The 40,394-nt window shown below is 55.3% G+C and carries 44 protein-coding genes, 1 pseudogene and 1 other annotated feature; of the genes and pseudogenes, 15 read left to right on the top strand and 30 right to left on the bottom strand.

The annotated features are described in order from the left end of the window. From HBA26_RS17645 to thrS, 13 genes and pseudogenes are all read right to left on the bottom strand, one after another. Window positions 1-324, bottom strand: a pseudogene (locus HBA26_RS17645) (EAL domain-containing protein); the annotation flags it as partial. A gap of 291 nt (window positions 325-615) precedes the next feature. After that, window positions 616-1,080, bottom strand: coding sequence for an NlpC/P60 family protein (locus tag HBA26_RS17640; RefSeq protein ID WP_028012820.1), 465 nt, complete (start codon window positions 1,078-1,080; stop codon window positions 616-618). Window positions 1,081-1,154: 74 nt separating this feature from the next. After that, the gene (btuD, locus tag HBA26_RS17635) at window positions 1,155-1,910 is read right to left on the bottom strand and encodes a vitamin B12 ABC transporter ATP-binding protein BtuD (protein ID WP_088205302.1); all 756 of its coding nucleotides are present in this window, start codon (window positions 1,908-1,910) and stop codon (window positions 1,155-1,157) included. Then, the gene (locus tag HBA26_RS17630) at window positions 1,910-2,461 is read right to left on the bottom strand and encodes a glutathione peroxidase (protein WP_028012818.1); all 552 of its coding nucleotides are present in this window, start codon (window positions 2,459-2,461) and stop codon (window positions 1,910-1,912) included. The genes btuD and HBA26_RS17630 overlap by 1 nt, the downstream gene beginning before the upstream one ends. Before the next feature lie 22 nt (window positions 2,462-2,483). Further along, window positions 2,484-3,464 (bottom strand): vitamin B12 ABC transporter permease BtuC, encoded by a 981-nt coding sequence (gene btuC, locus HBA26_RS17625; RefSeq protein ID WP_088205301.1) that lies wholly within the window; start codon window positions 3,462-3,464, stop codon window positions 2,484-2,486. 102 nt (window positions 3,465-3,566) lie between these two features. Next, window positions 3,567-3,866, bottom strand: a complete 300-nt coding sequence (gene ihfA, locus HBA26_RS17620) for an integration host factor subunit alpha (RefSeq protein WP_003857805.1) — start codon at window positions 3,864-3,866, stop codon at window positions 3,567-3,569. Window positions 3,867-3,870: 4 nt separating this feature from the next. Continuing rightward, window positions 3,871-6,258: a phenylalanine--tRNA ligase subunit beta gene (gene pheT, locus HBA26_RS17615; RefSeq protein ID WP_126345715.1), complete on the bottom strand. Its 2,388-nt coding sequence runs from the start codon at window positions 6,256-6,258 to the stop codon at window positions 3,871-3,873. A gap of 15 nt (window positions 6,259-6,273) precedes the next feature. Further along, window positions 6,274-7,257: a phenylalanine--tRNA ligase subunit alpha gene (gene pheS, locus HBA26_RS17610; protein WP_010426091.1), complete on the bottom strand. Its 984-nt coding sequence runs from the start codon at window positions 7,255-7,257 to the stop codon at window positions 6,274-6,276. 62 nt (window positions 7,258-7,319) lie between these two features. Then, window positions 7,320-7,444 (bottom strand) — a sequence feature (Phe leader region). Further along, window positions 7,395-7,439 (bottom strand): pheST operon leader peptide PheM, encoded by a 45-nt coding sequence (gene pheM / locus HBA26_RS17605; protein ID WP_001386830.1) that lies wholly within the window; start codon window positions 7,437-7,439, stop codon window positions 7,395-7,397. It overlaps the preceding feature by 45 nt. Window positions 7,445-7,561: 117 nt before the next feature. Further along, complete coding sequence (gene rplT / locus HBA26_RS17600; RefSeq protein WP_000124850.1) at window positions 7,562-7,918, bottom strand: 50S ribosomal protein L20; 357 nt, start codon at window positions 7,916-7,918, stop codon at window positions 7,562-7,564. Between the two features lie 50 nt (window positions 7,919-7,968). Beyond that, the gene (gene rpmI / locus HBA26_RS17595) at window positions 7,969-8,166 is read right to left on the bottom strand and encodes a 50S ribosomal protein L35 (protein WP_003030583.1); all 198 of its coding nucleotides are present in this window, start codon (window positions 8,164-8,166) and stop codon (window positions 7,969-7,971) included. Between the two features lie 97 nt (window positions 8,167-8,263). Continuing rightward, the gene (infC, locus tag HBA26_RS17590) at window positions 8,264-8,806 is read right to left on the bottom strand and encodes a translation initiation factor IF-3 (RefSeq protein WP_023616141.1); all 543 of its coding nucleotides are present in this window, start codon (window positions 8,804-8,806) and stop codon (window positions 8,264-8,266) included. Between the two features lie 3 nt (window positions 8,807-8,809). After that, window positions 8,810-10,738: a threonine--tRNA ligase gene (gene thrS / locus HBA26_RS17585; protein WP_028012814.1), complete on the bottom strand. Its 1,929-nt coding sequence runs from the start codon at window positions 10,736-10,738 to the stop codon at window positions 8,810-8,812. A 322-nt stretch (window positions 10,739-11,060) separates the two neighbouring features. On the opposite strand from thrS, the gene yncL reads away from it, so the two are divergent. After that, entirely contained in the window at window positions 11,061-11,153 is a 93-nt protein-coding gene (yncL, locus tag HBA26_RS17580; RefSeq protein WP_071787459.1) for a stress response membrane protein YncL, read from the top strand. A 97-nt stretch (window positions 11,154-11,250) separates the two neighbouring features. Further along, a complete protein-coding gene (yniD, locus tag HBA26_RS17575) occupies window positions 11,251-11,358 on the top strand; it encodes a small membrane protein YniD (RefSeq protein WP_088205299.1) in 108 nt (35 codons plus the stop codon). 101 nt (window positions 11,359-11,459) lie between these two features. Here the strand turns inward: yniD and HBA26_RS17570 are convergent, their stop codons facing one another. After that, window positions 11,460-12,218 carry a YdiY family protein gene (locus HBA26_RS17570; RefSeq protein WP_166720966.1) on the bottom strand — a complete coding sequence of 253 codons (759 nt, stop codon included), beginning with the start codon at window positions 12,216-12,218 and terminating at the stop codon, window positions 11,460-11,462. 296 nt (window positions 12,219-12,514) lie between these two features. Between HBA26_RS17570 and pfkB the strand changes: the two genes are divergently transcribed. The 3 genes from pfkB to HBA26_RS17555 all read left to right on the top strand — a co-directional run bounded on the left by pfkB (window position 12,515) and on the right by HBA26_RS17555 (window position 14,808). Next, the gene (gene pfkB / locus HBA26_RS17565; protein ID WP_041910452.1) at window positions 12,515-13,447 is read left to right on the top strand and encodes a 6-phosphofructokinase II; all 933 of its coding nucleotides are present in this window, start codon (window positions 12,515-12,517) and stop codon (window positions 13,445-13,447) included. 104 nt (window positions 13,448-13,551) lie between these two features. Beyond that, window positions 13,552-13,842 (top strand): type V toxin-antitoxin system endoribonuclease antitoxin GhoS, encoded by a 291-nt coding sequence (gene ghoS / locus HBA26_RS17560; protein ID WP_028012811.1) that lies wholly within the window; start codon window positions 13,552-13,554, stop codon window positions 13,840-13,842. Between the two features lie 105 nt (window positions 13,843-13,947). Continuing rightward, window positions 13,948-14,808 carry a fructosamine kinase family protein gene (locus HBA26_RS17555; protein ID WP_041910453.1) on the top strand — a complete coding sequence of 287 codons (861 nt, stop codon included), beginning with the start codon at window positions 13,948-13,950 and terminating at the stop codon, window positions 14,806-14,808. A 36-nt stretch (window positions 14,809-14,844) separates the two neighbouring features. Here HBA26_RS17555 and HBA26_RS17550 read toward each other — a convergent pair whose 3' ends face one another. Further along, window positions 14,845-15,381, bottom strand: a complete 537-nt coding sequence (locus HBA26_RS17550; protein WP_048959441.1) for a YniB family protein — start codon at window positions 15,379-15,381, stop codon at window positions 14,845-14,847. Between the two features lie 147 nt (window positions 15,382-15,528). Between HBA26_RS17550 and hxpB the strand changes: the two genes are divergently transcribed. From hxpB to tcyP, 4 genes are all read left to right on the top strand, one after another. Further along, the gene (gene hxpB, locus HBA26_RS17545; RefSeq protein ID WP_028012808.1) at window positions 15,529-16,200 is read left to right on the top strand and encodes a hexitol phosphatase HxpB; all 672 of its coding nucleotides are present in this window, start codon (window positions 15,529-15,531) and stop codon (window positions 16,198-16,200) included. Window positions 16,201-16,327: 127 nt separating this feature from the next. Then, a complete protein-coding gene (kduD, locus tag HBA26_RS17540) occupies window positions 16,328-17,089 on the top strand; it encodes a 2-dehydro-3-deoxy-D-gluconate 5-dehydrogenase KduD (protein WP_041910455.1) in 762 nt (253 codons plus the stop codon). Window positions 17,090-17,183: 94 nt separating this feature from the next. After that, window positions 17,184-17,774 carry a metal-dependent hydrolase gene (locus tag HBA26_RS17535; protein ID WP_032644865.1) on the top strand — a complete coding sequence of 197 codons (591 nt, stop codon included), beginning with the start codon at window positions 17,184-17,186 and terminating at the stop codon, window positions 17,772-17,774. 129 nt (window positions 17,775-17,903) lie between these two features. Then, the gene (tcyP, locus tag HBA26_RS17530; RefSeq protein WP_041910456.1) at window positions 17,904-19,295 is read left to right on the top strand and encodes a cystine/sulfocysteine:cation symporter; all 1,392 of its coding nucleotides are present in this window, start codon (window positions 17,904-17,906) and stop codon (window positions 19,293-19,295) included. Between the two features lie 48 nt (window positions 19,296-19,343). Here tcyP and cedA read toward each other — a convergent pair whose 3' ends face one another. Further along, window positions 19,344-19,619, bottom strand: coding sequence for a cell division activator CedA (gene cedA, locus HBA26_RS17525; protein ID WP_223239595.1), 276 nt, complete (start codon window positions 19,617-19,619; stop codon window positions 19,344-19,346). Window positions 19,620-19,787: 168 nt separating this feature from the next. Here cedA and katE point away from each other — a divergent pair, with 168 nt between their 5' ends. Continuing rightward, a complete protein-coding gene (gene katE, locus HBA26_RS17520; RefSeq protein WP_126345716.1) occupies window positions 19,788-22,037 on the top strand; it encodes a catalase HPII in 2,250 nt (749 codons plus the stop codon). 111 nt (window positions 22,038-22,148) lie between these two features. Here katE and chbG read toward each other — a convergent pair whose 3' ends face one another. The 7 genes from chbG to osmE form a co-directional block, all read right to left on the bottom strand. Continuing rightward, entirely contained in the window at window positions 22,149-22,898 is a 750-nt protein-coding gene (chbG, locus tag HBA26_RS17515; protein ID WP_126326152.1) for a chitin disaccharide deacetylase, read from the bottom strand. Between the two features lie 11 nt (window positions 22,899-22,909). Beyond that, window positions 22,910-24,265, bottom strand: coding sequence for a 6-phospho-beta-glucosidase (locus HBA26_RS17510; protein ID WP_028012802.1), 1,356 nt, complete (start codon window positions 24,263-24,265; stop codon window positions 22,910-22,912). A gap of 109 nt (window positions 24,266-24,374) precedes the next feature. Then, window positions 24,375-25,217 (bottom strand): transcriptional regulator ChbR, encoded by an 843-nt coding sequence (chbR, locus tag HBA26_RS17505; RefSeq protein WP_028012801.1) that lies wholly within the window; start codon window positions 25,215-25,217, stop codon window positions 24,375-24,377. A 5-nt stretch (window positions 25,218-25,222) separates the two neighbouring features. After that, window positions 25,223-25,570 carry a PTS N,N'-diacetylchitobiose transporter subunit IIA gene (chbA, locus tag HBA26_RS17500; protein ID WP_028012800.1) on the bottom strand — a complete coding sequence of 116 codons (348 nt, stop codon included), beginning with the start codon at window positions 25,568-25,570 and terminating at the stop codon, window positions 25,223-25,225. A gap of 47 nt (window positions 25,571-25,617) precedes the next feature. Further along, window positions 25,618-26,976, bottom strand: coding sequence for a PTS N,N'-diacetylchitobiose transporter subunit IIC (chbC, locus tag HBA26_RS17495; protein ID WP_126345717.1), 1,359 nt, complete (start codon window positions 26,974-26,976; stop codon window positions 25,618-25,620). Window positions 26,977-27,056: 80 nt separating this feature from the next. Beyond that, a complete protein-coding gene (chbB, locus tag HBA26_RS17490; RefSeq protein WP_014883474.1) occupies window positions 27,057-27,374 on the bottom strand; it encodes a PTS N,N'-diacetylchitobiose transporter subunit IIB in 318 nt (105 codons plus the stop codon). 281 nt (window positions 27,375-27,655) lie between these two features. Next, window positions 27,656-28,000 carry an osmotically-inducible lipoprotein OsmE gene (osmE, locus tag HBA26_RS17485; protein WP_003857836.1) on the bottom strand — a complete coding sequence of 115 codons (345 nt, stop codon included), beginning with the start codon at window positions 27,998-28,000 and terminating at the stop codon, window positions 27,656-27,658. A gap of 232 nt (window positions 28,001-28,232) precedes the next feature. Here osmE and nadE point away from each other — a divergent pair, with 232 nt between their 5' ends. Together nadE and cho are read left to right on the top strand one after the other, a co-directional pair. Continuing rightward, the gene (gene nadE / locus HBA26_RS17480) at window positions 28,233-29,057 is read left to right on the top strand and encodes an ammonia-dependent NAD(+) synthetase (protein WP_048959444.1); all 825 of its coding nucleotides are present in this window, start codon (window positions 28,233-28,235) and stop codon (window positions 29,055-29,057) included. Window positions 29,058-29,178: 121 nt separating this feature from the next. Continuing rightward, entirely contained in the window at window positions 29,179-30,057 is an 879-nt protein-coding gene (cho, locus tag HBA26_RS17475; RefSeq protein WP_088205593.1) for an excinuclease Cho, read from the top strand. Here the strand turns inward: cho and ves are convergent. The 7 genes from ves to HBA26_RS17440 all read right to left on the bottom strand — a co-directional run bounded on the left by ves (window position 30,035) and on the right by HBA26_RS17440 (window position 37,745). Then, window positions 30,035-30,592, bottom strand: a complete 558-nt coding sequence (gene ves, locus HBA26_RS17470; RefSeq protein WP_045261590.1) for an environmental stress-induced protein Ves — start codon at window positions 30,590-30,592, stop codon at window positions 30,035-30,037. The genes cho and ves overlap by 23 nt on opposite strands. 297 nt (window positions 30,593-30,889) lie before the next feature. After that, window positions 30,890-31,384 carry an ATP-independent periplasmic protein-refolding chaperone Spy gene (gene spy / locus HBA26_RS17465; protein WP_028012795.1) on the bottom strand — a complete coding sequence of 165 codons (495 nt, stop codon included), beginning with the start codon at window positions 31,382-31,384 and terminating at the stop codon, window positions 30,890-30,892. A 337-nt stretch (window positions 31,385-31,721) separates the two neighbouring features. Beyond that, on the bottom strand, window positions 31,722-32,687 hold the full coding sequence (astE, locus tag HBA26_RS17460; RefSeq protein ID WP_126345718.1) for a succinylglutamate desuccinylase: 966 nt from the start codon (window positions 32,685-32,687) through the stop codon (window positions 31,722-31,724). 10 nt (window positions 32,688-32,697) lie between these two features. Next, window positions 32,698-34,023: an N-succinylarginine dihydrolase gene (astB, locus tag HBA26_RS17455; RefSeq protein WP_047368346.1), complete on the bottom strand. Its 1,326-nt coding sequence runs from the start codon at window positions 34,021-34,023 to the stop codon at window positions 32,698-32,700. Then, window positions 34,010-35,497, bottom strand: coding sequence for a succinylglutamate-semialdehyde dehydrogenase (gene astD / locus HBA26_RS17450; protein WP_126345719.1), 1,488 nt, complete (start codon window positions 35,495-35,497; stop codon window positions 34,010-34,012). The genes astB and astD overlap by 14 nt, the downstream gene beginning before the upstream one ends. Beyond that, complete coding sequence (gene astA, locus HBA26_RS17445) at window positions 35,494-36,528, bottom strand: arginine N-succinyltransferase (RefSeq protein ID WP_126345720.1); 1,035 nt, start codon at window positions 36,526-36,528, stop codon at window positions 35,494-35,496. Before astA ends, astD begins: the two co-directional genes overlap by 4 nt. Beyond that, window positions 36,525-37,745 carry an aspartate aminotransferase family protein gene (locus HBA26_RS17440; RefSeq protein WP_028012790.1) on the bottom strand — a complete coding sequence of 407 codons (1,221 nt, stop codon included), beginning with the start codon at window positions 37,743-37,745 and terminating at the stop codon, window positions 36,525-36,527. Before HBA26_RS17440 ends, astA begins: the two co-directional genes overlap by 4 nt. Window positions 37,746-38,178: 433 nt before the next feature. On the opposite strand from HBA26_RS17440, the gene xthA reads away from it, so the two are divergent. From xthA to HBA26_RS17425, 3 genes are all read left to right on the top strand, one after another. Further along, the gene (xthA, locus tag HBA26_RS17435) at window positions 38,179-38,985 is read left to right on the top strand and encodes an exodeoxyribonuclease III (RefSeq protein WP_032644863.1); all 807 of its coding nucleotides are present in this window, start codon (window positions 38,179-38,181) and stop codon (window positions 38,983-38,985) included. Between the two features lie 6 nt (window positions 38,986-38,991). Continuing rightward, a complete protein-coding gene (locus HBA26_RS17430; RefSeq protein ID WP_126345721.1) occupies window positions 38,992-39,675 on the top strand; it encodes a TVP38/TMEM64 family protein in 684 nt (227 codons plus the stop codon). A 6-nt stretch (window positions 39,676-39,681) separates the two neighbouring features. After that, on the top strand, window positions 39,682-40,394 hold a 713-nt coding region (locus HBA26_RS17425), incomplete at its 3' end, for an ABC transporter substrate-binding protein (RefSeq protein ID WP_166720965.1).

Genomic DNA, 40,394 nt, shown 5'->3' with positions numbered 1-40,394 from the left:
CGGATAACGCTCAAGAATTGAAACAGCATTCCCATTACTTAATAAAAACTCAACAATTGCTGGTGTAATATTGATCCATGCAATTAACTGATGCTGAATAAAAAACAGTTTACAGGTATCAAGCAATTGCAGTTTTTCGTTAAACAGCGCTAACTCCTCTGCCGCTGAAAGCCGAGGGATAACGAGCTCAGTGGGGATCCTCACATCGGTGCCGACGCCAGTAAAGTTAACCAGTATTTCTAAACCTTTTAGCTCGCCTGCGCTATTACGGGCAGGCAGAAGCATCAGTTCAGACTGGTAAGCATTATCTAGCGTAATAATCATTGCACTCGCCCCGCATTAAAGATGAGAGAGGACATCCTGGAGCAATTGCTGACACAATTCCACTGTCTTGATTTTAATAAGTTTAATTTCATTAGTTCCGTATTAATTTTCAGATTTATCCCTGAATCTAAAATAATCTTATCCTGGTTACTGAATAATAGCCAGTTTTAGATAAAACAGACACATAAGGATGTTGCTAATTTAGGTAAATTTAACTTTAATCAGCTTATTTGAGAAAAACGGCATGGTTTAATAGTTACCATGCCGACATAAGAAACGTGTTCGGGCAGTCTAAATACGTCGCGCCTGCCAGAAATTTTTACGCCAGTACACGTTATCGAGAGAAGAGCGCATCACGCCGCGGCTGGTAGAGGCATGAATAAACTGATTGTCTGTATCATATATCCCAACATGCAGGCCGCTTTCTCCCGAGCCGGTTTTGAAAAAGACCAGGTCACCGGGAAGGAGATCGTCTTTATCAATTTCAGTGCCTATTTCCGCCTGCTTGCGCGTGTCTCGCGGAAGCTGTAAATCAAACTTGTCACGAAACGTCATCAGGACAAAGCCTGAGCAGTCCACCCCACCGCGGCTCATGCCGCCGTAGCGATAAGGCGTGCCGCGCCAGTTGCTCAGCTGATCGTTAAGGCTGGCAATAACGGTGATAGAATCCGATAGCCGCGGATTAGGCGGCGGTGCACGATGGCTGCTGCATCCCGCAAGAAAGAGTGCCGCCACGAAGAGAAACCAGAATCGCATTTTCAGACGAATCCTCTGCTTTTATTGTTCTTTTGGTAATTTAGCGTGCAATTGTGTTAACAGGCAAGAAACGGTTACTCCTGCCCGGTAGAAATCAGCATCTTATGTCCCTCTATATCCAGCCTGCGGAACGACATGTTGTAGGCGCGGGCAAGATTTGGCGGCGTAAGGACCCGATCCCGCGTACCGCTGGCGATCATCCTGCCGCGCGACAGGAGCCACACGCGATGGGCGTGACGTAACGTATGGTTAAGATCGTGGCTGCTCATCACTACGGCGATACCTTTTCTGCTCAGAGCGCTTAGCAGGCTATCCAGCGCCGCCTGCTGGGCAACATCCAGACCGCTCATCGGTTCATCCAGCAGCAGCATCCTCCCGTGAGGATTGCCCGCGGGATGGATCTGCAGAATGACCGCCGCCAGACGCACCCGCTGCCATTCCCCCCCGGAAAGCTGGCTGGCAAGCCGGGACAGTTTATCTTCCAGCCCTAACGCCGCAGCCACTTCCTCCAGCAGTGCCGTATGCTGTTTGTCGTGCAGATGCAGCATCAGATAATGCCAGACCGGCATCGCAAAAGGCGGTACCTGCTGCTGCACCAGGTAGCTACGCCGGTGGGCCAGCGAGGCGGGTGACCAGTCGACCAAAGCATGTTCCAGCAGCGTAATCTGCCCTGGCCCGGTGGTTAGCCCCGCCATCCGCGCCAGCAGCGTGCTTTTACCCGCGCCGTTTGGCCCGACGAGATGCAGGATTTCACCCGAATTGATGTCGCAGGTTACCGGCTCCAGACGCCCCTTCTCGGCGACGTCCGTGAGCTGCATCAGCAGCGACATTATTTCGCCAGCGCCAACTTAATAGATTCCATGACGATCGGGTCCTCAGGCGTCATATCCGGCGAAAAACGCTGAACGACCTGGCCGTCACGGCCAATCAGGAATTTTTCGAAGTTCCACAGAATATCGTCCGGATAGAGCGGCGCGCGGCCTTTGCTGGCCATGCGCTCGTAAAAACCGCTCTCTTCCGGCGCAACGGCCTTCGGCGCGGCGGCAATCAGCTTCGCATACAGCGGATGGCGGTCTTCACCGTTGACGTCAATTTTGCTGAACATCGGGAACGTCACGCCATAAGTGGTGCTGCAGAAGGTTTTGATCTCTTCTTCGCTGCCCGGCTCCTGGCCCAGGAACTGGTTGCACGGGAAGCCCAGCACGGTAAAACCGTCTTTCTCCCAGGCCTTCTGAATATTCTCCAGCTGCTCGTACTGCGGCGTCAGGCCGCATTTCGATGCCACGTTGACGATGAGCAACACCTTGCCTTTGTAGCTTTCCAGCGTGGTGTTATCCCCATCAATGGTGGTCACTTCGGTATTCAGGATATCTGACTGCATAGCATTTCCTCAGGTTGTCGATTTAACGTCCAGCTTTTAATAGTAGCCAGATAAAGACTGGCGCGCCCAGCGTTGCGGTCACCACGCCAACAGGCAATTCTGCGGCCGTCAGGGCGAGACGGGCGATGATGTCGGCCACCAGCAGCGTGGCAGCCCCGGCAACCGCCGAGGCCGGAAGCAAGGTTCGATGATCCGTGAAGCCGCAAAGACGCAGCATGTGCGGAATGACCAGCCCGATAAAGCCAATCGCCCCCGCCAGGGCCACGCTCACGCCTACCAGCCAGCCAATGGCAATGACCAGTACGTTACGCCAGAAACCAATCGGCATGCCGAGCTGGCGGGCAGAGATTTCCCCCAGCGCGAGCCGATTCAGCGGCTGGGCCTGCAGCGCAGCCCACGCGATGACCGGTACCAGCAACGCCATTAGCCAACCCTGGTGCCAGTCAACGCCGCCAAAGCCGCCCATCATCCAGTACATGAGCTGACGCAGGTCAAAGGAGGTCGAGAAGTAGACCGCCCAGGTCATCAGCGCGCTACAGATGATCCCCAGCGCGACGCCGGCAAGCAGCAGCCGGCTGGTCGACAGGTGACGTCTGGCGAAGCGAAGAAGAATGACTGTGATCAGCAATGCGCCGAGAATGGCGCTCAGGCTAATGCTCCAGCCGGAGAGTCCTCCCCCGCCCAGCATCACCGCCGCAATCAGCCCGACGCCTGCACCGTTCGACACCCCCAGCAGGCCGGGCTCCGCCAGCGGGTTTTCGAACAGTGCCTGCATAATAGTGCCAGACAGCGCCAGCGCGGCACCGACCAGGATCACCGCGACGGTGCGCGGCAGGCGAATTTGCCAGACGAAGAGCTGACCGTCAGGCCCCAGCCAGCTTTCAGGCCCGATCCAGCTGTCGCCTGCGCAGAGGCTAATACCCGCGGCAAGAATAAGCAGCAGCACCAGCAGAAGCAGGCGACGCCGATCGGAACGGTGCTGGCGATGAGCATAATCAAGCATGTGTACGGTTTGTTAGCGAGTGATGTAATTGATTTTACGGCGTGTTTGCCGGAGAGCGCAAAGAAAAAAGGCCGCGTGGGCGGCCTTTTTGGTTAGTTCATATTACTCTGCTTTAGGCGTTGCGTTTTCGACGCGGCTCTTTAACTTCTGGCCGGGTCTGAAGGTCACCACGCGGCGGGCTGTAATGGGAATATCTTCCCCCGTCTTCGGGTTACGGCCCGGACGTTGGTTTTTGTCTCGCAAATCAAAATTGCCAAAACCGGAGAGTTTTACCTGCTCACCATTTTCCAGAGCACGACGGATCTCTTCGAAAAACAGCTCTACCAGCTCTTTGGCATCCCGTTTGCTAAGCCCAAGCTTATCAAACAGATATTCTGACATTTCAGCTTTTGTAAGCGCCATAGGTTCAATCCCTCAATGATGCCTGGAATCGCTCTTTTAATGCCTCTACACATTTGGCGACGGTAGCGGCAATCTCCTCTTCTTCGAGTGTACGGCTGGTATCCTGAAGGATAAGGCTGATAGCGAGGCTCTTGAAACCTTCTGCTACGCCCTTGCCGCGGTACACGTCAAATAAGTTTACGCCAACTACCTGATTTACGCCAACTTTCTTACATTCGGCCAAAATATCTGCTGCGGGCACGTTTTCAGCGACCACAACCGCGATATCACGGCGGTTCGCCGGGAAGCGGGAGACGTCCTGCGCCTGAGGAATGACGCGGTCTGCAACCGGGCTCCACTCCAGCTCGAACACGATGGTACGGCCGTTCAGGTCCAGCTTACGCTCCAGCTCCGGGTGGACAACGCCAATGAAACCAACGCGTTTGCCGTCTAAATAAATCGCCGCGCTCTGGCCCGGATGGAGCGCAGGAATCGCTTCCGCGCGGAATTCAATTTCAGATAATTTACCGGTCAGATCCAGAATCGCTTCCAGATCGCCCTTCATATCGTAGAAATCAACCGTGCCTTTTGCCAGGTCCCAGTGCTCTTCGTAGCGGTTACCGCTGATGGCACCAGCCAGCATGAGATCCTGACGGATGCCTAAATTTGCCTGATTATCCGGCACAAAGCGCAAACCGCTTTCGAAAATGCGCACGCGGTTTTGCTGGCGGTTCTGGTTGTAAACGATAGTCCCCAGCAGGCCCGTCCACAGGGACAGACGCATCGCGGACATTTCGCTGGAGATTGGGCTTGGCAGGATCAGCGCTTCCTGACCCGGGTGGATCAGCTGCTGCAGCTTAGGATCAACGAAGCTGTAGGTGATCACTTCCTGGTAGCCTTTGTCGTTCAGCATGGTTTTCACACGCTTCAGGGACAGGTCGGCTTCACGGTGGGTGCCCATCACCAGACCCGCCTGCACAGGCTCGTCAGGGATGTTGTTGTAGCCGTAAACACGGGCCACTTCTTCCACCAGATCTTCTTCAATTTCCATGTCGAAACGCCAGGATGGCGCAACGGCCTTCCACTCGTCCTGACCTTCGGTCACTTCGCAGCCCAGGCGCGTCAGGATGTCGGTCACCTGCGCGTCGGCAACGTGGTGCCCAATCAGGCGATCGAGCTTGCTGCGGCGCAGGGTAATGGTCGCACGCTTCGGCAGGGTCGCTTCGTTGGTGACGTCGATAACCGGGCCGGCTTCGCCGCCGCAGATGTCGATCAGCAGGCGGGTTGCACGCTCCATCGCTTTGTACTGCAGCGCTGGGTCAACGCCGCGCTCGTAGCGGTGAGACGCATCGGTGTGCAGGCCGTGACGGCGCGCGCGGCCGGTGATGGAGAGCGGGCTGAAGAACGCACATTCCAGCAGGACGTTTTGCGTTTCGTCGTTGACGCCAGAGTGTTCCCCACCAAAGATACCGCCCATCGCCAGCGCTTTGCTGTGGTCAGCAATCACAAGGGTGTCGGCGTTCAGTTTGGCTTCTGTGCCGTCCAGCAGCACCAGGGTTTCCCCCTCTTTCGCCATGCGCACAACGATGCCGCCTTCGATACGATCTTTATCGAACGCGTGCATCGGCTGGCCCAGCTCCAGCAGAACGTAGTTAGTGACGTCAACCACGGCGTCGATTGAGCGGATACCGCAGCGGCGCAGCTTCTCTTTCATCCAAAGCGGGGTTGGCGCTTTAACGTTAATGCCTTTTACCACGCGACCGAGGTAGCGCGGGCAGGCATCAGCAGCGTCAACCTGAATCGGCAGCACGTCACTGATGGTCGCTTCAACTGGCACAATCTCCGGCGCGTTGAGTTCGGTCTGGTTCAGTACGGCCACGTCGCGCGACACGCCGATGATACCTAAGCAGTCGGCACGGTTTGGCGTGACGCTGATTTCGATAGTATTGTCATCAAGCTTCAGGTATTCACGGATATCGGTGCCAACTGGCGCATCCAGCGGCAGCTCGATGATGCCGTTGTGGTCGTCGGAAATACCCAGCTCAGAGAAGGAGCACAGCATACCTTCAGACGGCTCACCGCGCAGCTTGGCCGCTTTGATTTTGAAATCACCCGGCAGTACGGCACCGACGGTCGCCACGGCCACCTTCAGGCCCTGACGGCAGTTTGGCGCACCGCAGACGATGTCCAGCAGACGGTCGCCGCCTACGTTCACTTTTGTCACGCGCAGTTTGTCGGCATTAGGGTGCTGGCCGCACTCGACCACTTCACCCACCACGACGCCGTTGAAGGCACCGGAAACCGGCTCAACGCCGTCAACTTCCAGGCCCGCCATGGTGATCTGGTTGGAAAGCGCTTCGCTGTCCAGCGTGGTGTTAACCCATTCGCGTAACCACAGTTCACTGAATTTCATTGTTCTGTCCTGCCCTTATTTAAACTGTTTGAGGAAACGCAGATCGTTTTCGAAGAATGCACGTAAGTCGGTCACGCCGTAGCGCAGCATGGTCAAACGCTCCATGCCCATACCGAAGGCAAAGCCGGAATAAACTTCCGGATCGATACCCACGTTGCGCAGCACGTTTGGATGCACCATGCCGCAGCCCAGCACTTCCAGCCATTTGCCGTTTTTACCCATCACGTCAACTTCCGCAGACGGTTCGGTGAACGGGAAGTAGGACGGACGGAAACGAACCTGCAAATCTTCCTCAAAGAAGTTGTTCAGGAAATCGTGCAGCGTGCCCTTCAGGTTGGTGAAGCTGATGTTTTTATCAACAATCAGACCTTCCATCTGGTGGAACATTGGGGTGTGGGTCTGATCGTAGTCGTTACGATACACGCGGCCCGGCGCGATGATGCGGATTGGTGGTTCCTGATCCTTCATGGTACGGATCTGAACGCCAGAGGTCTGGGTACGCAGCAGACGCGTCGCGTCAAACCAGAAAGTGTCGTGGTCAGCGCGTGCCGGATGATGGCCAGGAATGTTCAGGGCGTCGAAGTTGTGGTAATCATCTTCGATTTCCGGGCCAGTCGCCACGGTAAAGCCGAGCTCACCGAAGAAACTTTCAATACGATCGATAGTACGGGTAACCGGATGCAGACCACCGTTTTCAATACGGCGACCCGGCAGAGAAACGTCGATGGTTTCTGCCGCAAGACGCGCGTTTAGTACCGCGCTCTCCAGCTCGGCCTTACGCGCGTTCAGCGCCTGCTGAACCTGCTCTTTGGCTTCGTTAATCACCGCACCCGCTGCCGGGCGTTCTTCTGGCGGCAGTTCACGCAGGGTTGTCATTTGAAGGGTCAGGTGCCCTTTCTTCCCAAGATATTCGACGCGGACATTGTCTAACGCGGCAACATCTGAGGCCTGATTAATGGCGGCTGTTGCACTGGCAACCAGCTCTGCGAGATGTGACATGATTTTCCTCATTATGTCGGTGCAGACACCGATTTGGTGGAGTTATTCTCTCAAATTCAGGCACAAAAAAAGCCTCCATCGGGAGGCTTATCTGGCGCTGTTTTTCGTTTCATCTTTCACGCGCTAGCCTCCTGGAGTCAGGTGCTAAAGTAAAAGAAGAAGCGGAAAATAGCAGCATTCATGCTTGCGTTACCTTGTTGGGTAAAAACCGGTAAGACCTTATTGAAAAGCCTGCACGGATAAATGTCAATCTTCTGATGGTGTTAAATGAAAAGAGGGAGCCAGGCCCCCTCTCTCAACTGGCTTATGCCAGTGCTGCTTTCGCTTTTTCGACCAGAGCGGTGAACGCTACTTTGTCGAATACTGCGATGTCAGCCAGGATCTTACGGTCGATTTCAACAGAGGCTTTTTTCAGGCCGTTGATGAATTTGCTGTAAGAAATACCGTTCTGACGTGCTGCTGCGTTGATACGCGCAATCCACAGTTGACGGAACTGACGCTTACGCTGACGACGGTCACGGTAAGCGTACTGACCTGCTTTGATAACAGCCTGGAAGGCAACGCGGTATACGCGTGAACGCGCACCGTAGTAGCCTTTAGCTTGTTTCAAAATTTTCTTGTGACGTGCACGTGCAATTACACCACGTTTTACGCGAGCCATATGTGCTCTCCTGTATCTATATTCTTAGTAAAAAATTAAACGTTAACGGCTTATGCGTACGGCAGGCACGCGATAACCAGACCCAGATCGCCTTTAGAAACAAGGCCTTTTGGACGCAGGTGACGTTTACGCTTAGTAGATTTTTTGGTCAGAATATGACGCAGGTTTGCGTGCTTACGCTTAAATCCACCACCACCGGTTTTTTTGAAGCGCTTAGCAGCACCGCGTACGGTCTTAATTTTTGGCATCTTAATAACTTCCACTTCGCATTGTTAAATAAACGAAACATAGGCGAACAAAACCTATGAAACCCGAAGGCTCCACAGATTTTGCTGCTTGAAGGCCTTACTGTTTCTTCTTAGGAGCGAGCACCATGATCATCTGGCGGCCTTCGATCTTCGTAGGGAAGGATTCGACTACTGCCAGTTCACTCAGATCGTCACGGACGCGGTTAAGCACTTCCATACCAATCTGTTGGTGGGCCATCTCACGACCGCGGAAACGCAGCGTGATCTTGGCCTTATCGCCATCTTCCAGAAAGCGAATCAGGCTGCGGAGTTTTACCTGATAATCGCCATCGTCGGTACCAGGACGGAATTTGATTTCCTTAACCTGGATAACTTTTTGCTTCTTCTTCTGTTCCTTAGAAGACTTACTCTTTTCATAAAGGAACTTGCCGTAGTCCATGATACGACAAACTGGCGGTTCGGCGTTAGGGCTGATTTCAACTAAATCTACTCCAGCTTCTTCAGCCTTTTCGATCGCTTCTCTCAGACTCACAATCCCCAGCTGCTCGCCTTCCAGACCTGTTAAGCGAACTTCCTGGGCGCGAATCTCGCCATTGATACGATTCGGACGTGCCGTTTGAACTCGTTTTCCGCCTTTAATACCTTATTCCTCCAGTTGTTGAAGACTGCGGCTGCGAATCTCTTGTTGCAGCTTCTCAATCACTTCACTTACGTCCAGGCTGCCCAGGTCTTTACCACGGCGGGTGCGAACGGCAACTTTGCCTGCTTCCACCTCTTTATCACCACAGACCAACATATACGGGACACGACGTAAAGTGTGCTCGCGGATTTTAAAGCCAATCTTCTCATTTCTCAAGTCTGCTTTTACGCGAATGCCCGCATTTTGTAGTTTCTGCGTCAATTCTTTAACGTAATCTGCCTGAGAATCGGTAATGTTCATCACCACGACCTGCACTGGCGCAAGCCAGGTTGGGAAGAAGCCCGCGAACTCTTCGGTCAGGATGCCGATGAAGCGCTCCAGAGAACCGAGAATAGCGCGGTGAATCATGACCGGTACCTGACGCTCGTTGTCTTCGCCAACATAAGAGGCGCTTAAACGCTGCGGCAGGGAGAAGTCCAGCTGTACAGTACCGCACTGCCATGCGCGATCGAGGCAGTCATACAGGGTAAATTCAATTTTCGGACCGTAGAATGCGCCCTCGCCCAGCTGGTATTCGAACGGAATACCGTTCTCTTCCAGCGCTACGGCGAGATCCGCTTCTGCGCGATCCCAGGTCTCATCGCTACCGATACGTTTTTCCGGACGCGTTGAGAGTTTGACCACGATCTTCTCGAAGCCAAAGGTGCTGTACATATCGTAGACCATACGAATACAGGCGTTAACTTCATCACGAACCTGATCTTCAGTACAGAAGATATGCGCATCATCCTGCGTAAAGCCACGCACGCGCATCAGACCGTGCAGCGCACCTGATGGCTCGTTACGGTGGCAGCTACCGAACTCCGCCATACGCAGCGGCAGGTCGCGGTAGGATTTCAGACCCTGGTTGAAGATCTGAACGTGGCCCGGGCAGTTCATTGGCTTGATGCAGTATTCACGGTTCTCGGACGAGGTGGTGAACATCGCATCTTTATAGTTGTCCCAGTGACCGGTTTTTTCCCACAGCACACGGTCCATCATGAACGGGCCTTTCACTTCCTGATACTGGTACTCTTTCAGCTTGGAACGTACGAACGTTTCCAGTTCACGGAAGATAGTCCAGCCATCGTTATGCCAGAACACCATACCCGGCGCTTCTTCCTGCATGTGGTACAGGTCAAGCTGCTTACCGATTTTACGGTGGTCACGCTTCGCGGCCTCTTCCAGGCGCTGCAGGTACGCGTTCAGGGCTTTCTTATCCGCCCACGCGGTACCATAGATACGCTGCAACATCTTGTTGTTGCTGTCGCCACGCCAGTAGGCGCCGGCGATCTTCATCAGTTTGAAATGATGACAGAAGCGCATGTTCGGCACGTGCGGTCCACGGCACATGTCGACGTATTCTTCGTGATGGTACAAGCCAGGCTTGTCATCATGAGCAATGTTTTCATCGAGAATAGAGACTTTATAGCTTTCGCCACGCTTGACGAAGGTTTCACGCGCTTCGTGCCAGCTGACTTTCTTCTTGATGACGTCATAGTTGGTCTCGGCGAGCTCGTGCATACGTTTTTCGAGCGCGTCGATATCTTCCTGGGTCAGGGTGTGGTCAAGATCAACGTCGTAGTAGAAACCGTTGTCGATAACCGGACCGATCGCCATTTTGGTGTTTGGCCACAGCTGCTTGATAGCATGACCCAACAGGTGTGCGCAGGAGTGACGAATGATCTCCAGACCTTCTTCGTCTTTCGCGGTGATGATTGCAAGCGTCGCATCGTTTTCAATCAGATCGGACGCATCAACCAGCTCACCGTTAACACGGCCGGCGATGGTCGCTTTCGCGAGGCCAGGACCGATGTCCAGGGCGACATCCATAGGGCTAACAGCGTGGTCGAAATGGCGTTGGCTGCCATCAGGAAGAGTAATTACAGGCATTTTATATCCTTATTTGCAGTGATGCCCCACACATAAGAGCATATACAAAGAAAATAATCGTGATTTGACAATAGATTACGACACCATCTGACCAACAATCGTCAAATTGGTTCGTCATCATGCACCTGCCGAATTCAGATTAATGCGGATTTACGGCAAGCGACGTAATGTTAACACTATCAGCAAGGAGATTGCACCCTCTGCAGCCAGAATGATGGGCTGGCACGTAGCGTAAATTTGCAGATTGCATCTCTCCGGCGCTCGCATTTCAGACATGCTGGGCTACTCTTGAACATGCCTTTTATATCAACAGGTGCATACCATGAATGTATCCAGTAGAACGGTTGTGATTTTGAACATCCTTTCCGCAACAGGTCTAGTGTTGATCCTCGCCGAACGATTCCACTGGTTCTGAGCCGACCCCTTGTTGGCATAACTCGATCGCTCCCGGGAAGGCGCATCTTTTGGCCCCGTTTGATAGACTATGCGTATCAACGAACAAGGATTAGGTTATGCCAACAAAACGATTTGCCGTAAAACACTGGAAAATGGTGCTGGTGCTGGTTGCCATCTGCGGTGCAATGCTGTTATTTCGGTGGGCGGCAATGATTTGGGGCTAAGTACAAATAAAAATAAATGCCGTTGCGCGTGATGAGAATTTATTGGCGCGGGTTAACCATAATAATGAAAACGGGCCGACACTTTCATCGGCCCGCTATGATTACATTTTATAGCCCAGCGAAATCGTGGTTCTGCGATCGGTATGATCCGGTGCCGTTTCTGGCGGTGAAGAGTTCCAGGTCACGTTGTAGGCCAATTTCAAACCGAAGTGTTCATTGATAGCCACATTCAAAGCGCTTTCGGAATTCAGCGTCGCATCCTCGGCACCAAACACAGAAACACCCTGCGTAAATTTGGTGTTGTCGGTCATCTGCCAGGCATACGTGCCGGAAGCATAGCCCAGCGGCTGGGTTTCATTTTCGCCATTGGTGTACTCGTCATAGCGGACACCAGGACCGAATTCGAAACGGAGGCTGTGTACCGGACCATTCAGGAACTGACGACCATAACCGGCGGTGAACACATCGCGCTGGCGATAGCCGTTGAAGCGGTCGGTTAACCAACTTGCCTGACCAAAGATGTAGTCATAGTCGGTCATGTTGTAACGGCTACGTCCACCGACCGCGTATTTCTCGGATGAGCGTTCATCGTTAGCGGACGTGTTGCTGGCATTCCCCCACAGCGACCATGCAGTGGTATTGCCGTACCAGGTCAGGGTGCTGTCCGCCGTCAGAGAAGAGCTTTTCGTGTTACCCGATTGCGCAAGATACCCGGCGTTCAGGTTACCTTCAAACGGTTTTTTGGCAGTGGAGGGATCGTCCATGACAGTAAAAACGGTGTCATCGGCGGCTGCATTCAGTGATGCAAAAACGCCACCCGCCAGCATCAGTGCTGCGGGTACTGTCTTCAAAAGCTTCATTTTATTTAAGGAGTCCGTACAACAAAAAAAGAGACCACCACGGTCTCGGAAACTTTCTTGAGGATCAATGACAAGGCGTCCAGAGAAAGGTAACAAATTATAAAAAGGCGCAAATAACATAGCAATATTTTCTTATTTCATTTTTTGAATAAGAACGATCTCAAAACGCGTTTTATTTTATATATCCCTCATCGCATTTATGTCAGCATTCATTTTTAAAATCATACTGTTATTTACATTGCCTTCCTGTCGATCGGTGCCAGGCTTAAAAGAACCCATGCTAAAAGGAGGTTATGATGGCTTCTATTTATACGCTGACGCTCTCCCCTTCCCTCGACTCCGCGACCATAACGCCGCAGATTTACCCGGAAGGTAAACTACGCTGTAGCGCCCCCGTATTTGAGCCGGGCGGCGGCGGGATTAACGTTGCGCGCGCGATTACCCACCTCGGCGGTAAAGCGACTGCCATCTTTCCGGCCGGTGGTGCCACGGGGGAGCATCTTGTTGCCTTGCTGGCCGATGAACAGGTTGCCGTGGATACCGTTGACGCCAAAGACTGGACCCGGCAGAACCTGCATGTCCACGTTGAGTCCAGCGGGGAACAGTATCGTTTCGTTATGCCAGGCGCCAGGCTGAGCGATGATGAGTTTCGTCAGTTGGAAGAAAAGGTGCTAACCATTGAAAGCGGCTCGCTGCTGGTCATCAGCGGTAGCCTGCCGCCAGGTGTCAAAACAGAAAAGCTGACAGCACTGGTTGATGCCGTACTTCAGCGCGGCATTCGCTGCATTGTCGACAGTTCAGGCGAAGCCCTGCAGGCGGCATTAGAACCCGGACAGCTTGAGCTGGTTAAGCCTAACCAGAAAGAGCTGAGTGCGCTTGTTAATCGCGAACTTAGCCAGCCGGATGACGTGCGTACTGCCGCAGAAGAACTGGTTCGCAGCGGCAAAGCGCACCGCGTTGTCGTCTCTCTCGGTCCTCAGGGTGCGCTGGCCGTCGACAAGACGGGCTTTGTGCAGGTTGTTCCGCCCCCAATGAAGAGCCAGAGCACCGTCGGCGCAGGCGACAGTATGGTCGGCGCGATGGCGCTGAAGCTGGCGCAGGGCGCATCACTTCTGGAGATGACGCGCTATGGCGTCGCGGCGGGGAGTGCCGCCACCATCAATCAGGGAACGCGCCTGTGTTCGCTTGCCGATACGCAGAAAATCGTCGATTACCTGTCACGAAGCTAACCGATATATCCCCCTCCTGACGGAGGGGGAATATCTGTGGAAGTCGCCAAATATGGCGTATCGACTATGCTAAAAAAACTTTCAGGATAACAACGAGGTGAATTATGAGCAGTGGTGATATCACCCGCTACGTCGTGACCATCAGCCTTCATGAAGCATCGCTGACCGAGCTTAACGAGCTCAACAATGCCTTTACACGGGCGAATTTCCTGCTCACGCTAACGGATGACGAAGGTCATATTCATGATTTAGGCACCCTGGCGTTTGGCCTGATCGCAGCCCTGAGTGAAGAAGAGGTGCATGCGCTGGCCGCCAGCCTGGTGGAAAGCGTGACCGACAAGCCTGCCGACATCACCGTGGAGACGTGGGAACGCTGGCAGAAAAAAGAACAATAAGTGCCCTGCATGAAATTAATCCGCTCAGGTGTGCGTTAGTTCGTATTTTTTTACCGCAGTTATGCGCTAACTTTATGATCTGGCAGACAACATGGGAGAGTCAACATGTGGCAGGCTATCAGTCATCTTTTACATGAGCAATTGGGTGAAGGTGAAATTGAACTGCGTAACGAGCTGCCGGGCGGGGAAATTCACGCCGCGTGGCATTTACGCTACGCAGGACGCGATCTGTTCGTTAAATGCGACGAGCGAGAGCTGCTCCCGATTTTTACCGCTGAAGCCGATCAGCTTGAACTGTTGTCCCGCAGTAAAACGGTGACGGTACCTGAGGTGCTGGCCGTGGGCAGTGACCGGGACTACAGCTTTCTGGTGATGGACTATCTCCCTGCCCGCCCGTTGGACGCCCATAATGCCTTTATTCTCGGGCAACAGTTAGCGCGCCTGCACCAGTGGAGCGACCAGCCCCAGTTTGGTCTCGACTTTGACAACGACCTTTCCACCACGCCGCAGCCCAATGCCTGGCAGCGCCGCTGGTCGACGTTCTTTGCCGAGCAGCGCATCGGATGGCAGCTTGAGCTGGCCGCAGAGAAAGGGCTGGAATTTGGCAACATTGATGCCATCGTCGAGCATGTGCAACAGCGCCTGGCCTCCCACCAGCCTCAGGCGTCTTTGCTGCACGGTGATTTATGGTCCGATAACTGCGCGCTGGGCCCCAACGGCCCGTATATCTTCGACCCGGCCTGCTACTGGGGCGACAGAGAGTGCGATTTGGCCATGTTGCCCCTGCATCCCGAACAACCGCCGCAAATATACGATGGCTATCAGTCTGTCTCCCCCCTGCCGCCGGACTTCCTTGAGCGCCAGCCCGTGTATCAGCTCTATACGCTGATGAACCGAGCCATTCTTTTTGGCGGGCAACATCTGGTCAACGCCCAGCGCGCGCTTGAACGCGTGCTTGCGGCTTAAAGACAAAACGGGTGGCCTTGCCGCCACCCTAATTCGTTACAGAAAACCGAGCAGTGAGAAGAAGAAATATCCCGCCACGATGATGATAACCGGCAGGATATAGAGCGGGAAAATTTGCAGGAAAATGGTGTGACGAGGCACCACAATGCGGGATTCAATCTGCTCCCGGCTCATTCCTTCAGGACCTTTCGCCTTCTCAAGGATAAGCTGATCTTCCACCCCTTCGCGTAAAAAACGGGTCTGGCGACTCATTCGTGCGCCCGATGCCTGCAGCGCCATCGCAATAAAAATCAGCGCATAGATAATCCAGAACCCAATATTCAGCTGATGGCGAAAGTCCGGCGTTGGCGAGTTGAACCAGAAGACGTTCAGGAACGGGGTGTTAAACCGCACCATCTCAATCATGACATGCGCAAAATCAAGCATTACCGCATTAATGCCCGGCTGTTTTTCGCTGTGATCGTACATAAACTTCAGCACGGATATCAGCGTAGAAATGACGGCAGGAATAAAAATCACCCAGCCTGCAATACGTTTTAAGACAGCAATGCGTCCAGCTTGTTGATACGTCATCAGTTCCTCTTCATAAAGACGCGTGATTTGAGCCTAAGTCTACCTGCTGGACATCAATTTCGCCCGCTCTTTAAAAGCAATATGCTAAATTGCAGACTGTGCTTAGCACTTATCGTCTGTCGAACACCTGGATAAGGAGACGTTGTGATGTCGACACCGCGCCAGATACTTGCCGCTATTTTTGACATGGATGGATTACTGATTGATTCCGAGCCGTTGTGGGATCGCGCCGAGCTGGACGTGATGGCCAGCCTGGGCGTTGATATCAGTCGCCGTAATGAACTTCCCGACACGCTGGGCCTGCGTATTGATATGGTCGTTGACCTGTGGTACGCCCAACAGCCGTGGGTTGGGCCCGATCGCGACGAAGTCACCTCGCGTATTATCAGCCGCGCCATCGCGCTGGTGGAGGAGAACAAGCCGCTCTTGCCGGGCGTACATGAGGCTGTCGCGCTGTGCAAGTCTCAGGGGCTGAAGGTTGGCCTGGCTTCCGCTTCACCGCTGCATATGCTGGAAAAAGTGCTGATCATGTTTGAGCTGCGCGACAGTTTTGACGCCCTGGCGTCTGCGGAAAAACTGCCCTACAGCAAGCCACATCCGCAGGTCTATATGGACTGCGCCGCGAAGCTGGGTCTTGATCCGCTTACCTGCGTCGCGCTGGAAGATTCAGTAAACGGCATGGTGGCCTCCAAAGCCGCGCGTATGCGCTCCATTGTGGTGCCCGATGAAGAAAACCGCCACGATCCCCGGTATGCTCTTGCCGACGTTAAGCTGAATTCGCTGGCTGAACTGACGGTACAACACCTGCGCGGCGAATAGCGCCCCTCCTACAGGCAGCGTCATGCTGCCTGATAAAAACAAAACACAGTTTCATTTTGTTTGCTTTTCTCATCCCTGCCTCCTATCTTTAACGTCAACACGACGATAACCAGCTTCTGAGGCGCGTATGATACTGGACACCTTTACTCTTTCAGGCAAAGTAGCCCTCATCACCGGGTGCGATACCGGTCTGGGGCAAGGCATGGCTATTGCGCTGGCGCAGGCAGGTTGCGATATCGTTGGGGTAAATCGCAAAGCTCCTGAGAAAACGGCCAGCGCCGTCACCGCCCTGGGAAGACGTTTTGTGGCTATTCGGGCCGATCTGAGCCAGCAGGAAAATCTTCAGTACGTCGTGGACACCGCCGTGGCGGAGATGGGACGAATTGATATTCTGGTGAACAATGCCGGGACGATTCGCCGGGAGGAGGCCCTGACGTTTAGCGAAAAAGACTGGGATGACGTTATGAACCTGAATCTCAAGTCGCTCTTTTTCCTCTCTCAGGCGGTCGCTAAGCGATTTATCACCCAGGGCCAGGGCGGCAAAATTATCAATATCGCCTCTATGCTCTCCTTTCAGGGCGGCATTCGCGTGCCGTCGTATACCGCCTCGAAAAGCGGCGTGCTGGGGATCACGCGCCTGCTGGCAAATGAGTGGGCGCTACATGGCATCAACGTGAATGCCATCGCGCCGGGCTACATGGCGACGAACAACACGCAGCAGCTGCGCGATAACGAACAGCGTAACGCGGAGATCCTTGACCGCATCCCGGCGGGTCGATGGGGAGTACCGGATGACCTTCAGGGGCCGGTCGTCTTTTTAGCCTCCCCCGCATCAGATTACGTGAATGGTCACACCTTAGCCGTCGACGGCGGCTGGCTGGCGCGCTGAGGCGCGTTTGTGACAAACAGTTACACCGTCACCTCTTTCGCCCACTGTATAAAAACCCTATACTGTATAAATTGACAGTTTCGTGGGTTTTATCATGACGGCGGAAGGCCACCTGCTTTTTTCAATTGCGTGCGCAGTATTTGCCAAAAACGCAGAACTTACTCCCGTGCTTGCACAGGGAGACTGGTGGCATATTGTCCCTTCTGCCGTTTTAACCTGTCTGCTGCCCGATATTGACCACCCAAAATCCTTCCTCGGACAGCGCCTGAAGTGGGTGTCGAAGCCCATCGCCCGCGCGTTCGGCCACCGCGGGTTTACCCATAGCCTGCTGGCCGTTTTTGGCCTGCTCACGCTTTTCTATTTAAAAGTCCCTGAAAGCTGGATAGTGCCGGGCGATGCCATTCAGGGCATGGTGCTGGGTTATTTAAGCCATATCCTCGCCGATATGCTGACGCCCGCGGGCGTGCCGTTGCTTTGGCCCTGCCGCTGGCGTTTCCGTTTTCCGATCCTTGCGCCGCAGAAAGGGAATCAGCTTGAACGCGTGCTGTGCATGGCGCTGTTCGCCTACGCCGTCTGGATGCCGCAAACCTTGCCCGAAAACAGTGCAGTGCGCTGGTCTTCCCAGATGATCAATTCGCTGCAATTTCAGTTCAATCGTTTTATTCATCACCAGATTGAACAGTAAACCAACAAAATCATTCCATTTGTCATAAACCATTCCATTTGGATATAAGCGCCACATCACACTTCTGCTAACCTTCCGCCAACAGGATCGGGAAAAACCGATCCCACATAATAAATCAGGAGAACGGGGATGAATTTTCCACTCATCGCGAACATAGTCGTGTTCGTCGTATTACTATTGCTTCTCGCGCAGGCGCGCCACAAACAGTGGAGCCTGGCGAAAAAAGTACTGGTCGGTCTGGTCATGGGTGTGGCGTTTGGTCTGGCCTTACACGCCGTCTACGGCTCCGATAGTCCGGTACTGAAAGAGTCCATTCAGTGGTTCAACATTGTCGGTAACGGCTACGTCCAACTGCTGCAGATGATCGTTATGCCGCTGGTGTTCGCCTCTATTCTGAGCGCCGTAGCCCGTCTGCACAACGCAACTCAGCTGGGTAAAATCAGCTTTCTGACCATTGGTACGCTGCTCTTTACCACGCTGATTGCCGCGCTGGTGGGGGTGCTGGTTACCAACCTGTTTGGCCTGACGGCCGAAGGTCTGGTTCAGGGTACCGCTGAAACGGCGCGTCTCACCGCAATTCAAACCAACTACGTGGGTAAAGTGGCTGATCTGACGGTTCCGCAGATGGTCCTCTCCTTCATTCCGAAGAACCCGTTTGCTGACCTGACCGGTGCAAGCCCAACCTCTATTATCAGCGTGGTGATCTTCGCGGCATTCCTGGGCGTGGCTGCGCTTAAGCTGCTGAAAGACGACGCGCCGAAAGGCGAACGCGTGCTGACGGCGATTGATACCCTGCAAAGCTGGGTGATGAAGCTGGTCCGTCTGGTCATGCAGCTGACGCCATACGGCGTTCTGGCACTGATGACCAAAGTGGTAGCCGGCTCTAACCTGCAGGACATCATTAAGCTGGGCAGCTTCGTTGTCGCCTCTTATCTGGGCCTGGGCATTATGTTCGTGGTGCACGGTATCCTGCTGGGCGTGAACGGCGTCAGCCCGCTGAAATACTTCCGCAAAGTATGGCCGGTACTGACCTTTGCCTTCACCAGCCGTTCCAGCGCAGCGTCTATTCCGCTGAACGTTGAAGCACAGACCCGTCGTCTGGGCGTGCCGGAATCTATCGCCAGCTTCTCTGCCTCCTTTGGTGCTACCATCGGTCAGAACGGCTGCGCGGGTCTCTACCCGGCGATGCTGGCGGTGATGGTTGCCCCAACCGTGGGTATCAACCCGCTGGATCCGGTCTGGATCGCCACGCTGGTCGGGATTGTTACCATCAGCTCCGCCGGCGTTGCAGGTGTCGGCGGCGGTGCAACCTTCGCCGCGCTGATTGTGCTGCCCGCGCTGGGCCTGCCCGTCACGCTGGTCGCCCTGCTGATCTCCGTTGAACCGCTGATCGACATGGGCCGTACCGCGCTGAACGTGAGTGGCTCCATGACTGCCGGTACGCTGACCAGCCAGTGGCTAAAGCAGACCGACAAAGCCATTCTGGAAAGTGAAGACGACGCCGAGCTGGCGCACCGTTAATCTCGATAGAAATAAAAAAACCGCCTGATGGCGGTTTTTTTATGGCTGTTATTCTTCAACCTCTTCATCCTGGCGGATTTGCGTCGCCCATCGCTGGGCTGACTCCGGCACGGAAAACGCCGGCGACCGGCGGAAATGTTCCCCCATCAGGACAAAAGCCACATATTTACCGCGAAGCAGCCAGACATCACGAAAACCATCCACTTTCAGGGCATGGTCAGGCGGCGCGGGCTCAACGCGGGGCACATAGCTAATAACCTGGCGGTTTTGTTGACGAAGAGGTTTCATAAGCGACGGATTCACTAAAGCAAATTCTTGAAGCAGGAAAATTCTATGATAGCCGATCCTGCTGCCTTACGTCGCGCTCCGAGTGGGTGAGATGGCTCCTTTCGTTAATAACGTCATGTGAAAAACGCTTAGTTAGCGAGCTATCTCACGACATTGTTCTATCCTTAATAGGGTTTTTAGCAATGGATAAAGGAGAAGCGTGCAATGTCGAACAAAGATAAATCACATCAATCACCGATTCATGGCACTGAAGAATCTCAACCGGGTATGGACTCTCTCGCCCCTGCTGACGGCTCTCACCGCCCCGCGCCGGGCCCATCAGCCCCTGGCGAACAACCAACCGCGCCGGGAAGCATGAAATCGCCGGACACCGGAAACGAGAAGCTGAAATCGCTTGAGCCACACCGTAAAGGCGGCGAAGGTTTTGCACTCACCACCAATCAGGGCGTGCGCATTGCTGACGATCAAAACTCCCTTCGCGCAGGCGCGCGCGGGCCGACCCTGCTGGAAGATTTCATCCTGCGGGAAAAAATTACCCATTTTGACCACGAGCGAATTCCGGAACGCATCGTTCACGCGCGCGGTTCTGCGGCGCACGGCTTCTTCCAGCCCTATAAAAGCCTGAAAGCGATCACCAAAGCGGATTTCCTCTCCGACCCGGATAAAATCACGCCGGTCTTTGTGCGTTTCTCCACCGTGCAGGGTGGCGCAGGTTCGGCAGATACGGTGCGTGATATCCGCGGCTTTGCCACCAAGTTTTATACCGAAGAGGGTATTTTCGATCTGGTGGGCAATAACACCCCGGTGTTTTTCATTCAGGATGCGCATAAATTTCCTGACTTTGTCCATGCGGTAAAACCGGAGCCCCACTGGGCCATACCCCAGGGACAAAGTGCGCACGATACCTTCTGGGACTATGTCTCCCTGCAGCCTGAAACCTTACACAACGTGATGTGGGCGATGTCCGACCGTGGGATCCCGCGCAGCTATCGCACGATGGAAGGGTTCGGTATTCATACCTTCCGCATGATCAACGCGGAAGGAAAAGCCACGTTTGTGCGCTTCCACTGGAAGCCGGTAGCGGGCAAAGCCTCGCTGGTATGGGACGAGGCGCAGAAGCTCACCGGGCGCGATCCGGACTTCCATCGCCGTGAACTGTGGGAATCCATTGAAGCGGGTGACTTCCCGGAATATGAACTGGGCTTACAGCTGATCCCGGAAGAAGACGAGTTTAAGTTCGATTTCGACCTGCTTGACCCGACAAAACTCATCCCTGAGGAGCTGGTGCCCGTTCAGCTGGTGGGGAAAATGGTGCTTAACCGCAACCCGGATAATTTCTTTGCCGAAAACGAGCAGGCCGCGTTCCACCCGGGCCACATCGTCCCCGGACTGGATTTCACCAACGATCCGCTCTTACAGGGACGTCTGTTCTCGTATACCGATACGCAGATTAGCCGTCTTGGCGGGCCGAACTTCCACGAGATACCGATTAACCGCCCAACCTGCCCGTACCATAACTTCCAGCGCGACGGGATGCACCGTCAGGATATTGATACCAACCCGGCAAACTATGAGCCGAACTCCATCAACGACAACTGGCCGCGAGAAACCCCGCCGGGGCCGAAACGCGGCGGATTCGAATCGTACCAGGAGCGTATCGACGGCAACAAAATTCGCGAGCGCAGCCCCTCGTTCGGTGAGTATTACGCCCACCCTCGCCTGTTCTGGAACAGCCAGACGCCGATTGAGCAACAGCACATCATCGGCGGCTTTAGCTTCGAACTGAGCAAAGTGGTGCGCACCTACATCCGCGAGCGCGTGGTCGATCAGCTGGCGCGCATTGATATTCAGCTTGCCCAGAGCGTGGCGGATAACCTTGGTATCACACTAACGGACGAACAGCGTAACCTTGCGCCACCGAAAGAGGTTAACGGCGTGAAGAAAGATCCATCGCTGAGCCTGTATGCGGTGCCGGGTGGTTCAATTAAGGGCCGCGTGGTCGCCATCCTGCTGAACGACAAAACTCGCGCCAGCGACGTGCTGGGGATTATGCAGGCGCTAAAAACCCAGGGCGTACACGCCAAACTGCTCTATTCCCGCATGGGTGAAGTGACCGCCGACGATGGTTCTGTGCTGCCGGTCGCGGCGACCTTTGCCGGTGCGCCATCGCTGACCGTCGATGCGGTGATCGTGCCGTGCGGGGATATTGCCAGCCTGCTGACCAACGGCGACGCCGTCTATTATCTGCTGGAAGCCTATAAGCACCTGAAGCCCATTGCGCTATCCGGCGACGCGCGTCAGTTTAAAGCACAGCTGAAGGTGGCCGATCAGGGTGAGGACGGCATTGTCGAGGGCGATAACGTGGACGATGCGTTTATGACGAAGCTGTTTGATTTGCTCGCCGCGCACCGTGTCTGGTCGCGCAGCAGTAAGATTGATCAGATTCCGGCGTAAAAACCATTCCCGGTTGTGCGGCCTGATGCCCTCACCCACGGGAGAGGGAGAAAACAATAAAAACGGTAACCCAGGTTACCGTTTTGCTTTTACCTCGCCACCCGGCACTTCTTACAGATCCCCAAACGTCCCCAACCGATACCCACGCTCGGCAATGGCGTATTTCAGCGACGGCGACGTCAGGACATCCAGCTCCGCCAGGCGCGGCCAGCAGTAGGCGCTCTTACGCACGGTGTTATCGACAAAGGCAGGATGCGCCATGACCTCCAGCGACCGTTCCCCCCGCGCGGCGGAATCATCCAGCACCTTGAGGAACAGCGCTTCGTCGATCTCGTCACCGTAAAAGGCACTGCTGAACCCCTCAGTTGTTGTCACGGCACAGTCCGGCACGCCCTGCGCCTCACGATCCACGCGCATCGCCACGCCTTTGCGTTGGGCAAACGCCGCAACAATCGGGAAAATCGCCGGGATCATGTGCACATGATGGTGGCTGTCGATGTGCGTCGGCGCCTTGCCAAAAAGATCAACAAAGCGGTTGTACTGGCAGTCCAGCTCACGGGCAATCTCTTCGAGCGGCAGAGCGTCCTGCTCCGCCAGTTCCCAAATCCATTTGCCCAGCAGACCGTCACGCGTCAGGCCTGGCATGGGCGAAAGCGGCATCCCGAGCGTCAGCACAAAATGCATGCCGACACCCAGCTCTGGCACCTCGCGGCTCAGCTGCGCCGCGTGTTCAACCGCTTCACCGTTCACCAGTGCCGTTGTAGAGGTCACTACCCCGCGGCGACAGGCTTCAATAATGCCGTAGTTCTGGCCTTTCGAAAGGCCAAAGTCATCAGCATTAACGATCAGCAGGTTTTCCATTGTGCGTCCTCTCAGTGTTGTTTGAACTTCAGCTTCTCAATCGTGGCGGCAAAGTTCGGCAACCATTTTTCATGCGCCAGGATCATCTCGCTGGCCAGCTGCTCCGCATCGCGGTCGGAATGCACCAGCGGGCTGAGGTTCAGCGCCAGAAGCACGTCATTGAGTTCACCGCTCAGCGCCGCGTTGCTCGCCGCCACTTCAAAGCCTTTGATGGTGTGGATCAGGCCCATAACTTTGTCGTCGAAGTGGGTGATACGTGGATGCGGTTTAGCCCCCTCGCGCCCCAGAATGCAGGTCATCTCGACGGCCCAGTCCGCCGGGATATTGTCGATATGGCCGTGATGCGGCACGTTAACATAGTGCTCCGCCTGCTTGTCGTTGTAGATGGCGTTGATCACTTCACACGCTGCATCGGAGTAATAGGCCCCACCGCGCTGCTCAAGCGCTTTCGGTTTAACGTTCAGGTTCGGATCTTTATATAAATCGAACAGCTGCTTCTCAACTTTCTGAACGATTTGCGCACGCGCGCCGCCCTTATAGTACTCGCCCATTTCGATAGCCAGCATCTCTTTCTGCTTGAAGTAGTAAAGCAGGTACGAGCACGGCAGCAGATTCAGCGAGCGGATCAGCCCTTCGCTGAACGGCAGGTCAAAGATGTTCTTCACGGAGGCCGCGGTCAGGCGACCGGAAGCCACGCCGTCGAGCAGTTCGGCAAAGCGCGATTTTCCGTTCACGATGACGTCTTTAATGAACACCATGTGGTTCAGGCCGAACAGATCGATTGAGAGATCGTCACTGTCGGTCAGCTCCAGCACGTCGCGGATAAACATCTTCATGCCGATCGGGATATTACAGACGCCGATAAAGCGTTTGAAATTGGTATGACGATATACCGCCTCGGTCACCATTCCGGCCGGGTTAGTGAAGTTAATCACCCACGCGTTCGGGCAGATCTCTTGCACATCTTTGACGATGTCGAAAATCACCGGAATGGTACGCAGGCCTTTGAACAGGCCGCCCGCGCCGTTGGTCTCCTGCCCCAGGTAGCCGTGGCTCAGCGGAATACGCTCGTCCAGCTCGCGCGCTTTTAGCTGGCCGACGCGCAGCTGAGTGGTAACGAAATCCGCATCTTTCAGCGCCAGGCGACGATCGAGGGATTTATGCACGGTCATAGGCACGCCCGCTTTCTCAACCATGCGCTTGCACAGGTCGAAAATAATATCCAGCTTCTCCTGACCTTCCTCAACGTCCACCAGCCATAATTCGCTGACCGGTAATTCATGATAACGTTTCAGAAAACCTTCGAGTAATTCCGGGGTATAGCTGCTGCCGCCACCAATGGTTACGACTTTTAATTTCTTTTGCATAATATCTCCCTTAGCGTATCAGGTTAATCGCCTGCAAGGTATAGCGTACTCTTCCCGCTATTTGGGCAAGCCATTAAAGCAATATTTATGGCGGGTAATCCGCCGAAAGTTAATTAATTACCGTTAAATTCTTCCGGTAGCTGTTCGGTGTGAATGAGGTCAACTTCTTAAAAGTTTTAATAAACAGGCTGGGACTGCTATATCCTGACTCATAGGCAATATCGGTGACAGAATAGTTGGTAATCTCCAGCTGTTTTTTGGCAAAATTAATGCGGATTTCATTAATTATTTGCACCGGCGTTTTACGATAATAACGCTGCGTCGCGCGGGTCAGATATTCCTGGGATTTCCCCGAGAGGGATACCATATTTTCCAGCGCATTTTCGCTGAACTGGCCTTTATCGTGCATCAGTTCCACGGTGCTGCGCAGCCACTGTGGAACATCATCCGTCACCTGCTGCTCTTCACGGTGATGCCGCAACCGGTTCATCACGTAGAAGGTCACCGTTTCAATAAATTCATCAAACTCATTGTCGCGGAAGTTAAGCGAGGCGATGACCGTTTCAATCCAGGTCATGAACTCGTTTTTCACACGATATACCTGGGACGCCACAAAGCAGAACGGCACCAGCGGCAGATAGTGCTTCTCAAAGAAGCGTCTGCTGACGCCCACGTTCAGAATGCGGGTCGCGCCAAATTCGTAAAAGCTCTGGTGATAGGAACCCATCGGCAGGAAGACAAAATCCCCTCGCTCCAGCAGGACGCGCTTACCGTTGATCTCCTGGTAGTAGCGGCCGGTCAGAACAATCGTGAACTCATAGTAGTCATGCTGGTGCAGACCGCTGGCGCTCTCCGTCTTGTTGTAGATAACCACGTGAAAATTTTTGCCATTAAACAGTTGCTGTTCAAATGCGGTTTTGATTTCCATCGTGCTGACCTCCTGCTGCTCAATCCGACCTAGTGCATTTTCTCGTGAAGCTCAATCAACTCCGCCACCAGCTCACGCGCCAGCATGGACGTCATCAGGTGATCCTGAGCGTGTACCAGCACCAGGCTGACCTTCATCTTCCCTTCGCCCTGGTCGCTTTCAATCAGCTTTGTCTGCACCAGGTGCGCTTCGTTCAGCGCCGTGCGGGATTGCTCCATCATGGTTTTCGCGGCGGCGAAATCGCCCTGCTTGGCCTGCTTCAGTGCGGCATACGCCAGGCTGCGCGCCTGCCCGGAGTTGATAATGAGGCCCATCACCACTTCTTCGAGATCGTTCTCTGCGGCTTCGTCTGCGACGATACTATCCAAATCTAACATGTTTTAGCTCCTTGTGGCTGGCGCGGGCTTCCCCGCGCCGGTCAATATTAGAATTTCAGTGAGAGGGCAATTTCCTCTTCGCTCTCTTCTTCATCAATGATGGTGGCAGCTTTGTTCGCAATCGCCACGAACGGCATGTACAGCAGGGTGGCAATCCCGAGGTTGAATATCGCCAGCAGGAAGGCCGCGACGCTGCCGTTAGTGTTGAAGAACGCGCCCAGACCCGCCGGCATGGTCCACGGTGCAATGTTAGTAACCGGTGGAATGATACCCATGTAATAGGCCGTCAGGGTGATAGCGGCCAGGAGCGGCTGAACCAGGATAAACGGAATAAACATGACCGGGTTCATGATGATTGGCAGGCCGAACAGAATCGGTTCGTTAATCTGGAAGATGCCTGATGGCAGCGCCAGTTTCGCCACCTGACGATAGTCAGCGCGACGAGAGACAATAAAGACCGCAATGATCAGACCCAGGGTCGCCCCGGTACCACCCAGGAAGATATAGGAGTCAAGCATCGGCTTCGCCCACACATGGAAGGTTTTACCTGCCGCCAGCGCCGCGTCAACGGAACCGTACTGCTGGTAAAGCGCAACGTTTTCCAGTGCCCATGGGGTCATAATTCCGCTGTCCAGCGCGGCCAGTGCCAGTGAACCATGCACGCCGAAGAACCACAGCAGAGAGGTGAAAATCACATACGCCCAACCGACCACGCCCCCCATCGACGCCAGCGGCGTAGAGATAGAGTCCATGATGATCTGGTGGAAGTTCGTGCCCCAGTGAGAGAGCGCCCAGGCGATAATCCCCATGATGGAGAGGATAATGAAGCCTGGGATCAACGCGGAAAATGAACGAGAAACGGAGGCCGGTACGCTATCCGGCAGGCGGATAACCCAGTTGCGACGGATAATAAAGGTGAACATTTCTGCCACCACCAGGCCGATAACAATACCGGAGATGATGTTGGCTCCGCCCAGCCAGTTTGCGCCAACGGCGTAGGCTTCACCCACACTGTAAGGCGTGACGGTCATAAATGCGGCAACGGATAATAATCCGGCGGCCAGCGGATCCACTTTCCGCTCTTCAGCCAGCGCCATCCCAATAAAGAAAGGCGCCATCAGCGACATAATACCCAACGTACCGTTATATACGTTGCCGCCGATGGCTTTAAAACCGTTAAGGGTTTCAATAGTGGAAGCGTCTAACCGAATTCCTAATGAATAAAAGAAGGAACCTTCACCAAAGCTCAGAAAAACGTTGTTAATTAAAACGAACATGGCCCCGGCCAGCGTCAACGGCATTAATTTAATAAAACCGTTTTTGATGGCATTAACGTGAGGCTGCTTTCCTATTTTAACAGCAAAAGGAAGGAGTACCTTTTCAAGTGAAGCGATGACTTTACTCATAGGAAAATACCCTTAAATGCCGTAACGCATGTTACGGCGTAATTGTGTGTGAAATAACTCTTTGACGGGAAAAATAAAAATTAATTAGCAGCTTTTTTAATGGCTGCCACAGCAGCTTTAAGTACACCTAAACCATCGATCTTGCCGTACAGCCCCGAGTCGATCACCTCGACCGGTTTATTCGGTAGCAGTCGTTGAATTTCGGGCAACATATAGGCAATTTGCGGCCCCAGTAACACAACATCGGCTTTCTGGCCTTTTTCGCCCGCCAGCGTTTCCGGAAACGCTTCAATCACCACAGGAACTTCATACTTTTCAGCCTGCGCGCGCATCTTTGACACCAGAAGCGAGGTTGACATGCCCGCTGAGCAGAACAGGTAGATATGTTTCTTTTCCATCATAATTTCCCTCTTGTATGACTACCTGCCGTCGCGCTATCACTCGACTCGCTGTCCCGGCAGACAGGTAGCTTGCGTACTGTTGTTTATCGTTGAAGTGAGTATACGCAATGGTACAGAGGGGAGATAATTCTGGATAGGCCTAAATTGTCTCTCATTGACCTGGCTTGTTGACTACCTTCACATTTCAGGCAAATAATTCGCGCAAAGAAATAAGATTAACGTATGAATAAAAAAACCGGCCCAGAGGCCGGTTTGTTAACATCTTCAGGCAAGCAGGGTTACTGCGCCTTAGGTGCCTGCGGATCGGTGTCGTATTCAGCACAGGTCTGATAGCCGGAGTTAATCACATGTCCGGTATCATCCAGCGCGACGAAGTAGGTTTCTGCCTTACCATCACGTTGACCCAGGATATAAGTCTGACACGTACCGCGCGCGTGAATCATGGTCACTTCAGAAGAAGGCTTGCCGGCGATCGCAGCCACCTGCGAACGTGTCATCCCTTTTTTAACGTCTTTAACCACGGGCTGGGTAAACTGATCCTTGGTGCGATCGTAAGCCGTACACCCTGCCAGCATCGTCAGTACCGCCGCTGCGCTAAGAATTCCTGCTACGTTCTTGTTCATATTCCGTCCTCTTGTTTATCAGCGTGTTATCTAAGCATGGGATAAAAAGTACTATTGTTCAACTTTGTGATTTACGCCAGACGAATTTCGGAAAATTCTAATAAAACAACGATAAGCTGCTAAATCGCCGCAAATTAACGCACTCGAAACTGTGATCCTTGTCGTTTTCCGCCCAAAGGGTTAGTTTTAACAGTTAACACATTCTGTTTATGTTCTGCATACGGAGGGCATGATGGCTCTGCAACAAGAGATTATTCAGGCGCTGGGCGCTAAGCCTGCGATAGATGCACAGGAAGAGATCCGCCGCAGCGTGGATTTTTTAAAGTCGTACTTAAAAAAGAACGCTTTCCTGAAATCCCTGGTGCTGGGCATCAGCGGCGGGCAGGACTCTACCCTGACGGGTAAACTCTGCCAGATGGCGATTTCAGAGCTTCGTGAAGAGACGGGCGACGAAGCGCTGCAGTTTATCGCCGTGCGTCTGCCTTACGGGGTTCAGGCGGACGAACAGGACTGCCAGGACGCCATCGCGTTCATCCAGCCCGATCGCGTGCTTACCGTCAATATCAAAGGCTCGGTGCTGGCAAGCGAGCAGGCGCTGCGCGAAGCGGGCATTGAATTGAGTGATTTTGTGCGCGGCAACGAGAAAGCGCGCGAGCGCATGAAAGCGCAGTACAGCATCGCCGGGATGACCAAAGGCGTTGTGGTAGGCACCGACCATGCGGCAGAAGCGATCACCGGTTTCTTCACCAAATACGGCGATGGCGGCACCGACATCAACCCGATTTTCCGTCTCAACAAGCGTCAGGGCAAGCAGCTGCTCGCCGCGCTGGGCTGCCCTGAGCACCTGTACAAGAAAGCGCCAACAGCGGATCTGGAAGACGATCGCCCTTCCCTGCCGGATGAAGCGGCCCTTGGCGTCACCTATGACAACATTGATGATTATCTGGAAGGCAAAACGCTGGATGAAGGTACCGCGAAAATTATCGAGGGCTGGTACCTGAAAACCGAGCACAAGCGCCACACGCCAATTACGGTGTTTGACGATTTCTGGAAATAAACGCAAAACGTTAATCTTTGCTCCCTCTCCCCTTTAGGGAGAGGGCATCACGCCACCCGGCTCTTTTTTAACCACAGCACACCTGCTACACTGTATACCTGAACAGTATATGGAGCAGTATGTGAGCAGGCGTCAATCAGCCCCGCGTCTTGAGTTTGAAGCGGCGGCTATCTATGAATATCCCGAACATCTTCGCCCCTGGCTTGAGGCGCTGCCCAAACAGCCGGGTGTGTACATCTTTCACGGTGAAAGCGAGACCCTGCCGCTCTACATCGGCAAAAGCGTTAACATTCGCAGCCGGGTGTTATCCCACCTGCGCACCCCGGACGAGGCCGCCATGCTGCGCCAGTCGCGACGCATTACCTGGTTCCAGACGGCGGGAGAAATGGGCGCGCTGTTGCTGGAAGCCCGGCTGATAAAAGAGCAGCAGCCGCTCTTCAATAAGCGCCTGCGCCGCAACCGCCAGCTCTGCTCCCTGCAGATCGCCGACGGCAAGCCGCAGGTCGTCTACGCCCGCGAGGTCGATTTCTCCCACGCCCCGAATCTCTTCGGGCTGTTCGCAAACAAGCGTGCCGCCCTGCAGTCTCTGCAGGCGCTCGCGGACGAGCTGCAGCTTTGCTATAGCCTTTTAGGGCTAGAGGGCACCACGCGGGGCCGCGCCTGTTTCCGCTCCGCTCTGAAGCGCTGCGCAGGCGCCTGCTGCGGAAAAGAGAGCGTTGAGGCGCATCACGCCCGGCTCCTCGCGGGCCTGGCCGGGATCAGCGTCAACTGCTGGCCGTGGGACGGCGCCGTTGCGCTAAAAGAAGTGGGTGAAACCATGACGCAGTATCACATCGTCAATAACTGGCTCTGGCTGGGGGCGGTCGATGATTTAAGCGACGCGGCAACCCTGCTGCGCACCCCCGCGGGATTCGACCACGACGGCTACAAAATCCTCTGCAAGCCCGTATTAGCGGGCAAGTTCGAGATCATCGCACTCAGTGACCCGGCAGCCAATTAATTTCACTGAACAGCAGGGTGCCCTGAGACTCCAGCAGACGCAGAGTATGGGTCCCCTCCTGCCAGCTGGCGCCCTGATCGGCCGTCAGCAATTTATCACCCAGCTGCCACGCACCGCTTAATACAAACACCACGCCCCCGCGCGAGCCAAAGGTGGTAAAAGTACGATCGGCAACCCGCACCTTCGCCTGACAGCAATCGCGCCGGGTCATGATGTTGAAATCCATCGCCATCCTGCCATCGGAAAGCAGCGCCTTCACCGGCAAATCGCCAGCAAAACTGTAAGGCTGATGCTGTTTAAGGGTATGGCAGAACGCCTGACCGGCATCCAGCGTCACCTCCCCGCCTTCCAGCAGGGTAATGACCCGGTCGACACCGGGAAACGAGGAGAATTCGCCGTTGCTGGCGATGGTCGCGATACTGGCACGCCAGAAAAAATCGCGCGTCGCGGGAGGGATACAGCAAATTTCTCGCGTTTCGCCGGCACCATTGCGCCAGAGGCTGACCGGCATCTTACGAATATCAAAGAACTCCATCACCACTCCTGAATGGCACAACCCGTGCCAGGGCAAGGATATCGCTACCCCTGCAGTCTTGTTTGTTATCGTTAGGTATTCACAGACACAGTATCGGCAGCAGAGCGGGCAGGCCTTAGCGGAACGTTAATAAAAATGCTAACGCCATGACTCTACAGACATTCTCTGAAGCGACTACAGGAGAATACCGCGCTGGCGGCGGCAGGCAAGAGGGCAGAATAGAAAAACCGCCGGTCCTGTCCACAGCGATTTCGCTTTTGTGGACAGGATCCCGGCGGTCTTAAGAGAGTGAACCGATTATTCGGTTGGTGCTGGCATTTTACCTTCCATCGCCGGACGTTCTGTCAGACGCTTCTCAAAATTAGCATTAAACTGTTTTTTCTGTTCCGGGGTCAGAATGTTGTAGATCTTGTTCTGGGTTTCCATGTGCGCCAGCATGCGGGCTTTGTGCTGCTCGGCCATTTTGTCGATCTGCGCTTCGGCTTTCGCCTTATCGAAGCTGTCGCTGGCAATAATGTCATGCATTGCGCGGCGCTCTTCCAGCGGAGGACGCTTCATCTGGTCACGCTGGCTTTTCATGATGTCGCGGATCTGCTGCTTCTGCGCGTCCGTCAGGTTCAAATCTTTGAACATCATCATCTCGTGGTGCATACCCGGCTTGCCTTTATGATGCATCATCATTTTGCCTTCAGCTGGCGCGGCGGTGGTGGTTGCGGTATCTGCGGCGAACGCCATGCTGGTAGCGCCCAGAGCCAGGGTAGAAGCAACAAACAGTGCAGTAAACTTACGCATAATTTATTTCCTTTCTTTCAGTTATTCTTCGGCGCTATGCCGTGTTGACGAGGTTAACTTTACGGGGTTTATCGTCAATTAATCAGAGCAACGGTAAAACAATGAAAGTGTAAAAAACATTTTTTCGCCAAATGTGGAGGAAATAAGGATAAAGCGTGGAGAGTTGCAACAAGAAATATTCAATATAATGATTTTAAAGCTATTTAGCAGAAGTATAACGAAGTGACGGTGAATAATAAAGCAATTCGCCAGGAATATTCCGTAAAAGAAATCAGAGCGCTTTAATCGCTAAGAAAACATTTTTACTTCCCCTCCCGGATGGTGAGAGGGGAAAGGTTCAGGTGAGTTTTTCCAGCATCAGACCGGCCCGCAGGCCAAACGCTACGGAGGGGTTGGGGAACAGCACATATTCGGTGGTTTTCTGCACCTCGTAACGCTCTTCGCCATCTTCCGCCAGCAGAGCCCCTTTGCGAAACGGCGTGAAGTTCAGGGTGTGCGCGGCCATGTGAAGCTTGAAAGCCTCGCTGCGGCGGGTGATCTGCTGTACGACCCGGTACCGCTCAACGGGCTGATGTGCGTGCTCGGTAGCCGTCCCACCGAGCAGCGCCCGAAGCGCGAGCTCCGTTGGCGCAAAGCGCGTGAGATCGTTCTGTCCGAACGGTAGCGCTTTTCCCAGCTCCAGCGTACAGGACAGCGCGCCAAACCGTTCGCAAGTGAAGTGAGTAAAGGTCCCGCCCGGCGACTGATGAAACACCAGCGCCTCCAGCCCGGCATCCCCCAGCCAGCTCAGAAACGCTTCATCCCACGGCTGATTGCGCTGCGGCAGAACGCCGAATCTGACATGGTAAGAGGCGCGGATCGCCGTATGCAGATCCAGATGCCAGCGCGCCGGTCCCGCCGCGGCAAAAAACGTCGTCACGACGTTCTCCAGCCACTGCGCACGCGCCGTTTCGTCACTCTGCGGAAACTGCGACCAGCGCCCGCCGAACATGCGGTTAATGTCGCTGACCAGATACCGTTTGTTTTGCGCCAGCGCAGGCGGATTGCCAAGCACCACCAGCACGCGGCACGCAAGGGATATCTCGCCGCGATACAGCGCGCGCAGCAGCCCATCGACGATCTCAACGGGTGCAGTTTCATTCCCGTGGATCCCCGTGGAAAGCAGCAGCGATAACACGCTGCTGGCCTTCGGCGTCAGCTCAAGCACCCCGCGCCCCAGCCACCGCCAGCGGAATGAGGGGCCCTCCCCCTCACTCTGGTCCGGCGATTCATCGGCCAGGGTCAGCGCCAGTAAATTCTCCATATCCTCTCCTTTAGCGCTGGAACGGGTAAACCGAGCCCAGCTGCAGGATTGACGATAATGCGTCCAGCGCCTCGCGCCCTTCGCGCAGCAGCTGCGGGTCAACCAGATCGGCCTGCGTTAACCGGTCGCGATAGTAGCGGTCCACCCAGTCGTTCAGGGCGTTAAAGAGCGTCTCATTCATCATGACTGCCGGGTTAACGGCCTGTATTTCATTTGGCGTTAACACGACCCGCAGGCGCAGACAGGCGGGACCACCGCCGTTAGCCATGCTTTCGCGCAGGTCAAACACGCGCAGCTCGTCAATCGGGTTATCGGCCTTCACCAGTTCGGTGAGGTAGCGCCACACGCCCCGATGATCCCGGGACTCCTGCGGCAGCACCAGCATCATGCTGCCGTCATCGCGGCTCAGCAGCTGGCTGTTGAACAGATAGGTTTCGACCGCGTCCTGCACGCTGACCGCCTGCGTTGGCACCTGGATCGGCATAAAGCCGGGCACGCGTTCGTGCAGCGTGGCGAGCAGCTTATCCTGATGGGCAAAGGCCTGCTCATGGCAGAACAGCACCTGGCGGTTGGACACGGCAATCACGTCGTTATGGAACACGCCCTGGTCGATCACGTGCGGGTTCTGCTGGGCAAAAATCACCTGGGAAGGATTGACCTGGTTCAGGCGCGCAACCGCCTGGCTGGCCGCGAGCGTCTGACGCGCTGGATAACGGGTTGGCGCGGCGTGGCCGCCCTCTTCCCGCCCGTAGATAAACAGCTGCACGGCGGGATCGCCGTAATCGCCACCCAGCCGGTTATGGTTGGCCGCGCCTTCGTCGCCAAACATCGCCACCTGCGGCAGGGCCTGATGGATCTCAAAATGGGCGTCATGCTTGAAAATAGCGCGCAGCACGCGCTCGGTGGTGTCCGCTTCGGTGGCGCGATGAAACTTATTATTCAGGTTCGCCACCGTCAGATGGACTTTACCATCCAGCGTATCGGCTGACGGCGCGACGGTGGCCGCGTTGGCCACCCACATTGAAGAGGCAGAGCTTGCCGCAGAGAGCAAATGCGGCGTCTGCGTACCCGCTTTTTCGACGACCTGCTCGTCCGTACCGCTAAATCCCAGCTGGCGCAGCACCGCCACGTTAGGGCGTTCCTGCGGCGGGATCACCGCCTGCGGGAAGCCGGCATCCGCCAGCGCCTTCATTTTTAGCAGCCCCTGCTTCGCCGCCAGCTTCGGGTTGGAGACCTGAAAGCGGTGCTTCGTCGAGGCTTCATTACCAAAGGAGAGACCGGCATAGTGGTGCGTCAGCCCCACCAGCCCGTCAAAGTTGACTTCACGCGCTTTCATGGCCTTCTCCCTTCGTAAAATCGAGCCCCGGATTAAGCGTCGCCGGCAGCGTCAGCGCCGGGGTTTCCAGACTCGCCATCGGCCACGCGCAGTAATCGGCGGCATACCAGGCGCTGGCGCGATGGTTGCCCGAGGCGCCCACGCCGCCGAACGGCGCGGTGCTCGCCGCCCCGGTCAGCGGTTTATTCCAGTTCACGATCCCGGCACGCGCTTCCAGCAGCAGTTGTTCAAACTTCTCGCGATGCGGCGATATCAGCCCGCTCGACAGGCCGTAGCGGGTGTTATTCGCCATCGCAATGGCCGCATCAAAATCGTCGTAACGCCAGACACACAGCAGCGGGCCAAACACCTCTTCATCCGGCACGCTGCTCGCACCGCTCATCTCAACGATGCCCGGCGTCAGCAGCGAGGTACCCGGCTGAACCTGCTTCGGCTCCAGCAGGGTTTTCGCCCCGCGCGCAACGTGGCCCTGCCAGGCGTTGAGCACGTTCAGCGCGGCCTGTTCGGAGATCAGCCCGCCGATAAACGGCTGCGGATCGGCATCCCACGCAGCAGGCACCAGCCGCGCGCTCACCTCTACCAGACGCTTCAGGAAGGCATCCCCCTGCGCGCCGCGCTTGACCAGCAGGCGGCGGGCGCAGGTGCAGCGCTGTCCGGCGGTAATAAAGGCGGACTGGATCGTCAGGTGCACCGCAGCGTCGATATCATCAGGATCTTCGACAATCAGCGGGTTGTTGCCGCCCATCTCCAGCGCCAGAATTTTCTCCGGCTGCCCCGCTAGCTGGCGGTGCAGCTGATAGCCCGTTCCGGCGCTGCCGGTAAACAGCAGGCCATCGATATCGCTCAGCGCGCTCAGCGCCTGACCGGTTTCCCTCCCGCCCTGCACGAGGTTCAGCACGCCCGGCGGCAGCCCGGCCTGCTCCCACAGCTTCACCACCGCCTCGCCGGTTAACGGCGTAAGCTCGCTCGGTTTGAAGATGACGGTATTGCCCGCCAGCAGCGCGGGCACAATGTGACCATTCGGCAGATGCCCAGGGAAGTTATACGGGCCAAACACCGCCAGCACGCCGTGCGGACGGTGGCGCAGCGTGGCCGCGCCGTCCGGCATCTCAGTATGCTGCTCGCCGGTGCGGGTGTGGTACGCCTTAACCGAAATAGCGATTTTATTGATCATCGCCGTCACTTCGGTCGCCGCTTCCCAGCGCGGTTTGCTGGTTTCGGACGCGATGATGCGCGTCAGCTCGGCCTTGTTGGCCTCCAGCAGTCCGGCAAATTTTTCAACAAGCGCCTGGCGCTCGGCGAATGGCCGTTTTGCCCACGCGGGAAACGCGTGTCGTGCGGAACGGCAGGCCTGCTCGACCTGCGCGGCGCTGGCGTCATTTCCCTTCCACAGCACCTCTTTTCCAACTGGATTGGTTTTTACGCGCTGTTCGCCTTCGCCCGTTACCCAGTCACCGTTAATCCATAATGTCATGCTGTTTTCTCCTCAGGGCAGAGACGCACCAGGCGAACCGTATCGCCGGCGTTACATTTCAGGGCATCCAGCTCTGCAGCCGTCAGCACCAGACGTTCACATTTCGGGTTGGTCCGCACCAGCATGGCGCGGAAGTTGGCGTAATTTTCGTTTGCCACCAGGCATGCCGGCCAGTCACCCGGCGCGGGCTGGCCTTCGGATACCTCAACCAGGCGGCTTTTACGGATGGCGCGCACGCGGTCGATATCGCACTCAAGCGTTGGCCCGCCGTCAAAGATGTCGACATAGTTACGGTAGCGGAAGCCCTCTTTCTCCAGCACCGCGCGGGCAGGCGCGGTTTGCTGATGCACTTCGCCAATTACCGCCTGCGCTTCCGGCGTTAAGAAATGGGTATAGATAGGATGTTTAGGCATCAACTCCGCGATAAATGCCTTCTGGCCGGTGCCGCAGAGATAGTCCGCCCGGCTGAACTCCATCGAGAAGAAGCGCTCGCCCAGGCTCTCCCAGAAGGGCGAGTAGCCTTTGTCGTCGATCACGCCGCGCATCTCTGCCACCACTTTTTCGTTAAAGCGATCGCGAAAAGCGGCCATAAACATAAAGCGCGATTTGGAGAGCAGATAGCCGTTGCCCTCTTTGCGCCACGCCGGGTCGAGGAACAGCGTACAGAGCTCGCTGGCGCCCGTGTGGTCATTGCAGAGAAACAGCGTGGGCAGTGCGTTATAGACGTTCAGCTCTTTCGAGGCGTGAACCATCGTGCCGACGCGGTAGTTGTACCACGGGTCGTTAAGCCCGACGGCCACTTCAATGGCGCAGATCCCGGCCACGCTCCCCGTTTCGGTGTCTTCCAGCACGAACACGTAACCCTGTTCGCTTTTTGGCAACGTCCCCTGCCAGGTTTGCAGGGCGCGCTCAATGCGCGCCGACAGCGTTTTTTCATCGGCAGGAAGCGAGGTCAGCCCGCCTCCCGTCTTACCGGCAAGCTGCATGAGCCCGGCAATATCGCCGCGCTCAACGGGACGGATGACCATCATGATGACACCCCGGATTTCACCTTCTCACACGCCAGCGCAAAACGGTCCAGACCGGTTTGTACCTCTTCCTCGCTGACAATCAGCGCAGGCGCAAAACGCACCACGTTGGCACCGGCAATCAGCACCATCACGCCCGCTTTTGCCGCTTCCTGTGAAATAAGCTTCGCTTTTCCGGCAAACTCAGCCGTGAGCTCGCAGCCGATCAACAGCCCCAGGCCGCGAATTTCTTTAAACAGGCCAAGCTTGCCGTTGATGGCGTTCAGGCGCTCAACGAACCACTCGTGACGCTGCTTAACGCCCTTCAGCACCTCAGGGGTGTTAATGATGTCGAGCACCTGTCCGGCGACGGCGGTTGCCAGCGGGTTGCCGCCGTAGGTGGTGCCGTGGGTGCCCACGGTCATCACGCTGGCGAATTTATCGGTGGTCAGCGTCGCGCCAATCGGGAAGCCGCCGCCCAGCGCTTTGGCGGTAGAGAGAACGTCCGGCGTCACGCCGTAGTGCATATAGGCATACAGCTCGCCGGTGCGGCCCACGCCGGTCTGCACTTCGTCGAAAATCAGGACCGCGTCGTGACGGTCGCACAGCTCGCGCAGCCCCTGCAGGAATGCCTTTTGCGCCGGAAGCACGCCGCCCTCGCCCTGCATTGGTTCGACAATCACCGCGCAGGTGGTGTCGTTAATCAGCTCGCTGGCGGACTGCAGATCGTTATAAATGCCGTGGCGAATATCCGGCGGCAGCGGAGCGAAATCCTGCGAATAAGAAGGCTGGCCGCCCGCGCTCACGGTAAAGAGCGTGCGCCCGTGGAAGGCATTTTTAAACGCCACAATCCCGCTCTTGTGCGTCCCAAACTTGTCGTGGGCATATTTGCGCGCCAGCTTCAGCGCCGCTTCGTTGGCCTCCGCGCCGGAGTTACAGAAAAAGACTTTTTCAGCGAAGGTCGCGTCAATCAGCTTTTTCGCCAGGCGCAGCGCGGGTTCGTTGGTAAAGCCGTTGCCGGTATGCCAGAACTTCGCCGCCTGGTCATTCAGCGCCTGACGCAGCGCCGGATGGGCATGACCCAGCGCATTCACCGCAATCCCCCCGGCAAAGTCGATATACTCTTTACCCTGCTGATCCCACAGGCGTGAGCCTTCCCCGCGAACCGGAATAAAAGCCGCCGGAGCGTAAACCGGCATCATCCATTCATCGAAATTTTCACGCGTAATTGACAGAGACATAGCGACCTCATCCGGTAAATAAAAAGTTATTTGAATGTTAAATAATTGAGTGTTTGCACTGTGAATGTAGATTGCAGCCTTCGTGCCAGCCAGCGATAAAAATGCATAAACGGGGTGAGGTAACAGAATATCAATAGGTTACAATATGGAGTTATTCACTGTTAGTGCATAAAAAGTGAATATTTTTACGACAAGCGGCGCTTTGCCGCATGAAAATCAGAAAGAGTATGCACAGGCCAAATATAATTCTGGAATTGTGATCGCTCGCGAAATTTATCGGCCCTTTACGCCCTGTTTGAGGGCGAAGCGCGTCAGAATGGTGCAAATATTGCACCACCGGCAATATCTGTCGCAGTTATTGGTCGAACCCGGTAACAGTTGACGCAAATTCTGCTACCATCCATGCACTATTCACCTTGCACTGGCAGCGACTATGAAATTTGTCTCTTTTAATATCAACGGCCTGCGCGCCCGCCCTCATCAGCTAGAAGCCATTGTTGAGCAACATCAGCCAGATGTGATCGGCCTGCAGGAGACCAAGGTTCACGACGACATGTTCCCCCTCGAAGAGGTGGCGAAACTCGGCTACAACGTCTTTTACCACGGTCAGAAAGGTCACTATGGCGTCGCGCTGCTCACCAAAGACACGCCGGTTTCCGTGCGCCGCGGCTTCCCCGGCGACGGTGAAGAAGCCCAGCGCCGCATCATCATGGCGGAAGTGCCTTCCGCGCTCGGGAATATTACGGTCATTAACGGCTATTTCCCGCAGGGTGAGAGCCGCGATCACGAGACAAAATTCCCGGCCAAAGCGAAGTTTTATCAGGATCTGCAGAACTATCTGACGACCGAACTGAAAAAAGAGAATCCGGTGCTAATTATGGGCGACATGAACATCAGCCCGACGGATCTGGATATCGGCATCGGCGAAGAGAACCGCAAGCGCTGGCTGCGCACCGGCAAATGTTCTTTCCTGCCGGAAGAGCGTGAGTGGATGGAGCGCCTGCTGGGCTGGGGCCTGGTGGATACCTTCCGCAATGCCAACCCGGAAACGCAGGATCGCTTCTCGTGGTTTGACTACCGCTCGAAGGGCTTTGACGACAACCGCGGCCTGCGTATCGATCTGCTGCTGGCGAGTACGCCGCTGGCGGAGCGCTGCATCGAAACCGGGATCGACTACGACATCCGCAGCATGGAAAAACCGTCGGACCACGCGCCGGTATGGGCTAAATTCAAGCTGTAATCGCGCGTGAACATACGAAAAACACTCTTCCTGTGCGCCCTTTTGGGCGCATTTCTTATGACATTTGTCATTCTGCCGCCTGACACGCTTTCTCTGGCAGGAATTAAAACCCACCAGCAGACGCTACTCTCCCATGTCGACCACGCGCCGCTGCGTAGCGCGCTGATCTTCTTTGCGCTTTACGTGGCGGTTTCCGCTCTCTCGATACCCGGCGCGGCGGTTCTGACCCTGCTGGGCGGGGCGTTATTTACGCTGTGGGAAGGCACCGTGCTGGTTTCGTTTGCCTCCACGCTCGGGGCCACGCTGGCGATGCTCGCCAGCCGTTACCTGCTGCGCGACTGGGTGCAGCGGCGGTTTGCCCGACAGATGGCAACGGTAAATGCGGGCATGGCGCGCGACGGCGCGGGCTATCTTTTTGCCCTGCGCCTGATGCCGCTGTTCCCGTTTTTCCTGGTGAATTTACTGATGGGGCTGACCCGCATCACGGTCCGGCGCTACTGGTGGGTCAGCCAGCTCGCCATGCTGCCCGCGACGGTTATCTTTCTGAACGCCGGGCGGGAGCTGGGAAAAGTGGCATCGCTGCGCGATATTTTGTCGCCGGGCGTGGTATTCGCCTTTACACTACTGGGGTTATTACCGCTGGTTACGCGCCGGCTGTTTTCCCACTATCTCCCTGCTGATAAAAAGTGAGGCATTATGCGCCGTGTGCGTTTTTGCACGTTTCTGACCGGTCTGCTGCTGGCAGCCCCCCTCTATGCCGCCGACGGCTGGCAAGCTATTCAACAGCAGGCCAAAGGCCAGACCGTCTGGTTTAACGCCTGGGGCGGCGATCCGGCGGTTAACCGCTACCTTGAGTGGGTCAGCGGTGAGATGCAAACGCACTATGCCATCACCCTAAAAATCGTCCCGCTGGCGGATGCCGCCGATGCGGTCAAACGTATTCAGACGGAAGCCGCCGCAGGGCGTAAGACCAACGGCTCGGTCGACCTCCTGTGGGTGAACGGCGAGAACTTCCGCACGCTAAAAGAGGCGAACCTGCTGCAAACCGGGTGGGCGCAGAGTCTGCCCAACTGGCGCTATGTCGATACCCGTAAACCCGTTACGGAAGATTTTGCGATTCCAACCGACGGGGCGGAATCGCCGTGGGGCGGCGCGCAGCTGACTTTTATCGCCCGCAAAGCCAGCATGCCAATGCCGCCGGAGGATCCGCAGGCGCTGCTGGCGTTCGCGCAGCAGCACCCGGGCAAGGTGAGCTATCCTCGCCCACCCGATTTTACCGGCACGGCCTTTCTTGAGCAGCTGCTGCTGACGCTTACAGCGCATCCCGAGGCGTTACAAAAAGCGCCTGATGATACGTTTGCCCAGGTTACGGCTGTCTCTTATACACATCTGACGCTGCCGACGACGGA

This window comes from Enterobacter sp. 725m/11 (assembly GCF_011683705.1).
Lineage (GTDB): Bacteria > Pseudomonadota > Gammaproteobacteria > Enterobacterales > Enterobacteriaceae > Enterobacter > Enterobacter bugandensis.
The sequence above is the reverse complement of the archived record's forward strand: the minus strand, read 5'-3'. Positions and strand labels throughout refer to the sequence as shown.

Bases quoted from the DNA above. Each gene is read 5' to 3' on its own strand.
- HBA26_RS17640 (WP_028012820.1), bottom strand. From the start codon at position 1,080: ATGCGATTCTGGTTTCTCTTCGTGGCGGCACTCTTTCTTGCGGGATGC.
- btuD (WP_088205302.1), bottom strand. From the start codon at position 1,910: ATGTCGCTGCTGATGCAGCTCACGGACGTCGCCGAGAAGGGGCGTCTG.
- HBA26_RS17630 (WP_028012818.1), bottom strand. From the start codon at position 2,461: ATGCAGTCAGATATCCTGAATACCGAAGTGACCACCATTGATGGGGAT.
- btuC (WP_088205301.1), bottom strand. From the start codon at position 3,464: ATGCTTGATTATGCTCATCGCCAGCACCGTTCCGATCGGCGTCGCCTG.
- ihfA (WP_003857805.1), bottom strand. From the start codon at position 3,866: ATGGCGCTTACAAAAGCTGAAATGTCAGAATATCTGTTTGATAAGCTT.
- pheT (WP_126345715.1), bottom strand. From the start codon at position 6,258: ATGAAATTCAGTGAACTGTGGTTACGCGAATGGGTTAACACCACGCTG.
- pheS (WP_010426091.1), bottom strand. From the start codon at position 7,257: ATGTCACATCTCGCAGAGCTGGTTGCCAGTGCAACAGCCGCCATTAAT.
- rplT (WP_000124850.1), bottom strand. From the start codon at position 7,918: ATGGCTCGCGTAAAACGTGGTGTAATTGCACGTGCACGTCACAAGAAA.
- rpmI (WP_003030583.1), bottom strand. From the start codon at position 8,166: ATGCCAAAAATTAAGACCGTACGCGGTGCTGCTAAGCGCTTCAAAAAA.
- thrS (WP_028012814.1), bottom strand. From the start codon at position 10,738: ATGCCTGTAATTACTCTTCCTGATGGCAGCCAACGCCATTTCGACCAC.
- yncL (WP_071787459.1), top strand. From the start codon at position 11,061: ATGAATGTATCCAGTAGAACGGTTGTGATTTTGAACATCCTTTCCGCA.
- yniD (WP_088205299.1), top strand. From the start codon at position 11,251: ATGCCAACAAAACGATTTGCCGTAAAACACTGGAAAATGGTGCTGGTG.
- HBA26_RS17570 (WP_166720966.1), bottom strand. From the start codon at position 12,218: ATGAAGCTTTTGAAGACAGTACCCGCAGCACTGATGCTGGCGGGTGGC.
- pfkB (WP_041910452.1), top strand. From the start codon at position 12,515: ATGGCTTCTATTTATACGCTGACGCTCTCCCCTTCCCTCGACTCCGCG.
- ghoS (WP_028012811.1), top strand. From the start codon at position 13,552: ATGAGCAGTGGTGATATCACCCGCTACGTCGTGACCATCAGCCTTCAT.
- HBA26_RS17555 (WP_041910453.1), top strand. From the start codon at position 13,948: ATGTGGCAGGCTATCAGTCATCTTTTACATGAGCAATTGGGTGAAGGT.
- HBA26_RS17550 (WP_048959441.1), bottom strand. From the start codon at position 15,381: ATGACGTATCAACAAGCTGGACGCATTGCTGTCTTAAAACGTATTGCA.
- hxpB (WP_028012808.1), top strand. From the start codon at position 15,529: ATGTCGACACCGCGCCAGATACTTGCCGCTATTTTTGACATGGATGGA.
- kduD (WP_041910455.1), top strand. From the start codon at position 16,328: ATGATACTGGACACCTTTACTCTTTCAGGCAAAGTAGCCCTCATCACC.
- HBA26_RS17535 (WP_032644865.1), top strand. From the start codon at position 17,184: ATGACGGCGGAAGGCCACCTGCTTTTTTCAATTGCGTGCGCAGTATTT.
- tcyP (WP_041910456.1), top strand. From the start codon at position 17,904: ATGAATTTTCCACTCATCGCGAACATAGTCGTGTTCGTCGTATTACTA.
- katE (WP_126345716.1), top strand. From the start codon at position 19,788: ATGTCGAACAAAGATAAATCACATCAATCACCGATTCATGGCACTGAA.
- chbG (WP_126326152.1), bottom strand. From the start codon at position 22,898: ATGGAAAACCTGCTGATCGTTAATGCTGATGACTTTGGCCTTTCGAAA.
- HBA26_RS17510 (WP_028012802.1), bottom strand. From the start codon at position 24,265: ATGCAAAAGAAATTAAAAGTCGTAACCATTGGTGGCGGCAGCAGCTAT.
- chbA (WP_028012800.1), bottom strand. From the start codon at position 25,570: ATGTTAGATTTGGATAGTATCGTCGCAGACGAAGCCGCAGAGAACGAT.
- chbC (WP_126345717.1), bottom strand. From the start codon at position 26,976: ATGAGTAAAGTCATCGCTTCACTTGAAAAGGTACTCCTTCCTTTTGCT.
- chbB (WP_014883474.1), bottom strand. From the start codon at position 27,374: ATGGAAAAGAAACATATCTACCTGTTCTGCTCAGCGGGCATGTCAACC.
- osmE (WP_003857836.1), bottom strand. From the start codon at position 28,000: ATGAACAAGAACGTAGCAGGAATTCTTAGCGCAGCGGCGGTACTGACG.
- nadE (WP_048959444.1), top strand. From the start codon at position 28,233: ATGGCTCTGCAACAAGAGATTATTCAGGCGCTGGGCGCTAAGCCTGCG.
- ves (WP_045261590.1), bottom strand. From the start codon at position 30,592: ATGGAGTTCTTTGATATTCGTAAGATGCCGGTCAGCCTCTGGCGCAAT.
- spy (WP_028012795.1), bottom strand. From the start codon at position 31,384: ATGCGTAAGTTTACTGCACTGTTTGTTGCTTCTACCCTGGCTCTGGGC.
- astE (WP_126345718.1), bottom strand. From the start codon at position 32,687: ATGGAGAATTTACTGGCGCTGACCCTGGCCGATGAATCGCCGGACCAG.
- astB (WP_047368346.1), bottom strand. From the start codon at position 34,023: ATGAAAGCGCGTGAAGTCAACTTTGACGGGCTGGTGGGGCTGACGCAC.
- astD (WP_126345719.1), bottom strand. From the start codon at position 35,497: ATGACATTATGGATTAACGGTGACTGGGTAACGGGCGAAGGCGAACAG.
- astA (WP_126345720.1), bottom strand. From the start codon at position 36,528: ATGATGGTCATCCGTCCCGTTGAGCGCGGCGATATTGCCGGGCTCATG.
- HBA26_RS17440 (WP_028012790.1), bottom strand. From the start codon at position 37,745: ATGTCTCTGTCAATTACGCGTGAAAATTTCGATGAATGGATGATGCCG.
- xthA (WP_032644863.1), top strand. From the start codon at position 38,179: ATGAAATTTGTCTCTTTTAATATCAACGGCCTGCGCGCCCGCCCTCAT.